Origin of the sequence: Streptomyces sp. NPDC046862 (assembly GCF_040704615.1) — a bacterium.
Lineage (GTDB): Bacteria > Actinomycetota > Actinomycetes > Streptomycetales > Streptomycetaceae > Streptomyces.
Genome location: NZ_JBEYXP010000068.1, coordinates 1 through 56,627, shown reverse-complemented (window position 1 = coordinate 56,627; position 56,627 = coordinate 1). Strand labels below are relative to the sequence as shown.

Genomic DNA, 56,627 nt, shown 5'->3' with positions numbered 1-56,627 from the left:
GCCCGCCGCCCCTACCCGTCCCAACCCCGGGGGCTCCGCCCCCAGACCCCCGTGGGGGGGGGGGGCTGGGGTGGGTGGGTTGTGTGCGGGTGGGTGGGGGCTGGTCGCGCAGTTCCCCGCGCCCCTGAAGACCGTGCAGTTGCCCGCACGGCGGGGCGAGGAAAACCCGCCGTCAGGTCCCGCCGCCACCTTCCGTCGTCAGCTGCCCGCCTTCAGCAGTGCCGCCACGATCGGTCCCGCCGACTCGCTCCCGTGACCGCCCTGCTGGACCACACCCGCCGACGCGAGGTCGCCCTTCCACGCGGTGAACCAGCCGTTGGGCTGCTTCTGCCCGTCGACCTCCGCGGAACCGGTCTTGGCACCGAAGTCGGGGCCGAGCCCGGCCATGGCCTCGGCCGCCGTACCGGCCGCCGCCGTGTACTGGAGGACTTCCTTCAACTGTGACTGGACCTTCGACGGCATCGGCCGCGAGGCGGTGGCGAGGGTGCGGTTGTCCACCGACGGAGACACCAGGTACGGCTGCTTGAAGACACCCGTCTTGGCGGTGGCGACCACGGACGCCATGTTCAGCGGGTTCATGCGCACCCCGCCCTGCCCGATCAGCGACGCCGCCATCTGGGCCTGGCTCTGCACCGGCACCGCACCGTCGAAGGTCGGCACGCCGATGGACCAGTTGTTCATGCCGAGGCCGAAGACCTGCTGGGCCTCCTTCGTCAGCGAGTCGTTGTCCAGCTTCTTGGCCTGCGAGATGAAGGCCGTGTTGCAGGAGCGCGCGAAACTCGCCTTGAACGTGCCGCCCTTGATCTCGAACTTGTCGTCGTTCTGGAACTTCCAGCCGCCGTACGTCACGTACTTGGGGCACGGGTGGACCTTGTCCGCCGAGGCGAGGTCCTTGTCGAAGAGCAGCGCCGACGTCACGATCTTCATGGTGGAGCCGGGGGCGAGCGAGCCCTGGAAGGCCACGTTGAAGCCGGGGCTGGAGTTCGCCACGGCCAGGATCTCGCCGGTCGACGGGCGCATCACCACGACCGAGGCCTTCTTCTTCGCCGCCACCTTCTCCTCGGCGGTCTTCTGCAGGCTCGGGCTGAGGGTGGTCTTCAGGGTCCCGGGCGTGCCCTTGCTGAGCTCCAGCAGGGTCTTGTCCGGGGCCTTCTGGTCCTCCTTCTCGGCGTCCGCGGACTTCGCGTGGACCACGCGCAGTTCGATGCCCGCCTTGCCGCCGGCCTTCTTGCCGTACTTCTCGCGCAGACCGTCCAGCACGGTCCCCAGCGACGGGTACTCGGCGGTCGTCAGCTCGCCGCCGTCCCGGTCGAGCGCCTTCACCGGGGGCGTGCCCGACTCGCCGGTGACCAGCCGGTCGCCCTCGCCGAGGTCGGGGTGGACCACCGACGGCTTCCAGCCGACCATCGGCTTGCCGTCCTTGGCACGCCGTACGACGGTCAGCGACGACTCGTACGAGATCGGCTTGCTGGGGGTGCCCTTGTAGGACACCGTGCCCTTGACGGAGAAGGCGACCTGGTCGCCCGTGCGCTTGCCGCGGGTGAGCGTCACCTCGGTGATGTGCGCGTCCTTGGTGAAGCCGGTCAGCGCGGTCTTCGCGGCCGCCGAGTCGTCGGTGGCGGCCGCCGCCTTCGTGACGGAGCCGCCCTGCCAGGCGGTGAGGAACGCCGTGGCGGCGGTGCCGACCTCTTTCACCGACAGAGGGCCGGTCTTCACGGGCTTGGCGTCGGCGCCGGAGGACGATCTGTCCTCAGCCGCCGCGCCCCCGCCGACCAGGGCGTACGCGCCGAACGCGCCGCCGCCCACGACCACAGCGATCAGCCCGCCCACCACGAGCGGGCGTTTGGTGCTGCTCTTTTCCTCGGTGACGCGCCTTCTCTTGCCCACAGCCCTACGTTCCTCCGCTGTTACCAGGCCCCCGCTGCCCTCACGCTCCTCATCGAGAACGACGGCACCACACTAGAGTCCCGGTGTGACAGGAGTGACGTCAGCCGGCAGCTCGTAGCACGGTTGCGACAATCGGACCGGCCGCGTCGCCGCCGTGGCCGCCCTCCTGGGTCACGGCCGCGGCCGCGACGTCGTTCCGGTAGCCGGTGAACCAGCTGTTGGACTTGGCCTGCCCGTCGACCTCGGCGGAGCCGGTCTTGGCGCCGATGCTGCCGCTGAGCCCGGACATCGCGTTGGCCGCGGTGCCGCTGGTCGCGGTGCGGTTCATCATCTGGCGCAGCTGCTGGACGGTGCTCGCCTTCAGGCCCTGGGCGGTGGCCAGTTGGCGGCCGTCGAGCCGCTGCGGGACGATGACCGGCTGGCGGAAGGTGCCCGTCATGGCGGTCGCGGTGACGGAGGCCATGTTCAGCGGGCTCATCTGCACGTCGCCCTGGCCGAGCATGTTGGCGGCCGTGTTAGGGCCGCCGGAGGCGGGGACCGCGCCGTCGAAGGACTGGACGCCGACCTTCCAGTTGTCCCGGCCGAGTCCGAACCTCTCCTGGGCCTCCTTGGTCAGCGAGTCGACCTTCACCTCGTCCGCGTACTTCACGAACGCCGTGTTGCAGGAGCGCGCGAAGCTCTCCGAGAGGGTCGCGCTGTCGTTCGGGGTCATGCCGTCCAGGTTCTTGAAGGTCTGGCTCTGCCAGGTGGCCGTGGCCGGGCAGGGCGCCGGGCCGGTCGCCGTCGTGATGCCGTCGTCGATGAGCGTGGCGGCGCTGACGATCTTCATGGTGGAGCCGGGTGCCAGCTCGCCGAGGAAGGCGGCGTTCCATCCGTCGTTCCGGTGGTTGGCGACGGCCAGTACGTCACCGGTGCTCGGCTTGACGGCCACCACCGACGACTCGGAGAACTTCTCGACCGCCTTCTCGGCGGCCGCCTGGGCGGTGGCGCTGAGCGTCGTCCGCAGCGTGCCCGCCCTGCCCTTGGCCAGGGTCAGCAGCGTGGTGTCGCCCTCCCCTTCCTGGCCGTGCCGGATCGCGAACTCGACGCCCGGTCGGCCTCCCGCCTTCTCGCCGTACTTCTCCCGCAGCGCGTCCAGGATCGGTCCGAGGGAGGGGTACTTCTCCTTGGTGAGCTCGACGCCGTTGCGGTCGACGGCCTTGATCGGCGGGGCGGCGGCCTCGCCCGTGAACAGCGTGTCGCCCTTGCGCAGCTTGGGGTACACGACGGCGGGGTTCCAGTCGACCAGCGCCTTGCCGGTCGTCTCCCCACGGACGACGGTCAGTTCGCTGTCGTACGCGAGCGGCTTGCTCTTCCCCTCGTACGCCACCGTGGCCTTCACGGAGAACCGCACGGTCCGGCCGGACGTCGTCCCCTGCGTGATCTTCACGTCACGTATGTGCGCGTCGTCGCGGTAGGCGGCCAGCAGGCCCTCGGCGTCGGACGCGAAGTTCGTGTAGTCCGCGGCCTCGGTGGCCTTCCCCTTCTCCCAGGCCGCGAAGAACTTACCGGCCGTCTCCTTGACCTCGTCCCCGCTCGGCGGCCCGCTCTTCACGGTGGACGTATCGGCCGAGCCCGAACCCCCGCCGTCGTCGCTGAGCGCGCTCACGAAGTTGTACGCGCCGTACCCGGCACCCCCCACCATCACGGCGAACACCCCACCGACGACGGCGGCCTTTGCCCCCTTGCGCATCGCGCGATCCCTCCCCGTTGGCGCCCTCACGGGCGACTCCCCCTTGCAGCGTCTCTGAACGGTCTCAGTTTCTGAACGCGTTCAGAAAAGCTTGGTCGCTCGGCACTGTAAGCGACCTGAGGGGTGACTGTGGAAGGAGTTGTCCGAATGTTGTCCGAAGAGAGATCAGATCCGTGGCTCAGACCCAGGTATCCAGCCACATCCGTGAACGCCACGAGTCGATGGGGATCGCCGTGCCCGTGTACAGGGGCCAGAAGTAGATGAAGTTCCACGCGATCAGCAGGACCAGGACGCCCGCGCCCGCCGCGCCCACGACGCGGCGGCGTTCCGTCGAGCCGGGGGGACCGAGGATCGCGCCGGTCATCATGGCGACTGCCAGGCAGAGGAAGGGCAGGAACACGATCGAGTAGAAGAAGAAGATCGTGCGCTCCTGGTACATGAACCAGGGCAGGTAGCCGGCCGCGATACCGCAGGCGATGGCACCCGCGCGCCAGTCGCGGCGGAAGAGCCAGCGCCACAGGACGTAGAGCACGGCGAAGCCGGCGGCCCACCACAGCAGCGGCGTGCCGATGGCGAGGACCTCGCGGGCGCACTTCTCGCCCGCGTCCGCCGGGCAGCCGTCCTTGCCGGGCATCGGGGACTCGTAGAAGTACGAGACCGGGCGGCCGTCCACGATCCAGCTCCACGGGTTCGACTGGTACGTGTGCGGGGACGACAGGCCCACGTGGAACTTGTAGACCTCGTGCTCGTAGTGCCAGAGGCTGCGCAGCCAGTCGGGGAGCCAGGTGAAGTCGCCGCCCTTGCCCGCCGTCGCCGCCCAGTTGCGGAAGTAACCGCCCTTGCCGTTGTCCGGGGAGAGGATCCAGCCGAGCCAGGAGGCCAGGTAGGTGGCGATCGCGACCGGGACCGTGGCCAGGAACGTCAGGCCGGTGTCGCGCTTGAGCACCGTCGCGTACGGGCGCTCGGCACCGGCGACCCTGCGGGAGCCGACGTCCCACAGCACCGCCATGAGGCAGAACGCGGCGAGGATGTAGAGGGCGTTCCACTTGGTGCCGAAGGCCAGGCCCAGGCAGAGACCCGCCAGCCAGCGCCAGGGGCGTCCGCCGAAGCGGGTGGTCTCCGCCACGTGTGCGTTCGGGCGGACCACCCCGTCGCCGTCCGGTGGCAGCGCGGCGGCCAGTCGTTCGCGCGTCTTGTCGCGGTCGATCACCAGGCAGCCGAAAGCGGCCAGCACGAAGAACATCAGCACCTGGTCGAGCAGCGCCGTACGGCTCATCACGAAGTGCAGCCCGTCCACCGCCATCAGCGTGCCCGCGAGGCAGCCGAGGAACGTCGAACGGAAGATCCTGCGTCCGATCCGGCACAGCATCAGCACGGACAGCGTCCCGAGCAGCGCCGGCATGAAGCGCCAGCCGAACGGTGTGAACCCGAACAGCCACTCGCCGATGCCGATGACGTACTTGCCGATGGGCGGATGCACGACGTACGCCGGGTCCGTCGGGATCGGGACCTTGCCGTTGTTCTGCAGGATGAGGTCGTTGGCGTTCTTGGCCCAGTTGACCTCGAACCCGCGGTGGATGAGCGCCCACGCGTCCTTGGCGTAGTACGTCTCGTCGAATATCACCGCCTTCGGGCTGCCCAGGTTCCAGAACCGCATCAGTCCGGCGAGCAACGTCACCAGCAGCGGACCGCCCCACGCCGACCAGCGCGTGATCCGGACGGCCACCTCCTCGCGCAGCCCGAGCACCGCCCACAGCCGGGGGCCGGGCCGGGTGTACGGGGGCACCAGCCGGTCACGGACGTCGCCTCTCGGCTTCGCCGTGTATCCGAACCGGCGCAGCCGCTGCTGCCACGACGGCCGCTGCTCTTCGGTGGCCTGGCCCTGCCGGGTGTCCATGGAGGACGCGGTACTCGCGGTACTGGTCACCGCGCCATCGTAGGGAACACGTCTGTGGGAGTCCCGTGTATGGCCCCTGCGAGGATGGAAACGTGACAGGAACCCTTGTGTTGGCAGGCACCCCCATCGGCGACATCGCGGACGCGCCTCCCCGGCTCGCCGAGGAACTGGCCGGGGCGGACGTGATCGCCGCGGAGGACACCCGGCGGCTGCGGCGCCTGACGCAGGCGCTGGGCGTGCAGCCCTCCGGCCGGGTCGTGTCGTACTTCGAGGGCAACGAGTCCGCCCGTACGCCCGAGCTCGTCGAGGCGTTGGTGGGGGGCTCGCGTGTGCTGCTCGTCACGGACGCCGGGATGCCGTCGGTCTCCGACCCGGGGTACCGGCTGGTCGCCGCCGCGGTGGAGAAGGACGTGCGGGTCACCGCCGTGCCGGGCCCCTCCGCCGTGCTCACCGCGCTCGCGCTGTCCGGGCTGCCCGTGGACCGGTTCTGCTTCGAGGGGTTCCTGCCCCGCAAGGCGGGCGAGCGGCTGTCGCGGCTGCGGGAGGTCGCGGACGAGCGGCGCACGCTCGTGTACTTCGAGTCTCCGCACCGGCTGGACGACACGCTCGCGGCGATGGCCGAGGTGTTCGGGGAGTCGCGGCGGGCGGCGGTGTGCCGTGAGCTGACGAAGACGTACGAGGAGGTCAAGCGGGGGGCCCTGGGCGAGCTGGCCTCGTGGGCCGCCGAGGGTGTGCGCGGGGAGATCACGGTGGTGGTGGAGGGGGCGCCGGAGCGGGTCGAGGCGGTCGGCGCGGAGGAGCTGGTGCGGAGGGTGCGGGTGCGGGAGGAGGCGGGGGAGCGGCGCAAGGAGGCGATCGCGGCGGTGGCTGTGGAGGCGGGGGTGGCCAAGCGGGTGGTCTTTGACGCGGTGGTCGCGGCGAAGCGCTCCGCGGGTTGAGCGGTACTTGCGGGTCGCGCCGTTGAGGGTTCGGTTTGTGGCGGGGTGCGGGTTGTGGTGGGTTGCTCGCGCAGTTCCCCGCGCCCCTGACGGGGCGCGTCGTTGGGGGCGCGGTTTATTGCGGGGTGCGGGTCCTTTGCGCAGATCGGTACGGGCCCGCTCCGCTGACGGGGCGCACCCTTTGGTGCGCCCCTCTGGTGCGACCCTGCGCCCCATGCACGTGTAAAAGCGCCGTGGCGAAAGCAAAGCTCAGGCCTGGTGTCAGGGGGGTTGCGACAAGGGGAGACCAAAACCGCTCCAACACTCGACAGGGCTGATGCGCTCGCACCCACGGAGCAGTCCACTGGATGGCAGGGACGCACCCGTCCTCCGCCCCCACTTGGGATTCAAGGGGGAATCCCGCGCCGTGGGGGCTTGTCCAGCGGACAACAGGAGCTGGCATGACCGAGATCGCAGGGCAGATCGGCCACCGCGGCACGGCGACGGCAGTCGTTCACGAGTCCTATTCCTTCGCCTGCATGCGCTGCGGGCACGGCTGGGAGCAGTCGTACGAGATAGAGCACCACATAGACGGCGACGGCCAGGAGTTCGTGATGTACGTGGCGGAAGGGAAGGTCGTCCCTTCGCCGCTGTCCAAGCCCACCTGCCAGAACTGCGACAACCACGTGGTGCGCATCATGAAGGCGGGGCAGGTGTCCTCGGTGCAGAGCCACCTCCACCGACAGCCCCGTCCGGTGCCGCGCCAGGTCCCGGCGGACGAGGCCTCCGCGGTAGGTGAGGCGACGGATGAGCCGGCCGAGGGCCAGGAGCCGGAAGGCGCCAAGGAGCACCACCACTGGCATCTGTCCGATCTGCTGCACCCGTTCCAGCGCAAGGCGAGCTGACCGGCACCGGACGCCGTGAGGGCATGCCCCCTTCGTAGGATCGGGGCATGCCTTCGAACACCTCCGGCCGACAGGACAAGCGGGACGAGCAGGGGAAGCAGGACAAGAACGCCGCGCCTCCGCTTCCCGAGCCGCTCCGCGTTCCCGTCGCCGACTCGCACACCCACCTCGACATGCAGTCCGGCACGGTGGAGGAGGCCCTCGCCAAGGCCGCGTCCGTGGGGGTGACGACGGTCGTGCAGGTCGGATGCGACGTGAAGGGCTCCCGCTGGGCGGCCGAGACGGCGGCGGCGCACGCCAACGTCCACGCCGCGGTGGCGCTGCACCCGAACGAGGCCCCCCGCATCGTCCACGGCGACCCCGACGGCTGGTCCCGGCAGGGCGCCCGGGAGCCCGGCGGTGACGCGGCCCTGGACGAGGCGCTCGCCGAGATCGACCGGCTGGCCGCGCTGCCGCACGTGAGGGCCGTGGGCGAGACCGGGCTCGACTACTTCCGCACCGGCCCCGAGGGCAAGGCGGCACAGGAGCGGTCCTTCCGGGCCCACATCGAGATCGCCAAGCGGCAGGGCAAAGCACTTGTCATCCACGACCGCGACGCCCACGCCGACGTGCTGCGCGTCCTCAAGGAGGAGGGCGCCCCGGACCGGACGGTCTTCCACTGCTACTCCGGCGACGCGGAGATGGCGAGGGTGTGCGCCGAGCACGGCTACTTCATGTCCTTCGCCGGCAACGTGACCTTCAAGAACGCCCAGCCGTTGCGCGACGCCCTCGCCGTGGCCCCGCTGGACCTGGTCCTCGTGGAGACCGACGCGCCCTTCCTGACCCCGGCGCCGTACCGCGGACGGCCCAACGCGCCGTATCTCATTCCGGTCACGGTCCGGGCCATGGCTGCCGTGCGGGGCATCGACGAGGACGCGCTGGCGACGGCGATCGGGGCGAACACTGCGCGCGCGTTCGATTACTGAGGGCTAACGCTTTCGGTACATCATCAGGGCCATTCGAGTGATCAAGGTCACTGAGTGCCGGCCCGTATCGCCACGCTGTGTAGTCGCGTTGCTTTGGAGAGTGATGGCCGTTCCATTAGGTTGCGGTCTCCCGATCCGGCCTCCGGCCCCCGAGGAGCGTGTCGTCGTGAGCAGAGCGCAGTACGAGACGTATGGCGACGTGTACGGCGAGACGTACGGGCCGGTCCCCGTCACTCCGCCGTACGGCGACCATCCCGGAACCCATGAAGTGGCGACCCTCCGCGCAGGCCTCCCCTACGGCCCGTACGAGGACACGTACCGCCCCGCCTACGAGACGGACTACGAGACGGCTGCCGAGTCGCCGGTGTCCGGTCCGGAGGACTGGGCGCCCGAGAGACCCGGCGGGCGGAGCCGGGCCCGCTCCCGGCGGGCCACGCGCCGCAGGCGCGCCGCCGACCGGCCCGTGCCGTTGCGCCGCCTCGTTCCGCAGGCGCTGGTGGTGGCGTTCCTCGCGGGCGGTACGTCCGCCTTCGTCGCCAAGGACAAGGCGATCGAGCTGACCGTCGACGGGAAGCCGCGCACCCTGCACACCTTCGCGGACGACGTGACCGAACTGCTCGCCGACGAGGGCGTCGCCGTGGGCACCCACGACATGGTGGCGCCCACGCCGGGCACCGCCCTGGCCAGCGGCGACGAGGTGGCGGTGCGGTACGGGCGGCCGGTGCACCTCACGCTGGACGGGCAGCCGCGCCGGGTGTGGACGACGGCGCACACGGTGGACGGGGCGCTCGAACAAATGGGGGTGCGCGCGGAGGGGGCGTACGTGTCGGCCTCGCGCTCCCGGCGGATCGGGCGCGAGGGGCTGGCGCTGGACGTCCGCACCGAGCGGACGGTGACGATCATGGCGGACGGCCGGGCACGGACGATCCGTACTAACGCGGCGACCGTGCGGGAGGCCGTGGAGGAGGCCGGGATCACGCTGAAGGGGCAGGACACGACGTCCGTTCCGCAGGCCGGCTTCCCGCGGGACGGGCAGACGGTCACGGTGCTGCGGATCACCGGGGCCAGGGAGGTGCGCGAGGAGCCGATCCCGTTCGCCGTGCGCCGCACCGACGACCCGTCGCTCTTCCAGGGCACGGAGGTCGTGGAGCAGGCGGGGCGTGCGGGGGTGCGGCGCGTGGCGTACTCCGTGCGCACCGTCAACGGCGTCCGGCAGAAGCCGCGCCGGATCCGTTCCGAGGTGGTGCGTGAGCCGCAGTCGCAGGTCGTGAAGGTGGGGACGATGCCGATGCCGATGTCCGTGCGGGGGGCGGACCACCTGAACTGGGCGGGGCTGGCGGCGTGTGAGTCCGGTGGGCGGGCCGACGCGGTGGATCCGTCCGGGACGTATGGGGGGCTGTATCAGTTCGATTCCGGTACGTGGCGGAGTCTCGGTGGTGCGGGGCGGCCGCAGGACGCGTCGGCGGCTGAGCAGACGATGCGGGCGAAGAGACTGTATGTGCGGCAGGGGGCGAGTCCTTGGCCTCATTGCGGGGGGCGGCTGCGCGGCTGAGGGCAGGGGGTGTCTCGCCCCGCCGCCCCTACCCGTCCCCCCGGGGCTCCGCCCCGGACCCCGCTCCTCAAACGCCGGAGGGGCTGAATTCGCTGGGTGACCGCGGGGTTTTCAGGGGCGCGGGGAACTGCGCGACCAGCCACCCCCGACCCGCACCCGGCCCACCCACCTCAATCACCCCCACCCGGGGGCCGGGGGCGGAGCCCCCAGGGACAGGATGGGACGGGTAGACGGGTAGACGGGTAGACGGGTAGACGGGTAGACGGGTAGACGGGTAGACGGGTAGGGGCGGCGGGGGCGAGGAACGACCCGGCCCCCAACCCCCCGTACCCTTGGCACGTGAGCAGCCCCACCCCCGACGCCCTGCTGGGCCCGGCCGACGTCCGCGAGCTGGCGGCAGCACTCGGCGTACGCCCCACCAAACAACGCGGCCAGAACTTCGTGATCGACGCCAACACCGTCCGGCGGATCGTCCGCACCGCGGAGGTACGCCCCGACGACGTGGTGGTCGAGGTGGGCCCGGGACTCGGATCACTCACCCTCGCCCTGCTGGAGGCGGCCGACCGCGTCACGGCCGTCGAGATCGACGACGTACTCGCCGCCGCCCTCCCCACCACCGTCACCGCCCGCATGCCCGAGCGCGCCGACCGCTTCGCCCTCGTGCACTCCGACGCGATGCACGTGACCGAACTGCCGGGCCCCGCCCCCACGGCCCTCGTCGCCAACCTCCCCTACAACGTGGCCGTCCCGGTGCTCCTGCACATGCTGGAGACCTTCCCCAGCATCGAGCGCACGCTGGTCATGGTGCAGTCGGAGGTCGCCGACCGCCTCGCGGCCGCGCCGGGCAACAAGGTCTACGGCGTACCGTCCGTGAAGGCCAACTGGTACGCCGAGGTCAAGCGGGCGGGCGCCATCGGGCGCACCGTCTTCTGGCCCGCGCCCAACGTCGACAGCGGTCTCGTCTCGCTCGTCCGGCGCGCGGAGCCGATCAGCACCACGGCCACCCGGCAGGAGGTCTTCGCCGTCGTCGACGCCGCCTTCGCCCAGCGCCGCAAGACCCTGCGCGCCGCCCTCGCCGGCTGGGCGGGATCGGCCGCCGCCGCCGAGGCCGCCCTGGTGGCCGCCGGGATCTCGCCGCAGGCACGCGGGGAGTCCCTCACCGTCGAGGAGTTCGCCCGTATCGCGGAGCACCGTTCCGCGGCGGACGCAGAGCACAAGGAGCCGGTCCAGCAGTGAGCGTGACGGTACGCGTCCCCGCCAAGGTCAACGTCCAGCTCGCGGTGGGAGGCGCCCGCCCCGACGGCTTCCACGACCTGGCCAACGTCTTCCTCGCCGTCGGCCTGTACGACGAGGTCACGGCGACCACGGCAGACGAACTGCGCGTCACGTGCGCCGGTCCGGGCGCCGACCAAGTGCCCTTGGACCGTACGAACCTGGCGGCCCGCGCCGCCCTCGCCCTCGCCGAACGGCACGGCCTCGACGCCGCCGTGCACCTGCACATCGCCAAGGACATCCCCGTCGCGGGCGGTATGGCCGGCGGCAGCGCGGATGCGGCGGGCGCGCTGGTGGCGTGCGACGCGCTGTGGGGCCTGAACACCTCCCGTGACGAACTCCTCGCCATTTGCGCCGAGTTGGGCAGTGACGTGCCGTTCAGTCTTGTCGGCGGCGCGGCCCTCGGGACAGGGCGGGGCGAGCAGTTGACGCCCCTCGACGTGGGGGGCGCCTTCCACTGGGTGTTCGCCGTCGCGGACGGGGGGCTCTCCACCCCGGCCGTCTACCGGGAGTTCGACCGTCTCGCCGAAGGCACCGAGGTGCCGGAGCCGGTCGCCTCCCAGGAACTGCTCGACGCCCTCGCCAAGGGCGACGCCACGGCCCTCGCGGGCGCCCTCGCCAATGACCTCCAGCCCGCGGCGCTCTCCCTCTTCCCGTCGCTCGGCGACACGCTGGCCGCCGGCCGCGCCGCCGGTGCCCTCGCGGCTCTCGTCTCCGGCTCGGGCCCGACCACGGCGTTCCTGGTACCGGACGCCGGTCGTGCCGCCGAGGTCGCCGAGGCCCTCCTCGCCTCCGGTACGTGCCGCACGGCCCGCACCGCCACGTCACCCGCGCCAGGCGCGACCGTGGTGGGGACGCCCGTGCGTCAGCCGTAACCCCCGTTACCCGGGCCTGACTTGAGTTCGTGATCTGAGTTCGTGATCTGAGTACGTGATCTGAGTACGGGAGCGCTGACGCCCGGGCGGCCGTCCGCGCGACCGTACCGCCATGAGAGCAGCCGACCTCGCCGCCGCCACTCCGCAGACCCGTGACCGTTACGTCGACCTGTTGCGGGTCGCTTCCCTCGGTACGGTGGTCCTCGGCCATTGGCTGATGGCGGCCGTCACCCGAGGGGACGACGGCCGGGTCGAGGTCGGCAACCTCCTCGCCGAGCGGCCCGGACTCCAGATCCTGACCTGGGCCCTGCAGATCATGCCGGTGTTCTTCTTCGTCGGCGGCTTCTCCCACGCCCTGTCCTACCGTTCGCTGCGGCGCGGGACCCCGGACGCGCAGGTGTACTCCGCCTTCCTGCGCGCCCGTCTCCAGCGGCTGCTCCGGCCGACCGTCGTGTTCATCGGCGTCTGGGGCGCCGCCGCCCTCGTGCTCCAACTCGCGGGCGACGGTGGGGGACTGCTCGACGTCTCGCTGCGACTGGTCGCCCAGCCGCTGTGGTTCATCGGGATCTACCTGGCCATGGTCGCCTTCACTCCGCCGCTGTTGAAGCTGCATGAGGGGTACGGGTGGGGCGCGTTCGCGGGGTTGGCGGCGGCCGTTGCCCTCGTGGACGTCCTCCGGTTCGCCCTCGGCGTCCCCTACGTCGAGTTCCTCAACTTCGCCTTCGTCTGGCTCGCGATCCACCAGCTCGGTTTCCTGCGCGCCGACGGCAGGCTGACGAAGCCGTACGTCCTCGCGGGCACCGGACTCGCGAGTGCCGCGCTCCTCGTGGCGTACGGGCCGTATCCGCTCTCCATGGTCGGGATGCCGGGCGAGAAGATCTCCAACATGGCCCCGCCCACCCTCGCCCTGCTGTGCCACGGGCTGTGGCTGGTCGGTGCGGTGGAGCTGCTGCGGGCACCGGCCGCGCGGTGGCTGGAGCGGCCCCGGGTGTGGCGGGCGGTCGTTGTGACCAACGGCATCTCCATGACGGCGTTCCTGTGGCATCTTTCGGCCATGCTCGGGGTGTACGGCGCCCTGCTCGCGCTGGACGTCCCGCTGCCGGAGCCCGCGACCGGTGCGTGGTGGGCCCAGGTGCCCGTGCGGATCGCGCTCGCCGCCGCCCTCACGGCGGTGCTCGTGGCGGCCTTCCGCGGCTTCGAAAGGCCTGCGGTACAGTCCGACGGGTTCGGGAGGAGGGAGAGTTCTCGCAGCTCAGGTGCCTACTCCGGCCCCGCCGCCGCGCTCGGTGTCACGCTGGCCCTCTTCGGTGTGCTCGGGCTGTCCATGGTCGGGTTCGGCGGTCTGCTGGAAGGCCGTACGGCGCTGGTGATCGCCGTGCACGTGACCGCTCCGGCGGCCGTGGGGATGACGCTCGCGGGGTGGCTGTTGGTGGAGCGAGTGGGATGTTCGCGGCCTCGGCAAGCAAGAGAACGTGCAAGTCACGTGGGGGAGTTGTGAATCTCCGACCTGCCTGTCGGTTTGTGACTCAAGCCACGGTACTTTAATCCTCACCAATCTCCCGCGCCGCCCCCCTTTCATCGGATTTGCCTGCCAGGCGAAAATGGCAGGATCTCGATCCACCGGTCATTTGTTACCGGCGGTACTTCCGTGCGCGCGGTGCTCTCCGCGCGGCGGCGAGAGGGGTTCCCATGGGACACGTGGACCACTTCAGCGCCGGATGGGTCACTCCCGTCCTCTCCTACGTCATGGCCTGTGTCGGCTCGGCCCTCGGTCTGCGCTGCACCGTCCGGGCGCTGGAGGCCGAGGGCGCCTCGAAGCGGAACTGGCTGCTGCTCGCGTCGTTCGCCATCGGCTCCGGCATCTGGACCATGCACTTCATCGCGATGATGGGCTTCGGGGTGGAGGGGACGCCCATCCGCTACGACGTCACGCTCACCGCGCTCAGCCTCGTCATGTCGATCGCCGTCGTCAGCGCGGGCGTGTTCACCGCCGGATACGGGCGTTCGCGCGTGACGTCCGTGGCGCTCGGCGGCCTCGGCACCGGCCTCGGTGTCGCCGCGATGCACTACACCGGCATGGCCGCCCTCAACCTGCACGGCACCGTCGACTACAACCCGCTCCTCGTCATGGCCTCCGTCGTGATCGCCGTCGTCGCCGCGACCGCCGCGCTCACGCTCACCCTCGTCGTGCGCGGTCCGGTCCTGGCCGTGCTCGCCGCGCTCGTCATGGGACTCGCGGTCAGCAGCATGCACTACACCGCGATGTACGCCGTCGACGTCACGCTGGCACCCAGCAGCGCGAAGCTGCCCGGGGCCACGCCCACCGAGTTCCTCTTCCCGCTCGCCGTCCTCCTCGGGTCGTTCCTCTTCCTGGCCTCCGCGTACGTCGCGCTGTCCCCGACCGGCAAGGGGGACGAGTCCGCCGTGGCCGCCCAGCTGCTGCGCGAGGTCGAGCTCTCCACCGCGACCGCCACGTCCCCGGCGGCCGCCACTCCCGCGGCCGCCGTCACGCCCCCGGCCACGCCCACCGCCGCCGTCTGAGCCGTCGTACGCCCGCAGAGCCGCACACTCCCCGAAGAGGTCCCCCATGCGTGTCACCCGTACGACACTGCGTCCCAGATCGGTCCGGGCCAAGATCGTCGCCCTGCTGATGCTGCCCATCGTGTCCCTCATGGCGCTGTGGGGCTTCGCCGCGGTGACGACGGCGTCCACCATCGGCGACACCGAACGCGCCAAGGACGTGAGCGCCGAACTCCTCACCCCGGTCGCCGCGTTCGTCACCGCGCTGCAGAGCGAGCGCACCGCCGCCATGCGTCAGGCGGCCGCGCCCGGCGCACAGCACCTCGACACCCTCACAGCGGCGCGCGATACCACCGACAAGGCCGCCACCGCCGTCCGGGACGGAGCCAACGCCTCCAGCACGGACGCCGGCCTCCTCGACGCCGGACTGCCCGCCCGCATCGACCGCCTCGAAGCCGACGCCCGCGGACTGTCCGCACTCCGCGAGGAGACCAACGCCAAGGGCGCCGCCCAGAAGGTGTTCACGCGGTACTCCACGATCATCGAGCACGCCTTCGCCGTCTCCGGCGGGCTCACCGGCGAGAACGACACCGTCGCCGCCTCCGAGGCACGGGTCGTCCTCGAACTCTCCCGCGCCCGCGAGGCCGTGGCCCAGGAGCAGGCCCTCCTCGCCGCGGGCAGCGGGGCGGGCACGCTCACCCAGGAGCAGTACGCGCAGTTCGTCGGCGCGGTCGCCACCCGGCGCGGGCTGCTCGAGCCCGCGATCGCCGATCTGAAGCCCGCGCACCGGCCGGCGTTCGACGCGGTTCTCGACGGCGGCGACTACGACACGCTCGCCGCCGTCGAGAACCGTGTACGCAGCGCCGGACCCGGCACCTCCGCGGTCTCCGCGGGCTTCCTGAAGGGCTGGGACGACTCCTCCAGTGCCGTGCTGAAGGGGCTCGCCGAGGCGGAGGCCGGCGCCGGTACGGGGGCCACCGCCCAGGCCGACCCCTTCGGCTGGGACACGCTCGGCGCCTCCGGCGTGGCCGTCGTCCTGGGGCTCGTCGGCGTCCTGCTGTCGCTGCTCGTCTCGGTCCTGGTCGGCCGCGGGCTCATCGTCGAACTGCTCGACCTGCGCAACGACGCCCTCGAGGTCGCCGGCCGCCGGCTGCCCCAGGCCATGCGGCGCCTGCACGCCGGCCAGGGCGTGGACATCGACGCCGAGGCCCCGATGCGCCGCCTCGTCGGCGACGAACTCGCCCAGGTGGGCACCGCGCTCACCGCCGTCCAGCGCGCCGCGCTCAAGGCCGCCTCCGAGCGCGCCGAACTCCTCAGTGGCATCTCGGGGATGTACGTCAGCATCGCGCGCCGCAGCCAGGTGCTGCTGCACCGCCAGCTCGACCTGCTGCACGAGCTGGAGCAGCGGCCGCGCGACCCCGCCGAGGTGCAGGAGCTCTACCGGGTCGACTACCTGGCCACCCGGATGCGCCGCCACTCCGAGAGCCTGCTCATCCTGTCCGGCATCGCTCCCGGCCGCGGCTGGCGCGACCCCATCGCCCTCTCCGACGTCCTGCGGGCCGCGGTCGCCGAGATCGAGCAGCCGGGCCGCGTCCAGACCTGGGCCGTCCCGCGCGTCTCCGTCAACGGCGGCTCCGTCGCCGACGTCATCCACCTCCTCGCCGAACTCGTCGAGAACGCCGCCTCCTTCTCGCCGCCCAGCACCAAGGTCCACCTGCGCGCCGCCCGGCTGCGCGACGGGCTGCTCATCGAGATCGAGGACAGTGGCTTCGGCATGAACGAGGAGGCGACGGCCGAGGCCAACCGGAAGATCCAGTCCGATCGGGTCGACCTCCTCGACGCCCGACAGATCGGCCTCTTCGTCGTCAACCGCCTCGCCGACCGCCAGGGCCTGCGCGTCGAACTGCGCCCCTCACCGAACGGCGGGGTCACCGCGGCCGTCCTCATCCCCGAGAACCTGACGCGGGACGACATGCCGGTCCACGAGGCCGCGTCCTTCGGCGGCCGCTAGGGGTGTTGCGAACGCCCCGCACAGTCGGCTGCGCCGAGGGTTTCTTCGCCCCCGCCGCCCCTACCCGTCCCATCCCTGGGGGCTGCCGCCCCCAGACCCCCGCAATCGGCCTGACGGCCTCGTCCTCAAACGCCGGACGGGCTGGATTTTCCAGCCCCTCCGGCGTTTGAGGAGCGGGGTCCGGGGCGGAGCCCCTGGGATGGGACGGGTAGGGGCGGCGGGGGCGAAACAACCCCCGGCGGGCAGCCGAACGCGGCGCGTACCCTGGGGGGTCGATCCACCCCCGCGCTCAGGAGAGTAATGGCCGTCAACCTGGTCAATGTCGAGAACGTCAGCAAGGTGTACGGCACCCGCGCCCTGCTCGACGGGGTCTCCCTCGGCGTCTCCGAAGGCGACCGCATCGGCGTGGTCGGACGCAACGGCGACGGCAAGACCACCCTCATCCGCATGCTCGCCAAGCTGGAGGAGGCCGACACCGGCCGCGTCACCCACTCCGGAGGCCTCCGCGCCGGCGTCCTCACCCAGCACGACTCCCTCGACCCCGAGGCCACCGTCCGCCACGAGGTCATCCGCGACCTCGCCGATCACGAGTGGGCGGGCAACGCCAAGATCAGGGACGTGCTGACCGGCCTCTTCGGCGGCCTCGACATGCCCGGCTTCCCCCAGGGACTCGACACCGTCATCGGCCCCCTCTCCGGCGGCGAGCGCCGCCGCATCGCCCTCGCCAAGCTGCTCATCGACGAGCAGGACATCCTCGTCCTCGACGAGCCCACGAACCACCTCGACGTCGAGGGCATCTCCTGGCTCGCGAACCACCTCCGCGAACGCCGCTCCGCCCTCGTCTGCGTCACCCACGACCGCTGGTTCCTCGACCAGGTCTGCACCCGCATGTGGGACGTCCAGCGCGGCGACGTCTACGAGTACGAGGGCGGCTACTCCGACTACGTCTTCGCCCGCGCCGAACGCGAGCGCATCGCCGCCACCGAGGAGGTCAAGCGCCAGAACCTGGTCCGCAAGGAACTGGCCTGGCTGCGGCGCGGCGCCCCCGCCCGCACCTCCAAGCCGCGCTTCCGCGTCGAGGCCGCCAACGAACTCATCAAGGACGTGCCCCCGCCGCGCGACAGCAGCGAACTGATGAAGTTCGCCGGCTCCCGGCTCGGCAAGACCGTCTTCGACCTGGAGAACGTGACCGTCCAGGCCGGCCCCAAGGTGCTGCTCAAGCACCTCACCTGGCAGCTCGGCCCCGGCGACCGCTTCGGCCTCGTCGGAGTGAACGGCGCCGGCAAGACCTCCCTGCTGCGGGCCCTCGCGGACGCGGCGCGCTCCGGGGGCGAGGAGCAGCCCGCCGCGGGCCGGGTCGCCGTCGGCAAGACCGTCAAGCTCGCCTACCTCTCCCAGGAGGTCGCCGAACTCGACCCGAAGTGGCGGGTGCTGGAGGCCGTGCAGCAGGTCCGCGACCGGGTCGACCTCGGCAAGGGGCGCGAGATGACCGCGGGTCAGCTGTGCGAGACGTTCGGCTTCGGCAAGGAGAAGCAGTGGACGCCGGTCGGCGACCTGTCGGGCGGTGAGCGCCGGCGCCTGCAGATCCTGCGCCTGCTCATGGACGAGCCGAACGTCCTCTTCCTCGACGAGCCCACCAACGACCTCGACATCGAGACCCTCACCCAGCTGGAGGACCTCCTCGACGGCTGGCCCGGCTCCATGGTGGTCATCTCCCACGACCGGTTCTTCGTCGAGCGCACGACGGACCGGGTGTACGCGCTGCTGGGCGACGGGGCGTTGCGGATGCTGCCGCGCGGCATCGACGAGTACATCGAACGGCGCCACACGATGGAGGAGCAGGCGGCGAGGGCGACTGCGCCTGCGACTGCGTCGAGCGTGGACAAGGCCTCCTCGGAGAAGAGCGCGGCCGATCAGCGGGCCGCGAAGAAGGAACTCCAGAAGATCGAGCGGCAGTTGGACAAGATCTCCGAGAAGGAGACGAAGCTGCACGCGGCGATCGCCGAGAACGCGACGGACTTTTCCAAGGTTGCCGAACTGGACGCGGAGTTGCGGGAACTGGTGGGGCAGCGCGAGGAGTTGGAGATGAGCTGGCTGGAACTCGCCGACGAAGCTTGAGAGTTCGCCCGTTCGCCGTAGGGGTTCTGAGGTATGGCGGCTCGCTCTGCGTTGTGGCTGGTCGCGCAGTTCCCCGCGCCCCTTTGGGGCGCGCCCGGTGGCCCAATGGTAGAAAGGTCCGTCCGAGTACGGACTGAGAACCAACACCTCGCGTGACGCGGGTGGCTCAAAAGCAGCGAAGAGGGGGAGCGCGCTGATGACTCAGCCGCCCAGTCAGCCGCCGCAGGGCGGCTTCGGCCCGCCGCCGGGACAACCACCGCAGGGGCCGCCGCCTCCGCCTCCGAACCAGCCGCCCGCCGGGCCGCCACAGCCGCCACCGCCGCCCCAGGGCGGCTTCGGCGCGCCCGGCCCCGGTTACGGCTACCCACAGGCGCCCCAGCAGCCCCAGGCGGCCCCTCCGCCCCCACCCGCTCCCTCGCAGGCCCCCGGCTACGGCCCTCCGGGCCAGCAGCCCCCGTACGGTCAACAGCCCTCGTACGGTCAACAGCCCCCGTACGGCCAGCCACCCGCGTACGGCCAGCAACCCCCCTACGGCCAGCCGCCGTACGGCTACCCGCAGCCGACCCCGCCCCAGCACCCGCAGGCCGGCCAGGGCGGTCAGGGCGGTCAGGGCGGGCGGAAGGTCAACTCGCAGCTGGTCATCATCGTCGCGGCCGTCGCCGCCATCGCGCTGATCATCGGCGGTGGTGTCTGGTACGCCTCCTCCGGCGGCAAGGACGACGACAAGAACAACTCCGCGGACTCCGGCGGCACCGACGGCGGCGGCGACCAGGGCTCCGGCGGCACGTCCGGCGGGGACACCAGCGCCCAGGAGAAGGTGCCGTCCAGCACCAGCGCCGACGTCCTGTTCGAGCTGCCCGCGCCGAAGGTCAAGGACCGGTCGCAGGTCGACAGCATCAAGGGCTCCTGGCTCACCGACTCGGTGTACGCCAAGGGCGGTGTCTACAAGATCGTGGGTTACGACCCCGCCAGCGGCAAGGCCAAGTGGACGCTGCCGCTGGACGGTCAGACCTGTGCGGCCTCCCGTGAGGTCAGCGGCGACGGGGTCGCCGTGGTCGTGCACGAGGAGAAGAAGCGGAACGCCAAGGGCGCCGCCCAGCCCTGCTCGAAGATCACGGCCTTCCGGGTGAGTGACGGCAAGAAGCTGTGGACGAAGGGCGCCGAGATCAGCGGCGCGGCCGTGTCCTTCACCCAGGTGACCATCTCCGGCTCCACGGTCGCGGTGGGCGGTCTGTACGGAGGCGCCGCCTTCGACGTGGACACCGGCAAGTCCCTGTGGGCGCCCAAGGTCGGCGAGTGCGTGGACGTCGGTTACGCCGGCGGCCCCCAGCTGGTCGCGGTCCGCAAGTGCGGCGAATGGGGCGACGAGAAGTACGAGGTCCAGCTCCTCGACCCGAAGTCGGGCTCCAGCAAGTGGAGTTACAAGCTGCCCGCCGGTATCGACAACGCCAAGCTGATCTCCACCAAGCCGGTCGTCTTCGGTGTGGACTCCGGCGAGATCACCGCCACCGGCTTCACGGACGTCTTCTCGCTGGACGACAGCGGCAAGCTCCGCACGAAGATCACCATGCCGGAGGGCAAGTACAAGTCCGACTGCGAGGTCAACAACGTCTGGAACTGCAAGGGCGTCACGGTCGGCAACGACAAGCTGTACGTGCCGACCGAGGAGCACGACGGCAGCGGGTACGCCCAGACCAACGAGATCGTGTCCTTCTCGCTGGGTACCGGCAAGCCCACCGGTGAGCGCGTCGACGCGGGCGAGGGCTACGCGCTGTTCCCGATCCGCATGGACGGGCCGAACGTCATCGCCTTCAAGGACGGCCCGTACAACAAGGGCGCCCAGGTCGTCTCCGTGGACGCCTCCACGCTGAAGACCACCAAGCTCCTGGAGACCCCGGCCTCCCGGGACGTGCTCACCGCGATCAGCAGCATGGTCCCGGACTCGGCCGAGATGCTCTACGCCGACGGGCGGCTCTTCATGGGCAAACAGCTGGTCGGCAAGGCGTACTCGGCGGACGAGAAGAGGTACGCGGCGCTCGCCTTCGGCGCGAAGTGATCCGTGTTCGGCGTCGAGTGATCCCATGCGCCCCCGGGCCCCTGCTGAACGGCCCCGTCCCTGCTCAGGGGCGGGGTCGTGCACTTACCCCTCATCACTCCCGAATGGGAGGGATTTCGGAAATCCGGGGCACTTCTCCCGCCAAGGGGAAGCGCAACGTCGAACAAGCGTGTAGCTTCCGGGGGCATGAAGAGCGGGGGCGGCAGGGGGGACCTGTCCGTGCGGACCAGTGGGCAGCCATAGTGGTGATCCATTGGGGGGACTGGGGGGTTGCTCGATGGGAGTGCGGCTCATGGTGGTCGACGACCACCGATTGCTCGCCGAGGCACTGGCCTCGGCACTCAAGCTGCGCGGGCACAGGGTGCTCGCCGCGGCGGCGCCCGCCGCGGGGGCGGCGGAGCTGGTGATCACCCGTGCGCCGGAGGTGTGCCTGTTCGGTACGGCGGCACCCGCCGAGCCGGGCATCTTCGATCCGGTGGTGCGGATCAAGCGGGAGCGCCCGCAGGTGGCGGTGCTGGTCCTCGGACCGGTGCCCAACCCGCGCGGCATCGCGTCCGCGTTCGCGTCGGGCGCGTCGGGTTACGTACGGCACGACGAGCGCATCGAGGGCGTCGAGCGCGCGATCATGAAGGCGAGGGCGGGCGAGGCGGCGGTGGCACCCTCCCTCCTGCAGGGCGCCTTCAGCGAACTGCTCAACCCGGCCGCCCAGCCCGACGACGAGGGCCAGCGCCTGCTCCAGATGCTGACCCCGCGCGAGGTCGAGGTCCTGGTCCGCGTCGCCGACGGAGAGGACACCCGCCTGATCGCGGCCGGCATGGGCATCGCACCCAGCACAGCCCGCACCCACGTCCAGCGGGTCCTGATGAAGCTCGGCGTCGGCTCCCGCCTGGAGGCGGCGGCCCTGGCGGCGCGTACGGGCTTGCTGGACAGGGCGGGCCCGCTGCAGCGCTCGGCGGAGGGCCTGGACGCCACCCCGGAGTAACGCGCGCCAGGGCCCAGATGTCGGGGATGCCGTTTTGGAGTTCGCCGCGGCAGACAGGGGGGGCGAGTCCGTCTCAAGCCCTCGGACGAGATGTGGGCGCTGAGTCTCGCCTCGGCTTGGGAAGCGCCTGGTCGGCGCGGGTTTTCGTGGGACTCAGCGGACAATTGCGGAGGGCCCGGCGAGCCTGCCGGACTTTATGCCCTGGAGGAGGGCAAGGGGAGCGGGAGCGGTGGTGACTTCGGTGTGTGGGGTGTCGCTTTCGCGGAGGCGAATGGTGCGCGGGGTAGCAGTGAGTTCGACACAGTTGTTGCCGTCGCCCCCGCCGGAGAAGGACGACTTCTGCCAGTGGCCGCGAGCGGACATACGCGTCTCGCACGCTCCGCCTGATCCTGACCATGCACGGCCTCATCTGCCTCGTCGACACCGCCGAACTGCTCGCCGCTGAGCTGGTTTCCAACGCCGTACGTCACACCAAAGGCCCCGCCGCCCTCCGCGTGCTCTGGACGGACGGCGTCCTGCGGATCGGCGCCTGGGACACGGACCCCGAACCGCCGGAACCTCCCTGCCGGTTGGAGCCGCTCGCCGACCTGGACCTGGAAGGTGGGCGTGGATTGGCTCTCGTCCGCTCCTGCGCCGACCTGTGGGGCTGGCAGCCGCTGTCCAGAGGCGGCAGCCGGGGCAAGTACGTGTGGTGCGACCTGGCCGCCGGGAAGCGGAGCTGATCCCGCCTACTCCTCACATCTCATCTCCCTGACCTTCGAGTCCCTCAGCTCCCGGCACGGGAGGAACCCCTGGCCCTCCAGGAGCTTCGACACCCCTCGGCTGCGCAGGAAGCCGAGGAAGTCGCGGGTCAGGCCGGACGCGCCCTGGCGGGTGTAGAGGACCTCGGAGGCCCAGAACGGGTAGTCGCCGTGGAGGACGTTCTCCTTGGTCGGCGCGGTGCCGTTGATCGGCACGGTCCGCACGTTGGGGAAGAAGGGCAGGGCGTCCGCCTCCGCGTAGCCGATGGCGTTCTTCGTACGGTTCACGTAGTCGAGCAGTTCCATCGTGGACGGCTCGGAGCAGACTCCGGTCGAGCCGGCGGTGCAGGGAGGGGCGGAGGTCGTGCCCTTCCCACCGGCCACCCTCGCTTCGAAGGTGTCCCTGGTGCCCGATCCATTGTCACGGACCACCGCCACGGGCGTGTCCGCGAGGCGCCCGTCCTCGTTGCTGAAGCCCTCTCCGTTGAAGATCTGCCCCAGCTGCTGCTGGGTCAGCCCCCGGTCCCACAGCGTCTGGCCGGGGCCGAGGTCCTTCGCGAGTGACTGGTTGGCCACGACGGCGAAGACGATCACGCCGACGTTGTGGGCGTCGAGGTCCTTCTCCGGCTTCTGCCCTGCCACGGTGTCCACCATGGCGATGGTCTCCGCGGCCGTGTTCGAACGCAGTTCCTCCAGCCCTGTGCGGCTGCCGGTCGCCTCCAGCACCACGTCGGTCTGGGGGCACTGCTCCTCGTACGCCTCCTTGACCTGGTGGGCGAGAGGGGAGAACGCGGTCGATCCCGTCACCGTGAGACGGCGGGCCTGGGAACAGGTCGCGCCCAGCTTGAGACTCTCGTTGTTGGCGTAGACACCGGTGCCGAGGCTCATGCCCGCGACGACCGTCACGACGATGGCGGTGGCCCACCGGCGCCTGGCCCGCCCGGCGGTCTTCTTGACGCGGCCGCCCTTCAGCTTTCCGCCCGAGGTGATCTTGGGAGGCTTGGCCGAGGAGCCGGCTCCGTTGTCCTCCAGGAGCACGAGGAGCCGGAAGCGTTCGCGCCGGTTGAGGGTGAAGAGCGGCAGGGTGATCGTGTCGGTCTGCTGACGCGCGGCGGGGGCCGGGGCCACCCTCACGCCGGTGCCGCCGCCGGTGTCGTCGGCCTGCTCAGGGACGGGAGCCGCGGGCACCTGCGGACGCAGGGCCGCCTCCAGCGGCTCATTGGCGTCCCGCACCTTGAAGTGCACGACCTTCCTGCCCGCGAAGGTGAAGGTCAGAGGGCTGGTGAAGTGCTCGGGTTCCAGCGTCTGCACACCGGAGTTGCGCACTTCCAGCATGACCAGGCTGCCGTCGCGGACCCGGCGGCCCTGCCAGTGGATGTCCCACATGCCGGGCGGCGGCTGGTTGTTGATGTGCTTGTTGATGGGCCCGTTGTAGATCTCGCTCCAGCTGATGCGACGCCACCCCTGGTACCGCTCCAGCCAGAGAGCCACCAGGCCCGCGCTCAGGGCACACACCAGTGCGCCCGCCCACATCTGCCCGTTGCTCAGCCCGCCGAAGAAGTCGGCGATCGTCTCGAACATCTCAAGTCCCCCTGCTCGAGCGTCGATTCCGTCGAATCAAGGGGAACAGATGATCGGTAGTGGAAGCTTCAACCGCGTGAGAGCGCGCTGTCGCGCCCATGAACGGGGCGCGAACATGCCGCGCCCCGTTCTGAGTTGGGTCACGCCTGGGCGTCACCCTTCCTGCGGCGCCGTACGACGATCATCGCGCCCGCACCCGCCACCACGGCCAGCCCGCCCACCGCGCCGATCATCGGGAGGGCGGACGACGAACCCGTCTCCGCGAGGTTTCCGTTGACCGAAGGGCCGGACGTGGCGCCCTGCGACGCGTCGGCGGTCGGCGTGGCGTCGGCGCTCCGTGACGTGCTCGCGGTCGGCGTGGGGGTCTGAGAGCGCGTGGGCGTCGCGCTCCCCGTCGGAGTGCCGCCGCCACCCTCCGCGTCGGGAGCGAGCACGTCGAAGCCGACCGTCGCGGTGGTGCCGTCGGTGCAGTGCTTCTCCGGGTCCACGTAGTTGCCGCCGGCCTCGGCGTAACTGTCGCCGGGTGTGGCCTTGTCGTCGATCTGGACGCGGTACTTCAGGTCGGCGGACTCATGGGCCGTGAGATCGGTCTGGGCGTCGGGGCCCTGCCACTTGCCGCTGTCGGCGTCCCAGAACTGGACGGTGGAGTGGTCCTGAAGATCGCCGTTCTCGCTGGCCTGGCCGTTTCCGAAGCCGACCAGCGCGTTGACCGTGCCGAGCGGCGTGCCGGTGGTGTTGGCCACGTTCAGGGTGAAGGTGTGCCAGCCGCTGCCGGCCACGATCGTGCCGGGCACACCCTCGATCCTGAGCTTGATCGCGGAGTAGGGGCCGTTGCGGCAGGGGGTCGGCGCGGGGGCGGGCTCGGCGCGCGCCGCTCTGGAAGCGGCCGCGGCGTCGGGGGCGGGTGTCGACGCGGAGGGCGACGGGGTGGCCGACGGGGTGGCGGACAAGGAGGGGGAGGCCGACGGTCCTCCCTCGGCGTGGGCGGCGGTCGCGGCCAGCAGCGCCGCCGGGACGATCGCGGCGGTCGTGGCGGCAGCGGACAACGTGCGACGAAGCTTCATGTCCGTGGGTCCTTGTGGCGTAGGTGGCGTAGGTGGTGTCAAGGGAGAAGAGACGGATACGTCTGTGTGACACCAGTGACCCGGGAGGCGTTGTACGCCGTTCTGAGTGTTTGTGGCGCGTTCAACCGAAGTTCGCTCGACCGAAGTTCGCTCGACCGAAGTTCGCTCGACCGAAGTTCGCTCGACGGGAGTGCGCCGGACGAGCCGGTCTCAGCAGGTCTCGCGCAGGTAGCCGCTCGTGCCCTGGGGCACGACGTCCTGGTCGCGGCGGACCACGCTCAGGCTGCTGCCCCAGCCGGAGCACGCCTTCGCCAGGCCCTTCGCCGAGTACTCGACGACGAGCACGTTGTCGTCGAACGCCTCGGCGTACGCGCCGCACTCGTCGAACTGTCCGCACTCCTCCGCCACGGCGAAGTCCAGGCCCACGGACGCACGGTAGGCCACGAGCTCCACGGCGTTCTTCTGGGCGACGGCCAGGCCCTTGTCGTGGGCGTGCGCCACGAGCAGCTTCATGAACGCCGTGGCCTGGTCGGCCGTGAGGTACTTCGGGAAGCGGCTGAAGGTGTCGTAGTTGTCGGGCTCGACGGCCTGGAACCCCTTCTCCGCGCACTCGTCGATCCAGCCGTTCACCTTGGCGGCGATGCGCTGCCGCTTGGCGTCCGTGCGGATGTCCAGGACCGCCTCGTCCCAGTCCTTGTCGTAGACGACGTCCCCGCCCGCGTCGTGCAGCAGCAGGCCGGAGTCCCAGTCGCCCTCCGCGCCCTTCTGCGCCTGGAAGGCGTTGAAGTTGCAGATGCTGTACGCACCCGGCGCGGGCGCGTCCTCGTAGTCGCGACTGACCACCCGCACACCGGTCGGCAGGGGGTACGCGCCACCGATCTGGTAGTCCCACCGCACGTGCTTCGGAGGCAGCGTCACCGCGGCGGCGGACGTGGATGCCGACGCGGACGCCGACGCCGGAGCGGTGGCCCCCGACACGGACTCCGGCTTGGACGCCGACGCCGACGCGGACGCCGACGGGGAAGCGTCGCTGTCGTCCGACGCGATGTGCACCGCCACGACGCTCAGCGCGGTGACGGCCAGCGCCGCGGCGAGGCCGACGAGGACGCGACGCCGCCGACGCCGGTGATCGGTTCGGGCCCTGCCCCTTCCACCCTCTCCCGCGGTGGTGGGCGGGCCCGGCGGAACGGGGAGCACGGGGGCAACCGAGCGGTCGGCCCCGGCCGGGCCGGCCACTCCCGCCACTCTCGCCACTCCCGGCGCGCCCGGCGCGACCGACCCGGTCGGTACCGGCCCGTCGGAATCCGGCAGGGTCCGCAGCAACCGCTGCAGATCGGCGAGTTCGGGCCGGGCGGCCGGGTCCTTGTCCAGGCAGCGTTCGGCGATGCTCCGGAGCGGTTCGGCGACTCCGTCCAGGACCGGCGCCTCGTACATCACCTGATACCCCGTCAAATAAGGGCTGCTTCCGTCGAAGGGACGGTTGCCGGTGGCCGCGTACACCAGCAGCGACCCCAGCGAGAACACGTCCGAGGCGGCGGTGACGTCCCGTGGCGCGGTGAACTGCTCGGGGGACATGAAGGGCGGGGTGCCGATCAGTCGTCCCGTGACGGTGAGGGCCTGGTTGTCGACGGCGTGCGAGATGCCGAAGTCGATGACACGGGGCCCGTCCTCGGCCATCAGGACGTTGCTCGGCTTCAGATCGCGGTGCACCATCCCCACCCGGTGGATGTCCCGCAGCGCCTCGACCAGCCCCAGCGCGAGCGTGCGCAACTCCCGCCCGCGGAGCGGGCCGTCGTTGGCCACGACGTTCGACAGCGTGCGGCCCGGCACGTAGAGCGTCGCCATCCACGGTTGTTCGGCGTCCGGGTCGGCGTCCACCACCGGGGCCGTGAAGGCCCCGCTCACCCGGCGGGCCGCCGCGACCTCCTGCCGGAAGCGCGTCCGGAACTCCTCGTCCTGCGCGAACTGGGCGTGGATGACCTTGACCGCGACCCGCCGCCCCGACTCCGAGTGACCCAGGTAGACGACGCCCATGCCGCCGCTACCGAGCCGGTCGGCCAGCGCGTAGCCGCCTATGGACTCCAGATCGCCGGGGTTCAGCGGCATCGCCGGTCACCTTTCCCACGTGCCGTACTCCGATCAGCCGTGCAGGGGCAGCAGAGTAGTACTGAAGTTTTACGGGCGAGATCACGTTCGAATGTCGGCTGATCTTCCCATACGGGGACGAGGGCGGACGGGTGCCCCAGGTGTACCGGTTCTGGTTGTACGGGGCCTGTGGGTGGGCTGTGAGGACTGGACTGTTCAAGTGACGTACGCGGAGCGCCGGTTGCCGTACGGCGCAGGGTGTACGGCAACCGGCGACCCCGTACTCACTCGCTCACTCGGCCGGAGGCTCCTCGGGCGGTGCCGGCGCCTGCTTCAGCGGCCGCAGCCACAGCCATCCCAGGAAGAACAGCCCCAGGGCCAGCATCCCCAGCCCCGTCCACAGATTGATGTTGACGCCCTCGGCCTTGTCGAGGTCGGCGTCGGAGGCCGTGATGCCGGCGATCGTGACGATGACGCCGTAGAGGACGAACAGGCCGCCGATGATGCGGCGTACGTCGAACAGGCGGGCGGCCGTGGCCGACTTGCTCTCCAGTTCGGTGACCTCGCGATGGACGCCGTGTTCGGAGTACTCGGACATGGTGGATCAACTCCTCGACGGTCAGAACGAGAACGGGATGTAGCAGGCGGCCGCCAGGACCACCGCACCCCAGCCCAGCAGCGCCGGCTTGCGGTACCACGCGTCGTCGCCCTCGGCGGGCGGCTCGGCCGCGCCGGGCGACCGGGTGCCGTACACCAGGCCTTGCAACGCGGCCTCCGGCTTCGGGGCCGTGAACAGGGACACCGCCACCATCACCACCGCACCGGCGACGAAGCCCGCTATCGCGGAGACGAAGTTGGCGCCCTGGTCGGAGGGGATGTCGACGATGCCCTGCTCGTAGAGGACGAAGTAGTTGACCATCGCGGCCGTCGTGCCGGCCAGCAGACCCCAGAAGCCCGACTTCATCGACGCCCGCCGCCAGAACATGCCGATGATGAAGACCACGAACATCGGCACGTTGAAGAAGCTGAACAGCGTCTGCAGGTAGCTCATGATGTTCGAGAAGCTCGACGCCAGGAACGCCGTGCCCACCGACGCCAGTACGCCGATCGCCGTGATGAGACGGCCGAAGCGCACGTAGTACCCGTCCTCCCGGCCCTTGACCACGTACTTCGCCCATATGTCGCTCGTGAACACCGTGTTGAACGACGAGACGTTCGCCGCCATGCCCGCCATGAACGCCGCCAGCAGGCCCGTCACCGCGATGCCGAGGACCCCGTTGGGCAGCAGGTCCTGCATCAGGTACGGGATGGCGTCGTTGTACTGCAGGTCCGAGCCGGAGGTGCCGATCTTCGGGACCAGGACGGCGGCGACCAGGCCGGGGATCATCACCAGGAACACGATGAAGATCTTCGGGAAGGCCGCGATCAGCGGGGTGCGCTGGGCCGCCGAGAGGTTCTTCGCGGACAGGGCGCGCTGGACCTCGGCGAAGTTCGTCGTCCAGTAACCGAAGGACAGCACGAAGCCGAGACCGAGCACGATCGTCAGCCAGTTGGCGCCCAGCGGGTTGTCGCTGCCGATGCCCGTGCCGCCCCACGAGGTGACGAAGTCGCCGCCGTGGCTCGCCGTCAGCGAGTCGGACAGGCCGTCCCAGCCGCCGACCTTCTTCAGGCCGAGGACGGTGATCGGTATGAGGGCCGCCAGGATCACGAAGAACTGGAGCACCTCGTTGTAGATCGCGGAGGACAGGCCGCCGAGGGTGATGTACGCCAGCACGAACGCTCCCGCGACCACGATGGCCACCCACTCCGGCCAGCCGAGCAGTGCCTCGACAACGATGGCGAGGGCGTACAGGTTCACCCCCGCGATGAGTATCGCGGCGAAGGCGAAGAGGACCGAGCTGAGCAGATGCGCCGACCTGTCGAAGCGCAGCAGCAGGAACTCCGGGACCGACCGCACCTTCGACCCGTAGTAGAACGGCATCATCACCAGGCCGAGGAAGACCATGGCGGGGATGGCGCCGATCCAGTACCAGTGCGTGGTGTAGACGCCGTACTGGGCGCTGTTCGCGGCCATGCCGAGGATCTCGGTGGCGCCGAGGTTGGCCGCGATGAAGGCCAGACCCGTCACCCAGGCGGGCAGGGAGCGGCCGGAGAGGAAGAAGTCCAGGCTGGTCTTCACGGAGCGGCGGGCCGCGAAGCCGATACCCAGGACGACGACGAAGTAGATCGCCAGAATCGTGTAGTCGAGCCAGTTGGTGGGGAGCCGCAGTTCCGCCGCGAGGGGCGCTGCCAGGTGCGTGGGGGGCTGCTCTGCGAGGTTTGTGGGGATTCGCATTCAGAGCTCACTTCGCTCACATCGGCTGGTGATCTTTGTTGGATTGTGATGGTGACGGCCGTGGGGATTTGTGGTTTGATGTGTTCGCTTCTGTGTGATGGCTTGGATGGTTTGATCGGGTACGGATGGAGAGTCCGCAGTGAAGAAGACCTCGACCCGGCTGGCCGACGGTCGCGAGCTGATCTACTACGACCTGCGCGACGACTCGGTGCGCGACGCCGTGGACCGCCGACCGCTGGAGCGGACGGTCACCACCTCCGCGGTGCGCCACGACGTGCTCCTCGGTGACAGCGTTGCCATCGCCTCGCACCGCCAGGGCCGCACCTACCACCCGCCCGCCGACCAGTGCCCCCTGTGCCCGACCGAGGGTGACCGCCTGAGCGAGATCCCGGACTCGTCGTACGACGTGGTCGTCTTCGAGAACCGTTTCCCCTCGCTCGCCGGCGACTCCGGCCGCTGTGAGGTCGTCTGCTTCACCTCCGACCACAACGCGTCCTTCAAGGACCTGACCGAGGAGCAGGCGCGTCTGGTCCTGGAGGCCTGGACCGACCGCACCGCCGAGCTGTCGCATCTCCCCTCCGTGGAGCAGGTGTTCTGCTTCGAGAACCGCGGCGCCGAGATCGGCGTGACCCTCGGGCATCCGCACGGGCAGATCTACGCCTACCCCTTCACCACCCCCCGCACCGCCCTGATGCTGCGTTCCCTCGCAACTCACAAGGAGGCGACCGGAGGTGAGAACCTCTTCGACTCCGTGCTGGAGAGCGAGCTGGCCGGCGAGCGCATCGTGCTGCAGACCGAGCACTGGGTCGCCTTCGTGCCGTACGCGGCGCACTGGCCGTACGAGGTGCACCTCTACCCGCGCCGCCGGGTCCCCGACCTGCTGGCCCTGGACGAGGACGCGCGCACAGAATTCCCCCAGGTCTATCTGGAACTCTTGAGGCGCTTCGACCGGATATTCGGCGAAGGTGAGCCTCCGACGCCCTACATCGCCGCCTGGCACCAGGCACCGTTCGGCGCGCTGGAGGAGTTCGACGGGGTCGTGCGCGAGGACTTCGCACTCCACCTCGAGCTTTTCACCATCCGCCGCACTTCCGGCAAGCTGAAGTTCCTCGCGGGTTCCGAGTCCGGCATGAACGTGTTCATCAACGACGTGCCGCCGGAGCGCGCGGCCGAGCGACTGCGAGAGGTAGCGAGTTCATGAGCGGTAAGTACCTGGTCACCGGTGGCGCGGGCTACGTCGGCAGCGTGGTCGCCCAGCATCTGCTGGAGGCGGGCCACGAGGTCGTCGTCCTCGACAACCTCTCGACCGGCTTCCGCGAGGGGGTGCCCGCGGGCGCCTCCTTCATCGAGGGCGACATCCGTGACGCGGCCAAATGGGTGGACTCCTCCTTCGACGCCGTCCTCCACTTCGCCGCCAGCTCCCAGGTCGGCGAGTCGGTCGTCAAGCCCGAGAAGTACTGGGACAACAACGTCGGCGGCACGATGGCGCTGCTCGCCGCCATGCGCTCGGCGGGCGTCCGCAAGCTCGTCTTCTCCTCCACGGCCGCGACCTACGGCGAACCCGAGACGACCCCCATCGTCGAGTCCGCGCCGACCTCCCCGACCAACCCCTACGGCGCCACCAAGCTGGCCGTCGACCACATGATCACCAGCGAGGCGGGGGCGCACGGCCTGGGCGCGGTCAGCCTGCGCTACTTCAACGTGGCGGGCGCCTACGGGGAGTACGGCGAGCGCCACGACCCCGAGTCGCACCTCATCCCGCTGGTGCTCCAGGTAGCCCAGGGCAAGCGGGACGCCATCTCCGTCTTCGGCGACGACTACCCCACGCCCGACGGCACCTGCGTGCGGGACTACATCCACGTCGCCGACCTGGCCGAGGCCCACCTGCTCGCGCTGGACGCGGCCGAGCCCGGCGAGCACCTGATCTGCAACCTCGGCAACGGCAACGGCTTCTCCGTCCGCGAGGTCATCGAGACGGTGCGCCAGGTCACCGGGCACCCGATCCCCGAGGTCGTGGCCCCGCGCCGCGGCGGCGACCCGGCGGTGCTGGTCGCCTCCGCGCGGACGGCCCGCGAGCGGCTGGGCTGGAACCCCTCGCGCGCGGACCTCGCGGGAATCGTGGCCGACGCGTGGGAGTTCGCGCAGCGGCGTGACAAGTAGTTTTGAGGACCGGGGTTCGATATCCGGTCCCGTAGGAAAGGTCAGGGCCAGGGGATGAGCGTTGCGAGCGCCGAGGCGGTCGCCTCCACTGTCGCGGAGCGGTTCGAGGAGCTGTACGGGGCCGAGCCGGAGGGAGTGTGGGCGGCGCCGGGCCGGGTCAATCTGATCGGCGAGCACACCGACTACAACGACGGCTTCGTCATGCCCTTCGCGTTGCCGCACACGGTGGTCGCGGCCGTCGCGCGCCGCACCGACGGCGTCCTGCGTCTGCACTCGGCGGACATCGAGGGCGGGGCGGTGGAGCTGGCGCTCGACGGCCTGGCCCCGGCGTCCGACCGGAACTGGACCGCGTACCCGGCGGGCGTGGTCTGGGCCCTGCGCGAGGCGGGCCACACGGCGATCACGGGCGCGGACGTCCACCTGACCTCGACGGTCCCGACGGGCGCGGGCCTGTCGTCGTCGGCGGCGCTGGAGGTCGTGGTCGCCCTCGCGCTGAACGACCTGTACGAACTGGGCCTGAAGGGCTGGCAGCTGGCCCGTCTGTGCCAGCGCGCCGAGAACGTCTACGTGGGCGCGCCCACCGGCATCATGGACCAGACGGCGTCGGCGTGCTGCGAGGCGGGCCACGCCCTCTTCCTCGACACCCGCGACCTGGCCCAGAAGCAGATCCCCTTCGACCTGGCCGCCGAGAGCATGCGCCTGCTGGTCGTCGACACCCAGGTCAAGCACGCCCACAGCGACGGCGAGTACGGCAAGCGCCGCGCCGGCTGCGAGAAGGGCGCGGCGCTGCTGGGCGTGGACGCGCTCAGGGACGTGCCGTACGCCGAACTGGACGCCGCCCTCGACCGCCTCGGCGACGAGGAGGAGGTCCGCCGCCTGGTCCGCCACATCGTGACGGAGAACGAGCGGGTGGAACGGGTCGTGTCCCTGCTGGAGGCGGGCGACACCCGTGCGATCGGCCCCGTCCTGGTCGAGGGCCACGCCTCCCTGCGCGATGACTTCCGCATCTCCTGCCCCGAGCTGGACCTGGTCGTCGACACGGCGCTGGCCGCGGGCGCGCTGGGTTCCCGTATGACGGGCGGCGGCTTCGGAGGCTCGGCCATCGTCCTGATCGAGGCCGCGGACGAGGAGACGGTCACCAAGGCGGTCGAGGAGGCTTTCGCGGCCGCCGGATTCACGGCCCCCCGGGTGTTCGCGGCGGTGCCCGCGGCGGGAGCGCGCCGACTGGTGTGAGCCGGCCGTCATGACCCGAGGGCGGAGTGGCCGGAGCCGCTCCGCCCGCTGGCCGCTCCGCCCGCCGGCCGGGGCGCACGTCGGCAGTCAGCGGCGCAGGGCGGTGAGAGGTTTCCGGCGGGCGCGGCGGCGTTTTCGCGGCGACGGGCCGTCTGGCCGGCGAGGCCGTCGCCGCTCTCCTGGAGCGCCGACTCCTCGGCTGAGCCGTCCTGCCAGGTCACCCCAGCCGTTTCGTCAGTGTGTACTCCGTGATCCCCGGCGGATAGTCGGGGATCACGCACACCACCTCGTAGCCCTGCTTCCTGTAGAAGCCCGGTGCCTGGAAGTCCCATGTCTCCAATCGGGAGTTCAGACAGCCGCGGTCGGCCGTGGCCGTGCGTTCCGCCTCGGACAGAAGGCGTGACCCCAGTCCGCCTCCCCGGCAGCGTTCGTCGACCCACAGGTACGCGACGTGCAGCCAGGTCGCCCAGGTGTGCCCGACGAGGCCGCCGGCCAGCGTGCCGGAGCCGTCCAGCGCCCACACATGAAGCGGAACCTGGCGTTCTCCAGGCGTTCCCCGCAGGGAGCGGAGGACCGGCGAAGCCGAAGTGTTCGCCTCCCGTAGTCGGGAACGCATCAATTGGCTACGCTCTTTGTCGACTTCTGTCTCAATCCGAAACATACGGCTCACCATAAACGCGCTGGCCAAACAGTTCTGCAAATGCCCTTCCACTCCCCGCGCCCGGCCTTACTCTGATGGACAGCACCGGTGGGGGCCGGTGTTGATCAGGGGGCGAGACAGTCGGGTACGACGCCCGAAGTGGGGGTAGCAGTTGCAGCACGGCGGCGGCCGTGCGGTTGTGGCGGCCCCGTCCCAGGTGGAGAACCGGGGAGCACTTCAGGCGCCGTACCCGCGCCGGTCGTCCCCCGACCAGTGGGGGTTTCAGTGGTTCGCATCCGAGTCCTGGTCGTAGACGACCACCGCATCTTCGCCGAGTCGCTCGCCGCAGCCCTGGCCGCCGAGCCCGACGTCGACGTGTCCGCGGCGGGCAGCGGCCCCGCCGCGCTGCGCTGCCTGGAACGCGCGGCGGCGGAAGGCCGCAGGTTCGACGTGCTGCTGGTCGACGCGGACCTGGGGGGCAACGCCCCCGGGGCGCGACCGGCCGCCGTCCCCGTGCAGGACGGCAACGAGGACGGGCTCGTCGACGGCATCTCGCTCGTCGTCGGCGTCCGCTCCGCGCAGCCCGGCGTGCGGACCGTCGTCCTCGCCGAGAAGGACGACCCGCGCCGCGCCGCGCTCGCCCTGCAGGCCGGGGCGTGCGGCTGGGTCGCCAAGGACTGCTCGCTGTCCCGGCTGCTCACCGTCATAAGGGGCGTGCTGCGCGACGAGACGCACCTGCCGCCCGCCCTGCTCACCGGCGTCCTGCGGGAGCTCACCGCGGCCCGCAAGCACCGCACGGAGAGCGAGCGGCTCGTCGAGTCCCTCACGCCGCGCGAGCGTGAGGTGCTGCGGTGCATGGTGGCGGGGCTGGGGCGCAAGGCCGTCGCCGAGCGCCTGTTCCTGTCCCCGCACACCGTCCGCACCCACATGCAGAACGTCCTCGGGAAGCTCGGGGTGCACTCCACCCTCGCCGCCGTCGCGCTCGCCCGGCGCGCCGGGGTCGGGCCGGCCGACCTAGCCGGGGATGTTGTCGAACGGGGCGGTCAGCTGGCGTAGCAGCCCGGCCAGTTCACCCCGCTGGGCGCGCGACAGCTCCGCGAGGATCGCGCGCTCCTGGTCGAGGAGGCCGGCGAGGGCCTGGTCCGCCCTGTCCCGCCCCTCGTCGGTCAGGCGCACCAGCACGCCCCGGCGGTCGCTGGGGTCGGGCAACCGCTCGACCAGGCCCTTCTTCGCCAGCCGGTCGATACGGTTCGTCATCGTGCCCGAGGTGACCAGGGTCTGGGTGAGCAGCTGACCGGGGGAGAGCTGGTACGGCGTCCCCGCGCGTCTGAGCGCGGTCAGCACGTCGAACTCCCACGGCTCCAACTGGTGCTCGGAGAACGCCAGACGGCGCGCCCGGTCCAGATGCCGGGCCAGTCTGCTCACCCGGCTGAGCACTTCCAGCGGCTCCACGTCGAGGTCCGGGCGCTCCCGGCGCCACGCTGCGACCAGCCGATCGACCTCGTCCTCCATGGCGATCAGTGTAGTGGTTGTGTCGACGTGAAGTCTCTTGATGTCGAGCATGTTGGATGTAAGTCTCTTGACTTCGAGATATCTGGGCTGTCACGGTGAGGAGGTGACTTGGAGCCACAAGTCGACGCAACGAGGAGGTAGGCCCATGTCCCCCACCGCCCCCGTCTGGGATCCGCACCAGTACCTGCGCCACTCGGGCCACCGTGCCCGCGCCTTCATCGACCTGCTGGCCCACGTGCCGGAACTGCCCGCCGCGGCCGGGCGCACCCGCGTCGCCGACCTCGGCTGCGGCCCCGGCAACGTCACCCGCCTGCTCGCCGACCGCTGGCCCGACGCGCACATCACGGGCCTCGACAACTCCCCGGAGATGCTCGCCGAGGCCGCGCCCCTGTCCGGCCCCACCCCGGGAGGCGGCCACCTCGACTTCGCGCCCGCGGACGTCACCACGTGGGCGCCCCCGGAGCCGTACGAGCTGATCGTCAGCAACGCCACCCTGCAGTGGGTGCCCGGCCACGTCACACGCTTCCCCGCCTGGGTGGACGGCCTGGCCCCCGGCGGCCTCCTCGCCTTCCAGGTGCCGGGCAACTTCGACTCGCCCAGCCACCGGCTCATGCGCGAACTCGCCCAGTCCGCGCGCTGGAAGGACCGGCTCGGCGAGACGCTCCGCCACGACGACGCGGTGCTGACTCCGGCCGCGTACCTGCACCGGCTCGCCGATCTCGGCTGCGAGGTGGACGCCTGGGAGACGACCTACCTGCATCTGCTGCAGGGCGAGGACCCCGTCCTCGACTGGGTGAAGGGCACGGGCCTGCGGCCGATCCTCACCGAACTGGGCGACGACGCCGCACCCTTCGTCGACGAGTACCGCGCCGCCCTGCGCGAGGCCTACCCGGCGACGGCCCACGGCACCGTCTTCCCGTTCCGCCGGGTGTTCGTGGTGGCCAGGAAGCCGCAGCGGTGATGATCGCCGCCCTCGACCATGTGCAGCTCGCCGCCCCGCCCGGCTCGGAGCGGCAACTGCGCGCGTACTACGTCGGCGTCCTCGGCATGACCGAGGTGCCCAAGCCGCCGGCCCTGGCCGCTCGCGGGGGCTGCTGGTTCGCAGCCGGGGACGTGCGGCTGCACCTGGGGATCGAGACAAGCTTCCGGCCGGCCGGGAAGGCGCATCCGGGGCTGCGGGTGCGGGACATCGACGCCTACGCGGACCGGCTGCACACTCACGGCGTGCCGGTGACCTGGGACGACGGCCTCCCAGGACACCGCCGCTTCTACGCCGAGGACCCCGTGGGCAACCGGCTGGAGTTCCTGGAGCCGAACGGGCCGAACGGCTGAGTCGAGCCCCTCGGCCAGACGATGTTGCGCAGAATATTGACGGCTGATGGCGAGGCGCCTACTTTCGCGGTGTTCCTCCCCGCTCAAGGCAGCCCAGGACGACCGGAGAGCGCAGGTATCGCAGGTATCGCAGGTGAGGAGCGCGTACGGCCGCCCGTTCCTCCCCTGTCGGGCGGCCGTACGCTTGATCGCTGTGGAGGACGAGACCCTGGACGCGAACGGCACCGACACGAACGGCACCGACACGGACGAGGCCCCCTCACTGCGTCCGCAGTCCCTCGTGCTGGCCTTCTTCGGCGACCACGTGCTGGAACGGGGCGACGTCGGCGTGTACTCGGGCAGCATCATCGACGTGCTGGGCCGCGTCGGTACGGGCGAGCACGCCGTGCGGTCCACGCTGACGCGGATGGTCAACCGGGGACTCCTGCGGCGGCAGCGCGAGGGCCGCCGCATGTTCTTCGGGCTCACCCCCACCGCCCAGGACGTCCTCAGGGACGGCGGCCGGCGGATCTGGGACGACGGCGCGGTCAACGAGGACTGGGACGGCACCTGGACCCTCCTCGGGTTCTCCCTCCCCGAGTCCTGGCAGCGTCAGCGGCACGACCTGCGGTCCCGGCTCACCTGGTCCGGGTTCGGCGCCCTGTACAGCGGGCTGTGGATCGCGCCGGGCCACGCGGACGTGCGCGGCATCGTCTCCGAGCTCGGGCTCGACGCGCACGTCAAGGTGTTCCACGCACGGGCCGACGAGTTCACCGACGTCGGGTTGATGATCGGGGAGAGCTGGGACCTGGAGGCGCTGGCGGCACGGTACGCGGCGTTCGACGAGCGGTGGACGGCCGGCGAGGTGCTCTCCGGCGATCCCCTCGCCACCCGGTTGCGTCTGGTGGCCGAGTGGCTGCGCGTCATCCGGGACGATCCGCGGCTGCCGGCCCGGCATCTGCCGCCGGAGTGGCCGGCCCGGCGGGCGCAGGAGACGTTCCGCCACATCGCCGAGCTGACTTCGGGGCCGGCTCGGCGGGCGGCGCGAGGGGTACTGGAGACCACGCCGCTGCGAACGGCGGCGGACGGCGGGTGACCTAAGGGGACGGCATGTGACCTAAGAGGTTCTGCCGGGGTGGGCGACGAGACCGTGGAGACGTTGTCGTCGACGCAGGACGTGAAGTGGCGGGGCGCGGAGCTCAAGAGAGCGTGGAATGCTTCGCTGACGGTGGCCAGGCCTCGGGCGGGCCGACCTTGAGCAACCGTTCAGCCGCGTTCCGGGGCCCGCTTCCCCAAACGCCAGAGGTCACGGACCCAGCCCCAGTAGGCGTCGGACCTCGTCGTGGGGGATGCCCTGCTCAAGAGTCCCCTCGGCCTTCCGCCGCCGGTAATCGGCTACAGCCAGTGCGTCTTCCAGGTCCTCGATCACCTGTGGTGAGACAAGCAGGGCGACCACGTGTCCGTGGTCGGTGAGAGCGATGGTCTCGCGGTCGTGGGACGCACGACGGACCAGGTCGTCGAGCTGGGAACGGGCCGCGCTGATCGAAATCTTGGTCATGCGCCCATGGTTCCGCGAGCTTCATCGTGGGGTCTGTCGACCAAGACGCATCGACCCCTTCGGGCGACCTCAGCTCTTCCGGCGGCCTATCAAATGCGGCTTCGCCTCCAGCCCGTCCAAGCCGTGCCACGCCAGGTTCACCAGATGCGCCGCCACCTCCGCCTTCTTCGGGCGGCGGACGTCCAGCCACCACTGGCCCGTCAGGGCGACCATGCCGACCAGGGCCTGGGCGTACAGCGGGGCCAGCTTGGGGTCGAAGCCGCGGCTCTTGAACTCGCGGCCCAGGATGTCCTCCACCTGGGTGGCGATGTCGGAGATCAGCGAGGCGAAGGAGCCCGTGGACTGGGGGATGGGTGAGTCGCGGACCAGGATGCGGAACCCGTCCGTGTACTCCTCGATGTAGTCCAGGAGAGCGAAGGCCGCCTGTTCGCACAGCTCGCGGGGGTGGCCCGCCGTCAGGGAGCTGGTCACCATGTCCAGCAGACGGCGCATCTCGCGGTCCACCACCACCGCGTACAGGCCCTCCTTGCCGCCGAAGTGCTCGTACACCACCGGCTTGGAGACCCCGGCCTTGGCGGCGATCTCCTCCACCGACGTGGCCTCGAAGCCCCTGGCGGCGAACAGCGTGCGACCGATCTCGAGGAGCTGCTGGCGTCTCTCGGCACCCGTCATCCGGGTTCGGCGAGGGCGCCGCTGCTTGTCACTGTTCGGGGTGTTGCTCGAGTCGGTCGCCACCCGTCAATCATGCCGCCTCGGCGGTCTCCCTCTTGCTCCGGGAGCCGTCCTGACCGGTGTTCCGGCGGGAATCGATACGCGAGCGTGACGGCCAGCGCACGTCGTACGCCCAGCCGAACTGTTCGAACCAGCGGATCAGACGCGCCGAGGAGTCCAGCTGGCCGCGCTCCACACCGTGCCGCGCCGACGTCGGATCGGCGTGGTGCAGGTTGTGCCAGGACTCGCCGCACGACAGCACCGCCAGCCACCACACGTTGCCCGAACGGTCACGCGACTTGAAGGGGCGCTTGCCGACCGCGTGGCAGATCGAGTTGATGGACCAGGTCACGTGGTGCAGGAGCGCCACCCGGACGAGTGACCCCCAGAAGAACGCGGTGAAGGCGCCCCACCAGGACATGGTCACCAGGCCACCGATCAGCCCGGGGAGGGCCAGGGACACGACCGTCCACAGGACGAACTGGCGGCTGATCGCACGGATCGCCCCGTCCTTGATCAGGTCCGGCGCGTATTTCTCCTGCGGCGTCTGCTCCTCGTCGAAAAGCCATCCGATGTGTGCCCACCACAGGCCCTTCATCAGGGCCGGGAGCGTCTCCCCGAACCGCCACGGCGAGTGCGGGTCGCCCTCCGCGTCCGAGAACTTGTGGTGCTTGCGGTGGTCGGCCACCCAGCGCACCAGCGGGCCCTCCACCGCCATGGAGCCCGCGATCGCCAGCGCGATCCTCAGCGGCCGCTTGGCCTTGAAGGAACCGTGCGTGAAGTAGCGGTGGAAGCCGATCGTGATGCCGTGGCAGCTCAGGTAGTAGAAGAAGACCATCAGACCGAGGTCCAGCCAGCTCACCCCCCAGCCCCAGGCCAGCGGCACCGCCGCGATCAGCGCCAGGAACGGGACGATGATGAAGACGAGCAGCGCGATCTGCTCGATCGAACGCTTCTGCTCGCCGCCCAGCGTGGCCGAGGGCTGTTCGGTGTCGGTCGCCGTGGTTCCTTTGGAATCGTTCGCCTTCGGGGCGTCTTCGATCACATCGGAGCTTGTGGTCATGGGGCGTCCCCTGTGGGGTTCGAGGGTGGAGGCAGGTGCCTGCGGCAACGGTCTGTGGGGGGAAGGGTTACGTTCCCTACGGTTCCGTAACCTACGGCATCGTAAGTATGGCAGCGCGGCGCCCGGCGGCAAGAGCCCCACGATCTGCGCGTCCGCATGGACACCTATCCTTGGAGTCGGTCGGACAGCGCGGTCCGCTCTGATTTCTGCCCGGGTGACCGGTCCCCGAAGCGGCCATGACCCGTCCGTGGTCCAGCCGCCCGGCGAACATCCGGGTTCCCTCCCAGAGAAGCTTCAACACTGCAAGGAGCCGCACCTGTGAGCAGTGCCGACGACCAGACCACCACGGTCAGCAGCGAACTGCGCGCCGACATCCGGCGCCTGGGCGACCTGCTGGGCGAGACCCTCGTCCGCCAGGAGGGCCCCGAACTCCTCGAACTGGTCGAACGGGTCCGCCGCCTGACCCGCGAGGACGGCGAGGCCGCCGCCGACCTGCTGCGCGGCACCGAACTCGAGACCGCGGCCAAGCTGGTCCGCGCCTTCTCCACCTACTTCCACCTGGCCAACGTCACCGAACAGGTCCACCGCGGCCGCGAACTGCGTGCCAAGCGCGCCGCCGAGGGCGGCCTGCTCGCCCGTACCGCCGACCGGCTCAAGGACGCCGACCCCCAGCACCTGCGCGAGACGGTGCGGAACCTCAACGTACGGCCCGTCTTCACCGCCCACCCCACCGAGGCCGCCCGCCGCTCCGTACTGAACAAGCTCCGCAGAATCGCCGCCCTGCTGGAGATGCCGGTCATCGAGTCGGACCGGCGCCGCTACGACATCCGTCTGGCCGAGAACATCGACCTCGTATGGCAGACAGACGAGCTCCGCGTCGTCCGCCCCGAGCCCGCCGACGAGGCCCGCAACGCCATCTACTACCTCGACGAACTCCACGCGAACGCCGTCGGCGACGTCCTGGAGGACCTCACCGCCGAACTCGACCGCGTCGGCTTCACCCTTCCGGACGACACCCGTCCGCTCACCTTCGGCACCTGGATCGGCGGCGACCGCGACGGCAACCCCAACGTCACCCCCCAGGTCACCTGGGACGTCCTGATCCTCCAGCACGAACACGGCATCAACGACGCCCTCGACCTCATCGACGAACTCCGCGGCTTCCTGTCGAACTCCATCCGCTACACCGGAGCGACCGAAGAACTGCTGACCTCGCTCCAGACCGACCTCGAGGCACTCCCCGAGATCAGCCCCCGCTACAAGCGCCTCAACGCCGAGGAGCCCTACCGCCTCAAGGCCACCTGCATCCGGCAGAAGCTGGAGAACACCAAGCAGCGCCTCGCCAAGGGCACCACCCACGAGCCGGGCCGCGACTACCTGGGCACCAGCGAGCTCCTCACCGACCTCACCCTCATCCAGAGCTCCCTGCGCGAACACCGCGGCGCCCTCTTCGCCGACGGCCGCATGAACCGCACCATCCGCACCCTCGCCGCCTTCGGCCTCCAGCTCGCCACCATGGACGTCCGCGAACACGCCGACGCCCACCACCACGCCCTCGGCCAGCTCTTCGACCGTCTCGGCGAGGAGTCCTGGCGCTACGAGGACATGCCGCGCGAGTACCGCCACAAGCTGCTCGCCAAGGAACTCAGGTCCCGGCGGCCCCTCGCCCCCACCCCGGCCCCGCTGGACGAGGCCGGCGCGAAGACCCTCGGCGTGTTCGAGACGGTCAAGAAGGCCCTCGCCGTCTTCGGACCCGAGGTCATCGAGTCGTACATCATCTCCATGTGCCAGGGCGCCGACGACGTGTTCGCCGCGGCCGTGCTGGCTCGCGAGGCGGGCCTGATCGACCTGCACGCCGGCTGGGCCAAGATCGGCATCGTGCCGCTCCTTGAGACCACGGACGAGCTCAAGGCGGCCGACACCATCCTGGAGGACATGCTCGCCGACCCCTCCTACCGGCGGCTCGTGGCCCTGCGCGGCGACGTCCAGGAGGTCATGCTCGGCTACTCCGACTCCTCCAAGTTCGGCGGCATCACCACCAGCCAGTGGGAGATCCACCGCGCCCAGCGCCGCCTGCGCGACGTCGCCCACCGCTACGGCGTACGACTGCGCCTCTTCCACGGCCGCGGGGGAACCGTGGGACGCGGCGGCGGCCCCTCCCACGACGCGATCCTCGCCCAGCCCTGGGGCACCCTGGAGGGCGAGATCAAGGTGACCGAACAGGGCGAGGTCATCTCCGACAAGTACCTCGTGCCGTCGCTGGCCCGGGAGAACCTCGAACTCACCGTCGCCGCCACCCTCCAGGCATCCGCCCTGCACACCGCCCCCCGCCAGTCCGTGGAGGCACTCGCCCGCTGGGACGCGGCCATGGACGTCGTCTCGGACGCCGCGCACGCCGCGTACCGCAGGCTCGTCGAGGACCCGGACCTGCCGACGTACTTCCTCGCGTCGACGCCGGTGGACCAGCTCGCCGACCTGCACCTCGGCTCGCGGCCCTCCCGCCGCCCCGGCTCGGGCGTCTCCCTCGACGGACTGCGCGCCATCCCGTGGGTGTTCGGCTGGACCCAGTCCCGCCAGATCGTCCCCGGCTGGTTCGGCGTCGGCTCGGGCCTCAAGGCGCTGCGCGAGGCGGGCCTGGACACGGTGCTCGACGAGATGCACGAGCAGTGGCACTTCTTCCGGAACTTCATCTCCAACGTCGAGATGACCCTCGCGAAGACCGACCTGCGCATCGCCCGCCACTACGTGGAGACCCTCGTCCCCGCCGAACTCCAGCACGTCTTCGCCGACATCGAGGCCGAGCACGAGCTCACCGTCCGCGAGGTCCTGCGCATCACCGGCGAGGCCGAACTCCTCGACGCCACCCCGGTCCTCCAGCAGACCTTCGCCATCCGTGACGCCTACCTGGACCCGATCTCCTACCTCCAGGTCACCCTGCTCAAGCGCCAGCGCGACGCGGCCGCCGCGGGCGAGACCCCGGACCCGCTGCTCGCCCGGGCCCTGCTGCTGACCGTCAACGGCGTGGCGGCCGGCCTGCGCAACACCGGCTGACGGCACCGCTCGACGCGAGGGTGCCCCCGAGGCCGTACGACCTCGGGGGCACCCTTCCTCATGTCCGGACCCGGTGGGCCCGGTGCTACTGCCGGCCGGTCCTGCGCCGACGCAGGAGCAGGTAGCCGCCCCCGGCGAGGAGCGCGGCCCCGGCGGCGGACAGGCCACCGACCGGGGCACTGCTGCCGGTCTCGGCGAGGTCGTCGCCGCCACCGCTGCCGCCGCCCTGGGCGGACGGGGAGGAGCTGGCGGAGGGGCCCGGAGTCCCGTCGCCGGCCGGCGAGGGGGAGGCCGACGCGGACGCGGACGGGTCGCCGGAGGGCTCGTCCCCGCCCGTGCTGCCTCCCGTGCCGCCCCCTGTGCCGTTCCCGTTGCCGTCGTCCGCGCAGTCCGTCCAGAAGACCTTGTGCTTGGCGGCGCCGTGCTCGCCGTCGAAGTTCCAGAACAACTTGTAGTGGCCGTCGGGCAGGTTCAGGTCCTCGGTACGGCCGTGGCCGTCGGAGTCCAGGGCGAGGGAACCCGACTTCACCGTCTGGCCCTTGACGTCGGCGGTCGGCGCCCACGCGTCGATGTGCCAGTCGACCTGCTGGACGCCGTCGAAGCCGAAGGCGTCCAGGTAGAACGTGCAGACGTGCGGCTCGTTCTTGCGGAGCTCCTCGCCGGTGGTCGCGTCATGGATCTTCACGGTGCCGTTGTCCCCAGGCGGGGTGGCGTACGCGGCGGGAGCGGTGAGAAGCGCGACAGACGTGGCGACGCCGACGGCGAACGCGCCGCCGACGCGAGTAAGGGTGCGCATGGGCAAGTCCATCTTCGTGACGTGAACGGAAGATGTGGAGGGGGCGGCTCAGCTTCCTGTTCCGTCGACATCCGGTCAAGTGGCGGAACATCGCTTCTGTCCGACATGTCACGTCTCGCCTCAATGGTCCTGTATAACGATCAGGGAACGTACAGGCATTCCACAAAGAGGAGTGTTGGGGGCGCGACCCCCGGGGAGCTCAGAGAACCACGAACGCGGCCGTGATCAGGACGATCCCGAAACCGCCCATCACCCACGCCAGCCGGCTCATCCGCAGACCACCCGCCACGACCACCGAAGCGAGCAGAAGAGCACCGGCGAACGGCACCCAGGCGTACAGAAGCCCCGACGGGCCGGTACGGACGACATCACTGCTGCCGGGCTTCACGGCGACCGCGTACGTCCTGCCCCGCTTCACCGCCACCGTCCGCGCGATCTCGACACGATCGCGCGCCTTGGACCCCTTGGACGTCGGCGTGTAGGGACCCGTGCACACGTCCCCCGCGCACCGCGTCACCGTCATCGTGCCCCGCTCACGCCCCTTGGTGAGCATCACGTGCTGCGCGGTGCCCCACGACGCCCACACCCCCGCGATCAGGATCAGCGCCGCGACCGTCCCCATCGCCGCGATCCGCCCGAACCGCAACACGGCGGTCGCGCCCTCACGGGACGCGCGGGAGGCAACGGTGGCAGGCATGGCCGCGATCCTTGGCCATGCCCCTGCGGTCGGTCAACTCCGGTGGGCGACAAGTCGCCAGTTGTCCGCGTACATCGACCGCCCGGCCCGCCCGGGAGGCGGCACTCAGGAGTTGTACGCGCTCTGCGCCCGCTCCAGACCCTCCGTGACGAGACACTCGACCGAATCGGCCGTACGGTCCACGAAGTAGTCGAGCTCCTTGCGCTCCGCCGACGAGAAGTCCTTCAGAACGAAATCGGCGACCTGCATACGACCCGGAGGACGCCCGATCCCGAACCGCACCCGGTGGTAGTCCGCACCCATCGCCTTCGTCATCGACTTCAGACCGTTGTGACCGTTGTCGCCGCCACCCAGCTTCAACCGCAGCGTGCCGTAGTCGATGTCCAACTCGTCATGAACCGCCACGACATTGGCCACCGGCACCTTGTAGAAGTCACGCAGCGCGTTCACCGGCCCGCCGGACAGGTTCATGTACGACATCGGCTTCGCCAGGATCACCCGCCTGCTCGCCGGACCCGCAGGACCGACCCGGCCCTCGACCACCTGCGCCTGCGCCTTGGCCCGCTTGAACTTCCCCCCGATCCGCTCCGCCAGCAGATCGGCCACCATGAACCCCACGTTGTGCCGGTTCATGGCATACCCCGGCCCGGGATTGCCCAGCCCCACGATCAGCCAGGGAGCCCCGGCGTCGGTCGTCACGTCCATGTCTCCTTCATCCGCGCACCTGCGCATCCGCGCTCGAACGCGCCGGCCGCCGGCCCCACACCTCGCGGCGCGGACCCGGCGGCCCGAACAGGATCCGAAGGGATCGATCCGAAAGGATCAGGCCTCAGCGGCCTCTTCACCCTCGGCGGCCTCCTCCGACGGCTCCTCCGCCTGAGCGGACAGAACCTGCAGAACGACCGCGTCCGGGTCGACGTCCAGGGTCACACCGGACGGCAGCGTGATGTCCTTGGCGAGGATGGAGGCACCCGACTCCAGGCCCTCGACGGAGACGGTCACCGACTCCGGGATGTGCGTGGCCTCGGCCTCGACCGGAAGCGCGTTCAGCACGTGCTCCAGCAGGTTGCCACCCGGAGCCAGCTCACCCTCGGTGTGGACGTAGATCTCGACGTTGACCTTCTCGCCACGCTTCACCAGCAGCAGGTCGACGTGCTCCAGGAAACCCTTGATCGGGTCACGCTGGACGGACTTCGGGATCGCCAGCTCCTTGGTCTTGCCGTCGATGTCCAGCGCGATCAGGACGTTCGGCGTACGCAGCGCCATCTGCAGGTCGTGACCCGGAAGCGTCAGGTGCAGCGGGTCCGAACCGTGCCCGTACAGGACACCGGGAACCTTGCTGTCACGACGGATACGGCGGGCGGCACCCTTGCCGAACTCGGTGCGCGACTCGGCGGCGATCTTCACCTCGGACACAGTGATCACTCCTCGTAGAAACAGAAGACGGACGTGGTCACCCGGCCACGAACGGCCTGCTACGAAGAGCGCGTCGATAACGGACCACCGCATCCCACAACGGGAACGGCCTCCCTCGCCGAGCAACTGCAGCAGTCTACTCGGAGAGGGAGGCCGCACCCAAAAGGATCTTTACTGCTCGTCGAACAGGCTCGTCACCGAACCGTCCTCGAACACCTCACGCACCGCACTCGCGATCGTCGGCGCGATCGACAGCACCCTGATCTTGTCCAGCTCCAGCTCACCCGGCGTCGGCAGCGAATTCGTGAACACGAACTCGCTCACCTTCGAGTTCTTCAACCGGTCCGCCGCCGGACCCGACAGCACACCGTGCGTCGCCGTCACGATGACATCCTCCGCACCGTGCGCGAACAGAGCGTCCGCCGCCGCACAGATCGTGCCACCCGTGTCGATCATGTCGTCGACCAGCACACAGATGCGGCCCTCCACATCACCGACCACCTCGTGCACCGTGACCTGGTTCGCCACGTCCTTGTCACGACGCTTGTGCACGATCGCCAGCGGCGCACCCAGACGGTCGCACCAGCGGTCGGCGACCCGCACCCGGCCCGCGTCCGGGGACACGACCGTCAGCTTGTCCCGGTCCACCTTGCTGCCCACGTAGTCCGCCAGCAGCGGCAACGCGAACAGATGATCCACAGGGCCGTCGAAGAAACCCTGAATCTGGTCCGTGTGCAGATCCACCGCCAGAATCCGGTCCGCACCCGCCGTCTTCATCAGATCGGCGATCAGACGCGCCGAAATCGGTTCACGCCCCCGGTGCTTCTTGTCCTGCCGCGCGTAACCGTAGAAGGGCACGATCACAGTGATCGAACGCGCCGACGCACGCTTCAGCGCGTCGATCATGATCAGCTGCTCCATGACCCACTTGTTGATCGGAGCCGTGTGGCTCTGGATCAGGAAGCAGTCCGCACCACGCGCCGACTCCTGGTAACGGACATAGATCTCACCATTGGCGAAGTCGAAGGCCTTCGTCGGGACAACCCCGACACCCAGCTCCTGGGCGATCTCCTCGGCAAGCTCGGGGTGGGCGCGGCCGGAGAAGAACATCAACTTCTTCTCGCCGGTCGTCTTGAACCCGGTCACAGCACAGTCTCCTCAGAAGGTGTCTCAGCTGGGCACGAGAGACCGACTCAGCCGGTGGGCATGAGAGGTCGTCTCAGCTGGGGGGTGCGGGTATGCACCTATCACGGTACGCCGTCCCCGACGCACCCGTTTCCGGTCAGCTTTCGCTTTCGCCCCGGTGAGAGGCCGCCTCGGCAGCCTTCGCCGCCGCGCTCCCCGGACGCTTACGAGCCACCCAACCCTCGATATTCCGCTGCTGGCCACGGGCAACGGCCAGCGAACCGGGCGGCACGTCCTTCGTGAGTACCGAACCGGCGGCGGTGTACGCACCGTCCCCGACCGTGACAGGCGCCACAAACATGTTGTCCGCACCCGTCTTGCAGTGTGAGCCGACGGTCGTGTGGTGCTTGCTCTCACCGTCGTAGTTCACGAAGACGCTCGCCGCGCCGATGTTGGTGTACTCACCGATCGTCGCGTCCCCGACGTAGGACAGATGCGGAACCTTCGTCCCCTCACCGATGGACGCGTTCTTGATCTCGACGTACGTCCCGATCTTGGACTTCACACCGAGGCGGGCGCCGGGACGAAGGTAGGCGTACGGACCGACGGACGCCTGCGGCCCGATCTCGGCGCCGTTGGCGACGGTGTTGTCGACCCGGGCCCCGGCCCCGACACGCGTGTCCGTCAGACGCGAGTGGGGCCCGACCTCCGCACCCTCACCGAGGTGCGTGGAGCCGTGCAGCTGCGTCCCCGGATGCACGACGGCGTCCTGCTCGAACGTCACGGTGACGTCGACCCACGTCGTGGCCGGGTCGATGACGGTGACACCGGCGAGCATGGCGTCGGTCAGCAGCCGGTCGTTGAGGATCCGCCGGGCCTCGGACAACTGCACACGGTTGTTGATACCGGCGATCTCACGGTGGTCGCCGGCCACCGAGGCCCCCACCCGGTGCCCCGCCTCACGCAGGATGCCGAGCACGTCGGTCAGGTACTCCTCGCCCTGGCTGTTGTCGGTCCGGACCTTCCCCAGCGCGTCGGCGAGGAGCTGCCCGTCGAAGGCGAACACCCCGGAGTTGATCTCGCGGATCGCCCGCTGGGACTCGGAGGCGTCCTTGTGCTCCACGATCGCGGTGACGGCGCCGCTGGCCCCGTCGCGCACGATCCGCCCGTACCCGGTGGCGTCCGGGACCTCGGCGGTGAGCACGGTGACGGCGTTGCCGTCGGCGGTGTGGGTCGCGGCGAGGGCCCGCAGGGTGGCGCCGGTGAGGAGCGGGGTGTCGCCACAGACGACGACGACGGTCCCGTCGACAGCGCCCCCCAGCTCTTCGAGACCCATCCGCACGGCGTGCCCGGTCCCGTTCTGCTCGGCCTGTACGGCGGTGCGGACATCCGAGTCGATCTCCGCGAGATGCGCGGCGACCTTCTCACGGGCGTGCCCCACGACCACGACCAGGTTCTCGGGCTCCAACTCGCGCGCGGCGGCGAGTACGTGACCGACGAGGGAACGGCCACAGATGCTGTGCAGGACCTTCGGTGTGGCCGACTTCATACGGGTGCCCTCACCCGCTGCGAGTACGACGACGGCTGCCGGGCGGTTGGCGCTCACGGGTGTGCCCTTCGGCTTCGGATGTGGGGTTTGGTCATCCGCAGGATACCGGGGGGTTGCGAGGGGGAAATGTGAGCGGGGCCCGACCCGTCTTTCTTGGGTCAGGCCCCGAACGGAGCACGGCTCCCCTGCCAGGACTCGAACCTGAAATGATCCATCCAAAGTGGATAGTGTTGCCGATTACACCACAGGGGACCGCAAACCCAGCTAATCGGACATTTCGCCGACGGGCTGGGTGGCTCCCAACACTATGCCGTACCAAGAGCCTTCGATGCGACGGTACAAGTCTGCTCCCTTCAGGACTTTGATCACGAGGCAGCCGTGATAGGTGTCGCCGACGTTCTTGCGAACCGTTTTGGGGTTGTGCTTCTTCAGGGTCGTCTTGTTGAACGCGAAGCGATCGGCTCCGACGAGGTCGGCCCAGTACTCCTCGGCGGCCGCCACCTCCGCGTTCTCGTGGATCATGACGCTGAACCGGAGCCGCTCGCGCTCGATGCCGAGCAGGTCGAGCCATGCGAGGTACACCTGAATCATGCCCGGGTCGCTGTTGACGAAGGCCACGGTCTCGCGCCGTTCGTACGGCTTGTCCTTGGTGCCCTCGGCCCAGTAGAGGCTTACGCCCACCAGGAACAACTCGCGAGCGGAAAGATCGCCGATCGACTGCTTGGCGGTCTCCTTGGTCTGTTGGCGCTCCTCGTCGCGGATCCGCAGCTTCGCCTCCCAGCCCCGCCTGGCGATCACCGCTGCCTCCTCGTGGCTGCGCTTGCGCTCCGGCTTCGGCAGATCCCGCACCCACAGCGAGATCGAACTCTTCGAGCACCCCAGCTCCACCTGGATCCGGTCGTACGTCCAGCCCTGGAGCCGTAGCTCCCTGGCCCTCGCGCGCAGGTCGTCCTTCGCGTTGGGGCGCTTCGTCCAGTCGGGTGGGGGTTCGCCCTCCAGGAGGCGGTTGAGGAGGTCGTTGTTGTCGACGTGGAGCCGGTCGCGGATCTGGCGGCGGCTGAGGCCCTCGCGCCGCAGCGCGACCGCCCGCTCCCGCAGCCGCTCGAAGTCGGCGTACTTGCCATACGAATGTGCCATGGGCATACCGTCTGGCCGGAATATGGGATTCCGGGGTCGAACGGCGTGCGAATCAGCAGTTCGAGGGATTCCGGTCGGTTTCGCTTCCGTTCGAATGCGGAGCGTGGTGTAGGGCAGTACGGGAAACTCGCCGGAAAAGCGCTGGCTCGCGCCCGTAGGCTGGGAGCCATGACCACGACGGGGGAAGACCGTATCGAGGCGGGGACCAGGGACGGTCCTTGGTGGTGGGAGCGGCGGCGCGGTGCGGCGCTGGACGGCGCTCTGGCGCTGTTGTCGATGATCGAGTGCGCGGTGCGGGGGTATCCGTTCGCTCAGGACGCGGGGCTGCCCGTGGCCGTGGGTGTGGTGTTCGGTTTGCTCGCCGGGTCGGTGCTGCTGGTGCGGCGGACGTGGCCTGTCGCGGTCGTGCTGGTGTCGATCGCGATCACGCCGGCGCAGATGGGCTATCTGATGGGCATCGTCGGCCTGTACACGCTGGCGGCGTCGGAGGCGCCCCGGCGGATCATCGGGGCGTTGTCGGGGATGTCGTTCCTGGGCGTGTTCGTCGTCGCGTACGTGCAGACGGCGCACGGGAGTGTGCGGGGGGACGCGGCGGCGGTGTGGGCGGAGTGGTTCCCGCCGTTCGTGTCGTTGACGATGGCGCTCGGGCTGACGGCGCCGCCGGTGCTGCTCGGGTTGTACGTGGGGGCGCGGCGGCGGCTGATGGAGAGTCTGCGGGAGCGGGCGGACTCGCTGGAGCGTGAGCTGCAGTTGCTGGCGGAGCGGGCCGAGGAGCGGGCGGAGTGGGCCCGGGGTGAGGAGCGGACGCGGATCGCCCGGGAGATGCATGACGTGGTGGCGCACCGGGTGTCGTTGATGGTGGTGCACGCGGCGGCGTTGCAGGCCGTTGCCCGGAAGGATCCCGAGAAGGCCGTGAAGAACGCGGCGTTGGTGGGGGACATGGGGCGGCAGGCGTTGACGGAGTTGCGGGAGATGCTGGGGGTGCTGCGTTCGGGGGACGGGCTGGCGTCCAGGGGCGAGAAGAGTGAGTCGGTGCCGTTGGCGGCTGTGGGGGTCGCGGCGGCGGAGGCGGCTTCGCGGGTTTCGCGGGGGCAGGACGAGGCGGTCGACGGGCCGTGTCTTGCGGATCTCGAGGAGTTGGTCGGGCAGTCGGCGGCTGCGGGGATGGTCGTGGATTTGTCGGTGGAGGGGGACGTGCAGGGGTACGCGCCGGAGATCGAGCAGACCGCGTACCGGGTGGTCCAGGAGGCGTTGACGAACGTCCACAAGCATGCGGCCGGGGCCAAGACGTATGTGCGGTTGGCGCACCGTATGGCGGAGATCGCGATGCAGGTGGAGAACGAGCCGCCTCCGGAGCCGGGCTCGGCGTCGTCCGCGCGGCTGCCCTCTGGGGGGAACGGGCTGGTGGGCATGAAGGAGCGTGTGTCGGCGCTCGGGGGTGTGTTCGTGTCGGGGCCGACGGATGCGGGGGGTTTCAGGGTGTCGGCGGTGATTCCGGCGAGGGGGTGAGCGGGCAGCACCACCTTCTTGAGTGCGTGTGATCTGCGGGCGCGCCCGGTGCTTCTAGGGGCGCGGGGCTGTGTCACTTTGCGGCTCCGCCGCGTGGGCGCGACCAGCCACGACGAACCCGCAGTCGCCCACGCGCAGAACCCGGCAGACGGGACCGCGTCACCCCGCCGTCAGCCGTACCGGAGGTATCCCGGTCAGCAGCGTGCCGAAGGCCTGGTCGAGCGTGGGCCCGAGGTACCAGTCACCGGTGTGGTCCAGCGCGTACACGCGCCCTTGGGTGTCGACGGCGAGAAGGGTGTGCGTGTCGGGTTCGAGGCCGAGGGGGCAGACCTCGGTGTCGAGGGCGCGGCCGAGGTCGCCGAGGGTGCGCGCGAGGTGGAGTCCGTGGAGGGGGTCGAGGTGCAGGGCGGAGGGGGCCAGTGCGCGGCCGGGGCCCTGGGCGGTGATGTGGAGGCCGCCGAACTCCGCCCACGCCTCCACGGCCGCCGGGAAGACCGCGTGGCGGTGCCCCGCGGGGGACGTGTGTTCGCGGAGGGTGTCGGCCCAGAACTCGGCCTGCTTTATGTCCCATCGGCCGGGCAGCCAGCCCGCGGCGCGCAGCGCGGCGTCCACGGGCACGGAGAAGCGAGTGGTGGAGGAGCGGTCGGCTTGCATCTGCCCTTCGTTCGTCGAGGGTTGGAGCTCGGCGGTCGCCGTGGCGGTGGGGGCACCGTGTTGGTGGCGGTCGCCGTGTTGGTGGTGACGCCGTTGTACGGGGTCAGGGTTCCTGGGTGGGGTCGACGATACGTACGCCGAAGTGGGCGCTGAGGGCCTGGCAGGCGCGGCAGGGCGCGGCGAAGCTGCCGTGCAGGGGGTCGCCGGCCTCGCGGATGCGGCGGGCGGTGAGCTTGGCCTGCTTGAGGGCTTTGCGGGCTTCGCCGTTGGTCATGGGCTTGCGGGCCGCGCGTTTGCTGCGGGCGGCGTCGGCGGCGGCGATGTGGCGGGAGATGAGGATGGCCTCGGCGCAGCGGCCGGTGAAGCGGTCGCGCTGGGCGGTGGCGAGGGAGTCCAGGAAGTCCTGGACGAGGGGGTGGAGCGGGGGCGGTTGGTCGCCTCTCGCGGCGGTGCTGGTGAGGGTTTCGCCGCGTACGGAGAGGGCGGCGGCGATGGTGGGGAGTATGCCGTCGCGGCGGTGGTGGAGGGTGGGTGCGTGCACCGTGTCGGTGTTGCTCCAGCCGATGCGTGGGTCACCCGAGGTGCCCGTCTGGGTCGCGTTCATGCTCGTCATCCCCTCCCATTACATGCCTCGGCAGCGGAGACAGACTGCCAAAGTCCGTGGCTGCTGTGGAAGCTGGGGCACCACGACACGCCCGGGCTTCGTCGCACCGTCACGGTGGGGTGACGGCAGGTCACGGAACCAGAGGCCCGGTGACCGGTGTCGGCGTACCGCTTAGGCTGTCGGCAATCGCGATCCGCACGGTCATCGCGTCACAGACAGGCAAATCGGGCCATACAGAACGCCGCAGGGGGCATCCGCCATGACGACAGGTCGGCTCGGGCAGCAAGCCGCGCCGCCGAACGCGGCCTACGCCGGGCAGCTCGTGCAGTTTCCGGACCCGGTCCGGGCCGCGCGTCATCCGAGAGGCGTACGTGTGGACGCCCACGGTTACCCGGACTTCTCGCCTTACGCGCGTGCCGCTGCCGAGATCGCGGACCCCCCGGAAGGGTTCGGTGTGGATGAGCTCAGGTTGACGGACTACGTGTCCGCGAACGCCGTGCTCGCCGCTTCCGGGCACGAGTTGTGGGACACGATTCCGGCGGTGGCGACTCCGCACGGCTGGACCTGGCACCACGTACGGGGCAGCCGGCGGCTGGAGTTGGTCCCGGTGGACGTCAAGGCGCTGCTGCGGCATCACGGTGGTGTGGCGACGGCGGTGGTGGATCAGGGCAAGCGGGGGACGCGGCCGTTGCAGGAGACGCGGCCCGTGCACTTCGGGTTGCCGAAGTCGGCGCTGGCGGTCACCGAGCAGCAGGTGCTGGGGGTCGAGGAGGACCTCGGGTACCGGCTGCCCGGGGCGTATCGGTCGTTCCTGAAGGCGGCGGGCGGCTGTGCGCCCGTGGGGGCGGCTCTGGATGCGGAGTTGGGGTTGCTGGTCGACCAGCCGTTCTTCACGGTGCGTGATGAGGCCGCCGTCAACGATCTCGTGTACGTCAACAAGTGCCTGCGGGACCATCTGACCAAGGACTACCTGGGTGTCGGGTTCGTGCAGGGCGGGTTGCTTGCCGTGAAGGTCAGGGGTGACCGGGTGGGGTCGGTGTGGTTCTGCGCGTACGACGACGCCCGTGACGTGGATCCCTCGTGGACGCCCGCCGAGCGTGTCGAGCGGCTGCTGATGCCGTGCGGGGACGACTTCGACGCGTTCCTGTCGCGACTGGCGGGCAATCCGCCGGAGTTGGAGACCGTGGCGAATCTGATGGTGGACGGCGGCTTCGCGCGTGCCGTGCCCGCCGCAGCGGCGTCCGCGGTCGGGGAGTGAGCTTTCGATGGTGACGTTCGCGCAGGCGCAGGAGCGCGCCGAGGAGTGGATCAACGGGGACGTGCCCGGTTACCAGCACCGTGAGGTGCGGGTGCGGGAGTTCGAGCTCGGGTTCGTGGTCTGGGCCGAGGACCGGGTCGACGGGCCGCGGTCCGACGGTGGTGTGCAGCGGCTCGTCATCGCGCGGGACAGTGGCGAGGCGACGTTGTGGCCGGGGTTGCCGGTGGGTGAGGTGATCCGGCGGTACGAGGAGGAGTACGGCCGGACGGACGGCGCGCCCGAGTCCGCGTCGGCGCCTCCTCCGGAGCGGGTGGACCTGAACCAGACGTCGTTCCTGCTGACTCCGCCGGAGTGGTTGCAGGAGGCGGCCGACAAGCTGGGGATCTCGGACCGGCGGTCGGGGTCGGGGTCGGAGGCGTCGGATGGGGCGGGTGCCGGGGCTTCCGGGAACGGGGCTGGGGCCGGTGCCGGTTCTGGGGCCGGTGCCGGTTCCGGGGCTGTGCCCGGGGCCGGGTCCGATGGGGCCGGAATGCGTCCCGCTGCCCCTGCGTCTGCCGCCGGCTCGGGCCCGGGGTCCGTGTCGGACGCGGTGCCCGGCCGGGACGGTGCGCCGCCCGAGACCCTCGCGGGGTCCTCCGCACCCGCCGACGCCACGCCGTGGCCGGCCGCCGGTGCCGCCGACGGCGTGCGGGACGCGCCGCCGCAGGACGCCCCGCCGCGGGACCGCGTGCCCGATGTGCCCCCGGGGGCGACCCCGTGGTCCGGGACCGACACCAACGCCGGGGGCGAGGAGGACCGTTCGGTACCGCTGCCCCAGACGGTGTTCGCGCCGCCGCTGGCGGACGCGGGCAACGCGCCGGGTGTGGCGCCGGATGCCGAGACCGCGCTGATGTCCGGGGGCAGCCAACTGCCGCCGACCGCTGCCGCTCCGGTGCGGGACGACTCCGGCCGACCGCAGGACACGCCGCCTCCGGGCGCGCCGTCGTACGGCTATCCGCAGGCTCCTGGTACGCCTCCGCCCGGCGCGCCGTCGTACGGCTATCCGCAGGCTCCCGGTACGCCTCCGCCCGGCGCTCCCCACGCGGCTGACATCGCCGACGCCGCGACCAGCAAGGCGCAGCCGCCTCGGACCGCGCCCCCGCCCCCGCCTCCGCCTCCGGGCCCCCCGGCGCCTCCGGGTGCCCCGGCGGGCGGGTACGTGCCGACGCAGCTGGTCTCACAGCTCGGTCCGGACGGCCCCGAGAGCACGGGCGGCAGGCCTGCCGCTCCGGGTGCTCCGGGTGCCCCTGGTGTGCCGGCTGCCCCTGGCGCTCCTGGTGCGCCTGGTGCCCATGGTGCCCATGGTGCTCCTGGTGGTGCGCAGCCTCCGGGCGCGCCGAATCCGCCTGGTGGTACGCCCGCCGGTGGTGTTCATCATGCGGCCACGGTGCTGGCGGGCCCCGCCGTCGGCGGTCCGGGTGCGCCCCAGCCTCCGGGTCCCCCCGGAGCTCCGGGCGCTCCGGGTGCTCCGGGTCGGCCTGCGGCGCCTGGCGCTCCGGGTGCCCCTGGTGTGCCGGCTCCGCCCGGGGCTCCGGGTGCTCCGGGTGCTCCGGGTGCTCCGGGTGCCCCGGGGGTGCCGCCTGCTCCGGGCGCCTCGGGTGCCCCGAATCCGCCCGGTGGTACGCCCGCCGGTGGCGTTCACCACGCGGCAACGGTGCTGTCGGGGCCTGCCGTCGGCGGTCCGGGCGCGCCCCCGCAGCCTGCCGCGCCGGGGGCCCCGGGCGCTCCGGGAACCCCCGGCGCCGTACACCACGCCGAGACCGTGCTGGCCGGCCCGCCGGCCGGCCCGCCGGCCGGCCCTCCCGGCACACCGCCCGCCCCTGGCGCCCCCCAGCCCCCGGCCTCGCCCGGCATGCCCCCAGGGCCTCCGGGGGCCCCGGGCGCGCCCCAGCCGATCCCCGGACAGCCGCCGGGGCCGGCCCCGGCGCCGGGGCAGCAGCGTCCGGCGTACGGCTATCCGCAGCAGCCTCCGGGTCCGCCGACCGTGGGTCCCGGTTACCAGGCCGTGCTCCGCTACCGCGCCCCGGACGGCTCCGAGCAGCAGGTGATCCGGCGGTCGGCGCCGGGCACTCCGCACCCCGAGTGGCAGATCTTCCACGAGCTGCGCGGGATGAACATCCCGCCGGACCAGGTGCTGGAGCTGCACACGGAGCTGGAGTCGTGCGAGTTGCCGGGTGCGTACTGTGCGCGGATGATCCGCGAGCAGTGGCCGAACGCGCGGATCACGTCCATCGCCCCGTACGGCACCGACCACGCCTCGCGTCAGCAGGGCATGGCGCAGCTCCTCGCGCACCAGGGGGAGTTGCACCAGGTGGCCGACGGTCCGGCGCGCCCCGCGCCGGTGCGGGCCGCGCTGCCGCCGGTGCAGCCCGCGCCGCCGGTGCCGCCGGAGGGCATCGCGCAGGAGCTGGCCGCCGCGTTCGGGCCGGGGATCTTCCGGTTCGACCAGCAGGCGGTGTCCCGGCAGGGTGTGCCGCCGATCGTGGCGCACTCGCTGGTGGTGGGCGGGCTCCCGGTCGACATGGGCCCGTTCTTCTGGGCGCAGGCCCAGCCGCAGCGGCCGGTGCCGACGCTGGCCGAGCTGGCGCAGGAGCGCGGCATCCAGCCGGCGTCGGACGCGGGCTCGTACCTCGTCATGGGCAGTGACTTCGGCAAGGCGCTGTGCGTGCAGTACGGCACGGCGCACATCGTGGCCGTGCCCGTGGAGGCGGGGTCGGGCGGTGCTCCGGTGCCGCCGCAGTTCGTGAACACGGGGCTGCCGGAGTTCCAGCGCTGCCTGGCGCTGCTGGGCCGTATGTGGCGGCTGCGCTACGGCCTGAACCAGGAGCAGGCGGGCCGTTGGACCGTCGACTTCCAGGCGCAGCTGGCCGTGCTCGACCCGGCGGCGCTCGGTTCGCCGGAGAGCTGGTGGTCGGTGCTGCTGGAGCAGATGTGGGACGGACTCCTGTGACCTCGAAGCCGTGATGGTGACGCGGCGCTGACGTCGCGTCGAGGCGAGTGAAGGGCCGGGGCCCGGGGGGGGTCCCGGGCCCGCCCCGGGGTGTGGGGGGGCCGCCACGGGGTGAAGAGCGGGGGAGTAGGCAAGGGCCCCCCGGCCTGTGGGAGTGGGG

46 protein-coding genes, 1 tRNA gene and 1 pseudogene are annotated in these 56,627 nt (G+C 70.7%); 24 read left to right on the top strand and 24 right to left on the bottom strand.

Features of this window, described 5'->3' with window-relative positions:
• Positions 1–198: 198 nt before the first annotated feature.
• The 3 genes from AB0959_RS46360 to AB0959_RS46350 form a co-directional block, all read right to left on the bottom strand.
• Entirely contained in the window at positions 199–1,887 is a 1,689-nt protein-coding gene (locus tag AB0959_RS46360; protein WP_366832956.1) for a penicillin-binding transpeptidase domain-containing protein, read from the bottom strand.
• 100 nt (positions 1,888–1,987) lie between these two features.
• Positions 1,988–3,619, bottom strand: coding sequence for a penicillin-binding transpeptidase domain-containing protein (locus AB0959_RS46355; protein WP_366832954.1), 1,632 nt, complete (start codon positions 3,617–3,619; stop codon positions 1,988–1,990).
• A 178-nt stretch (positions 3,620–3,797) separates the two neighbouring features.
• A complete protein-coding gene (locus AB0959_RS46350; protein ID WP_366832961.1) occupies positions 3,798–5,516 on the bottom strand; it encodes a phospholipid carrier-dependent glycosyltransferase in 1,719 nt (572 codons plus the stop codon).
• Positions 5,517–5,608: 92 nt separating this feature from the next.
• Between AB0959_RS46350 and rsmI the strand changes: the two genes are divergently transcribed.
• The 12 genes from rsmI (at position 5,609) to AB0959_RS46290 (ending at position 21,689) form a co-directional block, all read left to right on the top strand.
• Positions 5,609–6,454, top strand: coding sequence for a 16S rRNA (cytidine(1402)-2'-O)-methyltransferase (gene rsmI / locus AB0959_RS46345; RefSeq protein WP_366832953.1), 846 nt, complete (start codon positions 5,609–5,611; stop codon positions 6,452–6,454).
• A 440-nt stretch (positions 6,455–6,894) separates the two neighbouring features.
• Positions 6,895–7,338 carry a hypothetical protein gene (locus AB0959_RS46340; RefSeq protein ID WP_366832952.1) on the top strand — a complete coding sequence of 148 codons (444 nt, stop codon included), beginning with the start codon at positions 6,895–6,897 and terminating at the stop codon, positions 7,336–7,338.
• A gap of 47 nt (positions 7,339–7,385) precedes the next feature.
• On the top strand, positions 7,386–8,303 hold the full coding sequence (locus AB0959_RS46335) for a TatD family hydrolase (protein ID WP_366832951.1): 918 nt from the start codon (positions 7,386–7,388) through the stop codon (positions 8,301–8,303).
• A 166-nt stretch (positions 8,304–8,469) separates the two neighbouring features.
• Positions 8,470–9,855 (top strand): ubiquitin-like domain-containing protein, encoded by a 1,386-nt coding sequence (locus AB0959_RS46330; protein WP_366832950.1) that lies wholly within the window; start codon positions 8,470–8,472, stop codon positions 9,853–9,855.
• 339 nt (positions 9,856–10,194) lie between these two features.
• Positions 10,195–11,091 (top strand): 16S rRNA (adenine(1518)-N(6)/adenine(1519)-N(6))-dimethyltransferase RsmA, encoded by an 897-nt coding sequence (rsmA, locus tag AB0959_RS46325; protein WP_366832949.1) that lies wholly within the window; start codon positions 10,195–10,197, stop codon positions 11,089–11,091.
• Complete coding sequence (locus AB0959_RS46320; RefSeq protein WP_366832948.1) at positions 11,088–12,002, top strand: 4-(cytidine 5'-diphospho)-2-C-methyl-D-erythritol kinase; 915 nt, start codon at positions 11,088–11,090, stop codon at positions 12,000–12,002. The genes rsmA and AB0959_RS46320 overlap by 4 nt, the downstream gene beginning before the upstream one ends.
• Before the next feature lie 112 nt (positions 12,003–12,114).
• A complete protein-coding gene (locus AB0959_RS46315; RefSeq protein ID WP_366832947.1) occupies positions 12,115–13,500 on the top strand; it encodes an acyltransferase in 1,386 nt (461 codons plus the stop codon).
• Between the two features lie 191 nt (positions 13,501–13,691).
• Complete coding sequence (locus tag AB0959_RS46310) at positions 13,692–14,543, top strand: MHYT domain-containing protein (protein WP_366832945.1); 852 nt, start codon at positions 13,692–13,694, stop codon at positions 14,541–14,543.
• Between the two features lie 46 nt (positions 14,544–14,589).
• Complete coding sequence (locus tag AB0959_RS46305) at positions 14,590–16,533, top strand: nitrate- and nitrite sensing domain-containing protein (RefSeq protein ID WP_366832944.1); 1,944 nt, start codon at positions 14,590–14,592, stop codon at positions 16,531–16,533.
• Between the two features lie 300 nt (positions 16,534–16,833).
• Positions 16,834–18,651 (top strand): ABC-F family ATP-binding cassette domain-containing protein, encoded by a 1,818-nt coding sequence (locus AB0959_RS46300; RefSeq protein ID WP_366832943.1) that lies wholly within the window; start codon positions 16,834–16,836, stop codon positions 18,649–18,651.
• Between the two features lie 196 nt (positions 18,652–18,847).
• Complete coding sequence (locus tag AB0959_RS46295) at positions 18,848–20,707, top strand: PQQ-binding-like beta-propeller repeat protein (protein WP_366832942.1); 1,860 nt, start codon at positions 18,848–18,850, stop codon at positions 20,705–20,707.
• Between the two features lie 277 nt (positions 20,708–20,984).
• Complete coding sequence (locus tag AB0959_RS46290; protein ID WP_366832941.1) at positions 20,985–21,689, top strand: response regulator transcription factor; 705 nt, start codon at positions 20,985–20,987, stop codon at positions 21,687–21,689.
• A 153-nt stretch (positions 21,690–21,842) separates the two neighbouring features.
• Here the strand turns inward: AB0959_RS46290 and AB0959_RS46285 are convergent, their stop codons facing one another.
• The gene (locus tag AB0959_RS46285; RefSeq protein WP_366832940.1) at positions 21,843–22,052 is read right to left on the bottom strand and encodes a DUF397 domain-containing protein; all 210 of its coding nucleotides are present in this window, start codon (positions 22,050–22,052) and stop codon (positions 21,843–21,845) included.
• An 8-nt stretch (positions 22,053–22,060) separates the two neighbouring features.
• Between AB0959_RS46285 and AB0959_RS46280 the strand changes: the two are divergent.
• Positions 22,061–22,411 (top strand): annotated as a pseudogene (locus AB0959_RS46280) (ATP-binding protein); the annotation flags it as partial.
• Positions 22,412–22,417: 6 nt separating this feature from the next.
• On the opposite strand, the gene AB0959_RS46275 reads toward AB0959_RS46280, so the two are convergent.
• From AB0959_RS46275 to AB0959_RS46255, 5 genes are all read right to left on the bottom strand, one after another.
• Entirely contained in the window at positions 22,418–24,010 is a 1,593-nt protein-coding gene (locus AB0959_RS46275; protein WP_366832939.1) for a substrate-binding domain-containing protein, read from the bottom strand.
• A 140-nt stretch (positions 24,011–24,150) separates the two neighbouring features.
• A complete protein-coding gene (locus AB0959_RS46270; protein WP_366832938.1) occupies positions 24,151–25,074 on the bottom strand; it encodes an LAETG motif-containing sortase-dependent surface protein in 924 nt (307 codons plus the stop codon).
• A 210-nt stretch (positions 25,075–25,284) separates the two neighbouring features.
• On the bottom strand, positions 25,285–27,180 hold the full coding sequence (locus AB0959_RS46265; protein ID WP_366832937.1) for an endo alpha-1,4 polygalactosaminidase: 1,896 nt from the start codon (positions 27,178–27,180) through the stop codon (positions 25,285–25,287).
• Positions 27,181–27,451: 271 nt separating this feature from the next.
• The gene (locus tag AB0959_RS46260; RefSeq protein WP_366832936.1) at positions 27,452–27,757 is read right to left on the bottom strand and encodes a hypothetical protein; all 306 of its coding nucleotides are present in this window, start codon (positions 27,755–27,757) and stop codon (positions 27,452–27,454) included.
• Positions 27,758–27,778: 21 nt separating this feature from the next.
• Positions 27,779–29,494 (bottom strand): sodium:solute symporter family protein, encoded by a 1,716-nt coding sequence (locus tag AB0959_RS46255; protein WP_366832935.1) that lies wholly within the window; start codon positions 29,492–29,494, stop codon positions 27,779–27,781.
• A 139-nt stretch (positions 29,495–29,633) separates the two neighbouring features.
• Here AB0959_RS46255 and galT point away from each other — a divergent pair, with 139 nt between their 5' ends.
• From galT to galK, 3 genes are read left to right on the top strand one after another with little or no spacing between them, the layout of a single operon-like run.
• On the top strand, positions 29,634–30,695 hold the full coding sequence (gene galT / locus AB0959_RS46250) for a galactose-1-phosphate uridylyltransferase (protein WP_366832934.1): 1,062 nt from the start codon (positions 29,634–29,636) through the stop codon (positions 30,693–30,695).
• Positions 30,692–31,654 (top strand): UDP-glucose 4-epimerase GalE, encoded by a 963-nt coding sequence (gene galE / locus AB0959_RS46245; protein WP_366832933.1) that lies wholly within the window; start codon positions 30,692–30,694, stop codon positions 31,652–31,654. The genes galT and galE overlap by 4 nt, the downstream gene beginning before the upstream one ends.
• Before the next feature lie 54 nt (positions 31,655–31,708).
• Entirely contained in the window at positions 31,709–32,887 is a 1,179-nt protein-coding gene (gene galK, locus AB0959_RS46240) for a galactokinase (RefSeq protein WP_366832932.1), read from the top strand.
• Positions 32,888–33,104: 217 nt separating this feature from the next.
• Here galK and AB0959_RS46235 read toward each other — a convergent pair whose 3' ends face one another.
• Positions 33,105–33,560 (bottom strand): GNAT family N-acetyltransferase, encoded by a 456-nt coding sequence (locus AB0959_RS46235; protein WP_366832960.1) that lies wholly within the window; start codon positions 33,558–33,560, stop codon positions 33,105–33,107.
• A gap of 252 nt (positions 33,561–33,812) precedes the next feature.
• Here AB0959_RS46235 and AB0959_RS46230 point away from each other — a divergent pair, with 252 nt between their 5' ends.
• Positions 33,813–34,583: a response regulator transcription factor gene (locus AB0959_RS46230; protein WP_366832931.1), complete on the top strand. Its 771-nt coding sequence runs from the start codon at positions 33,813–33,815 to the stop codon at positions 34,581–34,583.
• On the opposite strand, the gene tamR is transcribed toward AB0959_RS46230, so the two are convergent.
• Complete coding sequence (gene tamR / locus AB0959_RS46225) at positions 34,542–35,039, bottom strand: MarR family transcriptional regulator TamR (protein WP_030844890.1); 498 nt, start codon at positions 35,037–35,039, stop codon at positions 34,542–34,544. The genes AB0959_RS46230 and tamR overlap by 42 nt on opposite strands.
• A gap of 145 nt (positions 35,040–35,184) precedes the next feature.
• Here tamR and AB0959_RS46220 point away from each other — a divergent pair, with 145 nt between their 5' ends.
• From AB0959_RS46220 to AB0959_RS46210, 3 genes are all read left to right on the top strand, one after another.
• Positions 35,185–36,000: a trans-aconitate 2-methyltransferase gene (locus tag AB0959_RS46220; RefSeq protein ID WP_366832930.1), complete on the top strand. Its 816-nt coding sequence runs from the start codon at positions 35,185–35,187 to the stop codon at positions 35,998–36,000.
• On the top strand, positions 36,000–36,371 hold the full coding sequence (locus tag AB0959_RS46215; RefSeq protein ID WP_366832958.1) for a VOC family protein: 372 nt from the start codon (positions 36,000–36,002) through the stop codon (positions 36,369–36,371). Before AB0959_RS46220 ends, AB0959_RS46215 begins: the two co-directional genes overlap by 1 nt.
• A gap of 208 nt (positions 36,372–36,579) precedes the next feature.
• A complete protein-coding gene (locus AB0959_RS46210; protein ID WP_366832957.1) occupies positions 36,580–37,446 on the top strand; it encodes a PaaX family transcriptional regulator C-terminal domain-containing protein in 867 nt (288 codons plus the stop codon).
• A gap of 210 nt (positions 37,447–37,656) precedes the next feature.
• Here the strand turns inward: AB0959_RS46210 and AB0959_RS46205 are convergent, their stop codons facing one another.
• The 3 genes from AB0959_RS46205 to AB0959_RS46195 all read right to left on the bottom strand — a co-directional run bounded on the left by AB0959_RS46205 (position 37,657) and on the right by AB0959_RS46195 (position 39,682).
• A complete protein-coding gene (locus tag AB0959_RS46205) occupies positions 37,657–37,908 on the bottom strand; it encodes a type II toxin-antitoxin system Phd/YefM family antitoxin (protein WP_366832929.1) in 252 nt (83 codons plus the stop codon).
• Between the two features lie 69 nt (positions 37,909–37,977).
• The gene (locus AB0959_RS46200; protein ID WP_366832928.1) at positions 37,978–38,643 is read right to left on the bottom strand and encodes a TetR/AcrR family transcriptional regulator; all 666 of its coding nucleotides are present in this window, start codon (positions 38,641–38,643) and stop codon (positions 37,978–37,980) included.
• Positions 38,644–38,650: 7 nt separating this feature from the next.
• Complete coding sequence (locus AB0959_RS46195; RefSeq protein WP_366832927.1) at positions 38,651–39,682, bottom strand: fatty acid desaturase; 1,032 nt, start codon at positions 39,680–39,682, stop codon at positions 38,651–38,653.
• Positions 39,683–40,000: 318 nt separating this feature from the next.
• Here AB0959_RS46195 and ppc point away from each other — a divergent pair, with 318 nt between their 5' ends.
• Entirely contained in the window at positions 40,001–42,733 is a 2,733-nt protein-coding gene (gene ppc, locus AB0959_RS46190) for a phosphoenolpyruvate carboxylase (RefSeq protein ID WP_366832926.1), read from the top strand.
• An 85-nt stretch (positions 42,734–42,818) separates the two neighbouring features.
• On the opposite strand, the gene AB0959_RS46185 is transcribed toward ppc, so the two are convergent.
• From AB0959_RS46185 to AB0959_RS46150, 8 genes are all read right to left on the bottom strand, one after another.
• On the bottom strand, positions 42,819–43,529 hold the full coding sequence (locus AB0959_RS46185; RefSeq protein WP_366832925.1) for an LPXTG cell wall anchor domain-containing protein: 711 nt from the start codon (positions 43,527–43,529) through the stop codon (positions 42,819–42,821).
• Between the two features lie 199 nt (positions 43,530–43,728).
• Complete coding sequence (locus AB0959_RS46180; protein WP_366832924.1) at positions 43,729–44,226, bottom strand: hypothetical protein; 498 nt, start codon at positions 44,224–44,226, stop codon at positions 43,729–43,731.
• A gap of 105 nt (positions 44,227–44,331) precedes the next feature.
• A complete protein-coding gene (gene pth, locus AB0959_RS46175) occupies positions 44,332–44,931 on the bottom strand; it encodes an aminoacyl-tRNA hydrolase (RefSeq protein ID WP_366832923.1) in 600 nt (199 codons plus the stop codon).
• A gap of 117 nt (positions 44,932–45,048) precedes the next feature.
• Positions 45,049–45,642 (bottom strand): 50S ribosomal protein L25/general stress protein Ctc, encoded by a 594-nt coding sequence (locus AB0959_RS46170; RefSeq protein WP_366832922.1) that lies wholly within the window; start codon positions 45,640–45,642, stop codon positions 45,049–45,051.
• 171 nt (positions 45,643–45,813) lie between these two features.
• Positions 45,814–46,788 carry a ribose-phosphate diphosphokinase gene (locus AB0959_RS46165; RefSeq protein WP_366832921.1) on the bottom strand — a complete coding sequence of 325 codons (975 nt, stop codon included), beginning with the start codon at positions 46,786–46,788 and terminating at the stop codon, positions 45,814–45,816.
• Between the two features lie 136 nt (positions 46,789–46,924).
• Entirely contained in the window at positions 46,925–48,373 is a 1,449-nt protein-coding gene (gene glmU, locus AB0959_RS46160; RefSeq protein ID WP_366832920.1) for a bifunctional UDP-N-acetylglucosamine diphosphorylase/glucosamine-1-phosphate N-acetyltransferase GlmU, read from the bottom strand.
• 123 nt (positions 48,374–48,496) lie between these two features.
• A tRNA-Gln gene (locus AB0959_RS46155) sits at positions 48,497–48,568 on the bottom strand.
• Positions 48,569–48,580: 12 nt separating this feature from the next.
• On the bottom strand, positions 48,581–49,453 hold the full coding sequence (locus AB0959_RS46150; RefSeq protein ID WP_366832919.1) for a hypothetical protein: 873 nt from the start codon (positions 49,451–49,453) through the stop codon (positions 48,581–48,583).
• A gap of 168 nt (positions 49,454–49,621) precedes the next feature.
• Between AB0959_RS46150 and AB0959_RS46145 the strand changes: the two genes are divergently transcribed.
• Positions 49,622–50,962, top strand: coding sequence for a histidine kinase (locus AB0959_RS46145; protein ID WP_366832918.1), 1,341 nt, complete (start codon positions 49,622–49,624; stop codon positions 50,960–50,962).
• Between the two features lie 159 nt (positions 50,963–51,121).
• On the opposite strand, the gene AB0959_RS46140 is transcribed toward AB0959_RS46145, so the two are convergent.
• Together AB0959_RS46140 and AB0959_RS46135 are read right to left on the bottom strand one after the other, a co-directional pair.
• Entirely contained in the window at positions 51,122–51,616 is a 495-nt protein-coding gene (locus AB0959_RS46140) for an SUKH-3 domain-containing protein (RefSeq protein ID WP_366832917.1), read from the bottom strand.
• Between the two features lie 103 nt (positions 51,617–51,719).
• Positions 51,720–52,229 (bottom strand): YwqJ-related putative deaminase, encoded by a 510-nt coding sequence (locus tag AB0959_RS46135; protein ID WP_366832916.1) that lies wholly within the window; start codon positions 52,227–52,229, stop codon positions 51,720–51,722.
• Positions 52,230–52,479: 250 nt separating this feature from the next.
• Here AB0959_RS46135 and AB0959_RS46130 point away from each other — a divergent pair, with 250 nt between their 5' ends.
• On the top strand, positions 52,480–53,478 hold the full coding sequence (locus tag AB0959_RS46130; protein ID WP_366832915.1) for an SMI1/KNR4 family protein: 999 nt from the start codon (positions 52,480–52,482) through the stop codon (positions 53,476–53,478).
• A gap of 7 nt (positions 53,479–53,485) precedes the next feature.
• The gene (locus tag AB0959_RS46125) at positions 53,486–56,467 is read left to right on the top strand and encodes an SUKH-4 family immunity protein (RefSeq protein ID WP_366832914.1); all 2,982 of its coding nucleotides are present in this window, start codon (positions 53,486–53,488) and stop codon (positions 56,465–56,467) included.
• The last annotated feature ends 160 nt before the right edge of the window (positions 56,468–56,627 follow it).

Coding starts and splice junctions, on each gene's coding strand:
- AB0959_RS46255 (WP_366832935.1), bottom strand. CDS start 29,494: ATGCGAATCCCCACAAACCTCGCAGAGCAGCCCCCCACGCACCTGGCA.
- AB0959_RS46125 (WP_366832914.1), top strand. CDS start 53,486: ATGGTGACGTTCGCGCAGGCGCAGGAGCGCGCCGAGGAGTGGATCAAC.
- AB0959_RS46300 (WP_366832943.1), top strand. CDS start 16,834: ATGGCCGTCAACCTGGTCAATGTCGAGAACGTCAGCAAGGTGTACGGC.
- AB0959_RS46340 (WP_366832952.1), top strand. CDS start 6,895: ATGACCGAGATCGCAGGGCAGATCGGCCACCGCGGCACGGCGACGGCA.
- galE (WP_366832933.1), top strand. CDS start 30,692: ATGAGCGGTAAGTACCTGGTCACCGGTGGCGCGGGCTACGTCGGCAGC.
- AB0959_RS46285 (WP_366832940.1), bottom strand. CDS start 22,052: ATGTCCGCTCGCGGCCACTGGCAGAAGTCGTCCTTCTCCGGCGGGGGC.
- AB0959_RS46265 (WP_366832937.1), bottom strand. CDS start 27,180: ATGCCGCTGAACCCCGGCGATCTGGAGTCCATAGGCGGCTACGCGCTG.
- pth (WP_366832923.1), bottom strand. CDS start 44,931: ATGGACGTGACGACCGACGCCGGGGCTCCCTGGCTGATCGTGGGGCTG.
- AB0959_RS46315 (WP_366832947.1), top strand. CDS start 12,115: ATGAGAGCAGCCGACCTCGCCGCCGCCACTCCGCAGACCCGTGACCGT.
- AB0959_RS46220 (WP_366832930.1), top strand. CDS start 35,185: ATGTCCCCCACCGCCCCCGTCTGGGATCCGCACCAGTACCTGCGCCAC.
- AB0959_RS46195 (WP_366832927.1), bottom strand. CDS start 39,682: ATGACCACAAGCTCCGATGTGATCGAAGACGCCCCGAAGGCGAACGAT.
- AB0959_RS46150 (WP_366832919.1), bottom strand. CDS start 49,453: ATGGCACATTCGTATGGCAAGTACGCCGACTTCGAGCGGCTGCGGGAG.
- tamR (WP_030844890.1), bottom strand. CDS start 35,039: ATGGAGGACGAGGTCGATCGGCTGGTCGCAGCGTGGCGCCGGGAGCGC.
- AB0959_RS46350 (WP_366832961.1), bottom strand. CDS start 5,516: ATGGACACCCGGCAGGGCCAGGCCACCGAAGAGCAGCGGCCGTCGTGG.
- galK (WP_366832932.1), top strand. CDS start 31,709: ATGAGCGTTGCGAGCGCCGAGGCGGTCGCCTCCACTGTCGCGGAGCGG.
- AB0959_RS46180 (WP_366832924.1), bottom strand. CDS start 44,226: ATGCCTGCCACCGTTGCCTCCCGCGCGTCCCGTGAGGGCGCGACCGCC.
- AB0959_RS46145 (WP_366832918.1), top strand. CDS start 49,622: ATGACCACGACGGGGGAAGACCGTATCGAGGCGGGGACCAGGGACGGT.
- AB0959_RS46335 (WP_366832951.1), top strand. CDS start 7,386: ATGCCTTCGAACACCTCCGGCCGACAGGACAAGCGGGACGAGCAGGGG.
- AB0959_RS46260 (WP_366832936.1), bottom strand. CDS start 27,757: ATGTCCGAGTACTCCGAACACGGCGTCCATCGCGAGGTCACCGAACTG.
- AB0959_RS46295 (WP_366832942.1), top strand. CDS start 18,848: ATGACTCAGCCGCCCAGTCAGCCGCCGCAGGGCGGCTTCGGCCCGCCG.
- AB0959_RS46205 (WP_366832929.1), bottom strand. CDS start 37,908: ATGACCAAGATTTCGATCAGCGCGGCCCGTTCCCAGCTCGACGACCTG.
- AB0959_RS46310 (WP_366832945.1), top strand. CDS start 13,692: ATGGGACACGTGGACCACTTCAGCGCCGGATGGGTCACTCCCGTCCTC.
- AB0959_RS46215 (WP_366832958.1), top strand. CDS start 36,000: ATGATCGCCGCCCTCGACCATGTGCAGCTCGCCGCCCCGCCCGGCTCG.
- AB0959_RS46130 (WP_366832915.1), top strand. CDS start 52,480: ATGACGACAGGTCGGCTCGGGCAGCAAGCCGCGCCGCCGAACGCGGCC.
- AB0959_RS46275 (WP_366832939.1), bottom strand. CDS start 24,010: ATGTTCGAGACGATCGCCGACTTCTTCGGCGGGCTGAGCAACGGGCAG.
- AB0959_RS46185 (WP_366832925.1), bottom strand. CDS start 43,529: ATGCGCACCCTTACTCGCGTCGGCGGCGCGTTCGCCGTCGGCGTCGCC.
- AB0959_RS46135 (WP_366832916.1), bottom strand. CDS start 52,229: ATGACGAGCATGAACGCGACCCAGACGGGCACCTCGGGTGACCCACGC.
- AB0959_RS46305 (WP_366832944.1), top strand. CDS start 14,590: ATGCGTGTCACCCGTACGACACTGCGTCCCAGATCGGTCCGGGCCAAG.
- AB0959_RS46355 (WP_366832954.1), bottom strand. CDS start 3,619: ATGCGCAAGGGGGCAAAGGCCGCCGTCGTCGGTGGGGTGTTCGCCGTG.
- AB0959_RS46270 (WP_366832938.1), bottom strand. CDS start 25,074: ATGAAGCTTCGTCGCACGTTGTCCGCTGCCGCCACGACCGCCGCGATC.
- AB0959_RS46235 (WP_366832960.1), bottom strand. CDS start 33,560: ATGGTGAGCCGTATGTTTCGGATTGAGACAGAAGTCGACAAAGAGCGT.
- AB0959_RS46140 (WP_366832917.1), bottom strand. CDS start 51,616: ATGCAAGCCGACCGCTCCTCCACCACTCGCTTCTCCGTGCCCGTGGAC.
- AB0959_RS46290 (WP_366832941.1), top strand. CDS start 20,985: ATGGGAGTGCGGCTCATGGTGGTCGACGACCACCGATTGCTCGCCGAG.